Source organism: Paenibacillus amylolyticus, assembly GCF_003719335.1.
Lineage (GTDB): Bacteria > Bacillota > Bacilli > Paenibacillales > Paenibacillaceae > Paenibacillus > Paenibacillus amylolyticus_D.
This window is the reverse complement of sequence record NZ_RIAS01000006.1, coordinates 115,344-173,014: the sequence shown is the minus strand read 5'-3', so window position 1 is coordinate 173,014 and position 57,671 is coordinate 115,344. Positions and strand designations below refer to the sequence as shown.

The 57,671-nt window shown below is 45.5% G+C and carries 52 protein-coding genes and 3 pseudogenes (1 of these 55 only partly in view); 50 read left to right on the top strand and 5 right to left on the bottom strand.

Annotated elements, in window-relative coordinates:
• Nucleotides 1-6: 6 nt before the first annotated feature.
• From EC604_RS13400 to EC604_RS13345, 12 genes and pseudogenes are all read left to right on the top strand, one after another.
• A complete protein-coding gene (locus EC604_RS13400) occupies nucleotides 7-1,350 on the top strand; it encodes an LLM class flavin-dependent oxidoreductase (RefSeq protein WP_123064647.1) in 1,344 nt (447 codons plus the stop codon).
• 241 nt (nucleotides 1,351-1,591) lie between these two features.
• Complete coding sequence (locus tag EC604_RS13395; protein WP_123064646.1) at nucleotides 1,592-3,241, top strand: ABC transporter substrate-binding protein; 1,650 nt, start codon at nucleotides 1,592-1,594, stop codon at nucleotides 3,239-3,241.
• A gap of 78 nt (nucleotides 3,242-3,319) precedes the next feature.
• Nucleotides 3,320-4,252, top strand: coding sequence for an ABC transporter permease (locus tag EC604_RS13390; RefSeq protein WP_123064645.1), 933 nt, complete (start codon nucleotides 3,320-3,322; stop codon nucleotides 4,250-4,252).
• Between the two features lie 70 nt (nucleotides 4,253-4,322).
• A complete protein-coding gene (locus EC604_RS13385) occupies nucleotides 4,323-5,264 on the top strand; it encodes an ABC transporter permease (protein WP_192895108.1) in 942 nt (313 codons plus the stop codon).
• Nucleotides 5,265-5,289: 25 nt separating this feature from the next.
• Nucleotides 5,290-5,838, top strand: a complete 549-nt coding sequence (ssuE, locus tag EC604_RS13380) for an NADPH-dependent FMN reductase (protein WP_123064644.1) — start codon at nucleotides 5,290-5,292, stop codon at nucleotides 5,836-5,838.
• Nucleotides 5,839-5,883: 45 nt separating this feature from the next.
• Nucleotides 5,884-6,756, top strand: coding sequence for a LysR family transcriptional regulator (locus EC604_RS13375; RefSeq protein WP_123064643.1), 873 nt, complete (start codon nucleotides 5,884-5,886; stop codon nucleotides 6,754-6,756).
• Between the two features lie 71 nt (nucleotides 6,757-6,827).
• Complete coding sequence (locus EC604_RS13370; protein ID WP_123064642.1) at nucleotides 6,828-8,108, top strand: amidohydrolase; 1,281 nt, start codon at nucleotides 6,828-6,830, stop codon at nucleotides 8,106-8,108.
• A gap of 181 nt (nucleotides 8,109-8,289) precedes the next feature.
• A pseudogene (locus EC604_RS30990) lies at nucleotides 8,290-8,444 on the top strand (staphylopine family metallophore export MFS transporter CntE); the annotation flags it as partial.
• Nucleotides 8,445-8,494: 50 nt separating this feature from the next.
• Nucleotides 8,495-9,727, top strand: coding sequence for a staphylopine family metallophore export MFS transporter CntE (cntE, locus tag EC604_RS13360; RefSeq protein ID WP_240036854.1), 1,233 nt, complete (start codon nucleotides 8,495-8,497; stop codon nucleotides 9,725-9,727).
• A 334-nt stretch (nucleotides 9,728-10,061) separates the two neighbouring features.
• On the top strand, nucleotides 10,062-11,258 hold the full coding sequence (locus tag EC604_RS13355; RefSeq protein ID WP_123064641.1) for a GTP-binding protein: 1,197 nt from the start codon (nucleotides 10,062-10,064) through the stop codon (nucleotides 11,256-11,258).
• A 147-nt stretch (nucleotides 11,259-11,405) separates the two neighbouring features.
• On the top strand, nucleotides 11,406-11,675 hold the full coding sequence (rpsN, locus tag EC604_RS13350; protein WP_123064640.1) for a 30S ribosomal protein S14: 270 nt from the start codon (nucleotides 11,406-11,408) through the stop codon (nucleotides 11,673-11,675).
• 77 nt (nucleotides 11,676-11,752) lie between these two features.
• A complete protein-coding gene (locus EC604_RS13345; protein WP_123064639.1) occupies nucleotides 11,753-12,055 on the top strand; it encodes a DUF3024 domain-containing protein in 303 nt (100 codons plus the stop codon).
• Nucleotides 12,056-12,728: 673 nt separating this feature from the next.
• Here EC604_RS13345 and EC604_RS13335 read toward each other — a convergent pair.
• Complete coding sequence (locus EC604_RS13335) at nucleotides 12,729-13,835, bottom strand: substrate-binding domain-containing protein (RefSeq protein ID WP_123064637.1); 1,107 nt, start codon at nucleotides 13,833-13,835, stop codon at nucleotides 12,729-12,731.
• Between the two features lie 316 nt (nucleotides 13,836-14,151).
• Between EC604_RS13335 and modA the strand changes: the two genes are divergently transcribed.
• From modA to EC604_RS13245, 17 genes are all read left to right on the top strand, one after another.
• Nucleotides 14,152-15,033 carry a molybdate ABC transporter substrate-binding protein gene (modA, locus tag EC604_RS13330; RefSeq protein ID WP_123064636.1) on the top strand — a complete coding sequence of 294 codons (882 nt, stop codon included), beginning with the start codon at nucleotides 14,152-14,154 and terminating at the stop codon, nucleotides 15,031-15,033.
• Nucleotides 15,030-15,719, top strand: coding sequence for a molybdate ABC transporter permease subunit (modB, locus tag EC604_RS13325; RefSeq protein ID WP_192895107.1), 690 nt, complete (start codon nucleotides 15,030-15,032; stop codon nucleotides 15,717-15,719). Before modA ends, modB begins: the two co-directional genes overlap by 4 nt.
• A 332-nt stretch (nucleotides 15,720-16,051) precedes the next feature.
• Nucleotides 16,052-16,384 (top strand): hypothetical protein, encoded by a 333-nt coding sequence (locus EC604_RS13320; protein ID WP_090919294.1) that lies wholly within the window; start codon nucleotides 16,052-16,054, stop codon nucleotides 16,382-16,384.
• A 359-nt stretch (nucleotides 16,385-16,743) separates the two neighbouring features.
• Nucleotides 16,744-17,031 (top strand): nucleoside-diphosphate sugar epimerase, encoded by a 288-nt coding sequence (locus EC604_RS13310; RefSeq protein WP_090919291.1) that lies wholly within the window; start codon nucleotides 16,744-16,746, stop codon nucleotides 17,029-17,031.
• A 23-nt stretch (nucleotides 17,032-17,054) separates the two neighbouring features.
• Nucleotides 17,055-17,396: a restriction endonuclease subunit S gene (locus EC604_RS13305; protein WP_123064634.1), complete on the top strand. Its 342-nt coding sequence runs from the start codon at nucleotides 17,055-17,057 to the stop codon at nucleotides 17,394-17,396.
• Nucleotides 17,393-17,692, top strand: coding sequence for a hypothetical protein (locus EC604_RS13300; protein ID WP_123064633.1), 300 nt, complete (start codon nucleotides 17,393-17,395; stop codon nucleotides 17,690-17,692). The genes EC604_RS13305 and EC604_RS13300 overlap by 4 nt, the downstream gene beginning before the upstream one ends.
• A gap of 1 nt (nucleotide 17,693) precedes the next feature.
• A complete protein-coding gene (locus EC604_RS13295) occupies nucleotides 17,694-18,032 on the top strand; it encodes a hypothetical protein (protein WP_123064632.1) in 339 nt (112 codons plus the stop codon).
• Nucleotides 18,033-18,375: 343 nt separating this feature from the next.
• Complete coding sequence (locus EC604_RS13290) at nucleotides 18,376-19,470, top strand: CgeB family protein (RefSeq protein WP_123064761.1); 1,095 nt, start codon at nucleotides 18,376-18,378, stop codon at nucleotides 19,468-19,470.
• Nucleotides 19,471-19,534: 64 nt separating this feature from the next.
• Nucleotides 19,535-20,677 (top strand): CgeB family protein, encoded by a 1,143-nt coding sequence (locus tag EC604_RS13285; protein WP_240036852.1) that lies wholly within the window; start codon nucleotides 19,535-19,537, stop codon nucleotides 20,675-20,677.
• A 72-nt stretch (nucleotides 20,678-20,749) separates the two neighbouring features.
• Complete coding sequence (locus EC604_RS13280) at nucleotides 20,750-22,381, top strand: glycosyltransferase family 4 protein (protein WP_240036851.1); 1,632 nt, start codon at nucleotides 20,750-20,752, stop codon at nucleotides 22,379-22,381.
• Between the two features lie 88 nt (nucleotides 22,382-22,469).
• A complete protein-coding gene (wecB, locus tag EC604_RS13275) occupies nucleotides 22,470-23,561 on the top strand; it encodes a non-hydrolyzing UDP-N-acetylglucosamine 2-epimerase (protein WP_123064758.1) in 1,092 nt (363 codons plus the stop codon).
• Nucleotides 23,554-24,540 carry a polysaccharide biosynthesis protein gene (locus EC604_RS13270; protein WP_090919276.1) on the top strand — a complete coding sequence of 329 codons (987 nt, stop codon included), beginning with the start codon at nucleotides 23,554-23,556 and terminating at the stop codon, nucleotides 24,538-24,540. Before wecB ends, EC604_RS13270 begins: the two co-directional genes overlap by 8 nt.
• Complete coding sequence (locus EC604_RS13265) at nucleotides 24,537-25,364, top strand: dTDP-4-dehydrorhamnose reductase family protein (protein ID WP_123064631.1); 828 nt, start codon at nucleotides 24,537-24,539, stop codon at nucleotides 25,362-25,364. The genes EC604_RS13270 and EC604_RS13265 overlap by 4 nt, the downstream gene beginning before the upstream one ends.
• The gene (locus EC604_RS13260; protein WP_123064630.1) at nucleotides 25,346-26,287 is read left to right on the top strand and encodes an NAD-dependent epimerase/dehydratase family protein; all 942 of its coding nucleotides are present in this window, start codon (nucleotides 25,346-25,348) and stop codon (nucleotides 26,285-26,287) included. The genes EC604_RS13265 and EC604_RS13260 overlap by 19 nt, the downstream gene beginning before the upstream one ends.
• Nucleotides 26,284-27,000, top strand: a complete 717-nt coding sequence (locus tag EC604_RS13255; RefSeq protein ID WP_123064629.1) for a glycosyltransferase — start codon at nucleotides 26,284-26,286, stop codon at nucleotides 26,998-27,000. The genes EC604_RS13260 and EC604_RS13255 overlap by 4 nt, the downstream gene beginning before the upstream one ends.
• Before the next feature lie 239 nt (nucleotides 27,001-27,239).
• Nucleotides 27,240-27,989, top strand: a complete 750-nt coding sequence (locus EC604_RS13250; protein ID WP_240036849.1) for a glycosyltransferase — start codon at nucleotides 27,240-27,242, stop codon at nucleotides 27,987-27,989.
• 259 nt (nucleotides 27,990-28,248) lie between these two features.
• Nucleotides 28,249-28,803: a GNAT family N-acetyltransferase gene (locus EC604_RS13245; RefSeq protein WP_123064628.1), complete on the top strand. Its 555-nt coding sequence runs from the start codon at nucleotides 28,249-28,251 to the stop codon at nucleotides 28,801-28,803.
• 207 nt (nucleotides 28,804-29,010) lie between these two features.
• On the opposite strand, the gene EC604_RS30150 is transcribed toward EC604_RS13245, so the two are convergent.
• Both EC604_RS30150 and EC604_RS13240 read right to left on the bottom strand, forming a co-directional pair.
• A complete protein-coding gene (locus tag EC604_RS30150; protein WP_192895106.1) occupies nucleotides 29,011-29,181 on the bottom strand; it encodes a hypothetical protein in 171 nt (56 codons plus the stop codon).
• Nucleotides 29,178-30,416, bottom strand: coding sequence for a glycosyltransferase family 4 protein (locus EC604_RS13240; protein ID WP_123064627.1), 1,239 nt, complete (start codon nucleotides 30,414-30,416; stop codon nucleotides 29,178-29,180). Before EC604_RS13240 ends, EC604_RS30150 begins: the two co-directional genes overlap by 4 nt.
• 193 nt (nucleotides 30,417-30,609) lie before the next feature.
• Here EC604_RS13240 and EC604_RS13235 point away from each other — a divergent pair, with 193 nt between their 5' ends.
• Together EC604_RS13235 and EC604_RS13230 are read left to right on the top strand one after the other, a co-directional pair.
• Nucleotides 30,610-30,969, top strand: coding sequence for a hypothetical protein (locus EC604_RS13235; protein ID WP_123064626.1), 360 nt, complete (start codon nucleotides 30,610-30,612; stop codon nucleotides 30,967-30,969).
• A gap of 238 nt (nucleotides 30,970-31,207) precedes the next feature.
• Nucleotides 31,208-32,698, top strand: a complete 1,491-nt coding sequence (locus EC604_RS13230) for a DHA2 family efflux MFS transporter permease subunit (protein WP_123064625.1) — start codon at nucleotides 31,208-31,210, stop codon at nucleotides 32,696-32,698.
• 185 nt (nucleotides 32,699-32,883) lie between these two features.
• On the opposite strand, the gene EC604_RS13225 is transcribed toward EC604_RS13230, so the two are convergent.
• Nucleotides 32,884-33,966, bottom strand: coding sequence for a glycosyltransferase family 4 protein (locus EC604_RS13225; RefSeq protein WP_345789271.1), 1,083 nt, complete (start codon nucleotides 33,964-33,966; stop codon nucleotides 32,884-32,886).
• A 219-nt stretch (nucleotides 33,967-34,185) separates the two neighbouring features.
• On the opposite strand from EC604_RS13225, the gene EC604_RS13220 reads away from it, so the two are divergent.
• The 10 genes and pseudogenes from EC604_RS13220 to EC604_RS30515 form a co-directional block, all read left to right on the top strand.
• Nucleotides 34,186-35,325, top strand: coding sequence for an ABC transporter ATP-binding protein (locus tag EC604_RS13220; protein WP_123064623.1), 1,140 nt, complete (start codon nucleotides 34,186-34,188; stop codon nucleotides 35,323-35,325).
• Entirely contained in the window at nucleotides 35,322-36,038 is a 717-nt protein-coding gene (locus EC604_RS13215) for an ABC transporter permease subunit (RefSeq protein ID WP_123064622.1), read from the top strand. The genes EC604_RS13220 and EC604_RS13215 overlap by 4 nt, the downstream gene beginning before the upstream one ends.
• 4 nt (nucleotides 36,039-36,042) lie before the next feature.
• Nucleotides 36,043-37,437, top strand: a complete 1,395-nt coding sequence (locus EC604_RS13210) for a GldG family protein (RefSeq protein ID WP_123064621.1) — start codon at nucleotides 36,043-36,045, stop codon at nucleotides 37,435-37,437.
• Complete coding sequence (locus EC604_RS13205) at nucleotides 37,434-38,432, top strand: DUF4340 domain-containing protein (RefSeq protein WP_161556925.1); 999 nt, start codon at nucleotides 37,434-37,436, stop codon at nucleotides 38,430-38,432. Before EC604_RS13210 ends, EC604_RS13205 begins: the two co-directional genes overlap by 4 nt.
• A 305-nt stretch (nucleotides 38,433-38,737) precedes the next feature.
• Complete coding sequence (locus EC604_RS13200; protein ID WP_123064619.1) at nucleotides 38,738-39,754, top strand: YhcN/YlaJ family sporulation lipoprotein; 1,017 nt, start codon at nucleotides 38,738-38,740, stop codon at nucleotides 39,752-39,754.
• A 226-nt stretch (nucleotides 39,755-39,980) separates the two neighbouring features.
• A complete protein-coding gene (locus tag EC604_RS13195) occupies nucleotides 39,981-40,208 on the top strand; it encodes a helix-turn-helix domain-containing protein (RefSeq protein WP_090919235.1) in 228 nt (75 codons plus the stop codon).
• Between the two features lie 408 nt (nucleotides 40,209-40,616).
• On the top strand, nucleotides 40,617-41,870 hold the full coding sequence (locus tag EC604_RS13190; RefSeq protein ID WP_123064618.1) for a hypothetical protein: 1,254 nt from the start codon (nucleotides 40,617-40,619) through the stop codon (nucleotides 41,868-41,870).
• Nucleotides 41,867-43,165, top strand: a complete 1,299-nt coding sequence (locus EC604_RS13185) for a GmrSD restriction endonuclease domain-containing protein (RefSeq protein ID WP_123064617.1) — start codon at nucleotides 41,867-41,869, stop codon at nucleotides 43,163-43,165. The genes EC604_RS13190 and EC604_RS13185 overlap by 4 nt, the downstream gene beginning before the upstream one ends.
• Nucleotides 43,166-43,167: 2 nt before the next feature.
• The gene (locus tag EC604_RS13180; protein WP_123064616.1) at nucleotides 43,168-45,510 is read left to right on the top strand and encodes a DUF262 domain-containing protein; all 2,343 of its coding nucleotides are present in this window, start codon (nucleotides 43,168-43,170) and stop codon (nucleotides 45,508-45,510) included.
• Between the two features lie 98 nt (nucleotides 45,511-45,608).
• Nucleotides 45,609-45,713: pseudogene (locus tag EC604_RS30515) on the top strand (LuxR C-terminal-related transcriptional regulator); the annotation flags it as partial.
• Nucleotides 45,714-45,833: 120 nt separating this feature from the next.
• Here the strand turns inward: EC604_RS30515 and EC604_RS13170 are convergent.
• A complete protein-coding gene (locus EC604_RS13170) occupies nucleotides 45,834-46,202 on the bottom strand; it encodes a hypothetical protein (protein ID WP_123064615.1) in 369 nt (122 codons plus the stop codon).
• Nucleotides 46,203-46,487: 285 nt separating this feature from the next.
• Here EC604_RS13170 and EC604_RS13165 point away from each other — a divergent pair, with 285 nt between their 5' ends.
• From EC604_RS13165 to EC604_RS13130, 9 genes and pseudogenes are all read left to right on the top strand, one after another.
• Nucleotides 46,488-47,351, top strand: a complete 864-nt coding sequence (locus tag EC604_RS13165; RefSeq protein WP_123064614.1) for a MurR/RpiR family transcriptional regulator — start codon at nucleotides 46,488-46,490, stop codon at nucleotides 47,349-47,351.
• A 3-nt stretch (nucleotides 47,352-47,354) separates the two neighbouring features.
• Nucleotides 47,355-48,083 (top strand): glucosamine-6-phosphate deaminase, encoded by a 729-nt coding sequence (nagB, locus tag EC604_RS13160; protein WP_123064613.1) that lies wholly within the window; start codon nucleotides 47,355-47,357, stop codon nucleotides 48,081-48,083.
• On the top strand, nucleotides 48,080-49,303 hold the full coding sequence (nagA, locus tag EC604_RS13155) for an N-acetylglucosamine-6-phosphate deacetylase (RefSeq protein ID WP_123064612.1): 1,224 nt from the start codon (nucleotides 48,080-48,082) through the stop codon (nucleotides 49,301-49,303). Before nagB ends, nagA begins: the two co-directional genes overlap by 4 nt.
• Before the next feature lie 566 nt (nucleotides 49,304-49,869).
• Nucleotides 49,870-51,357: an argininosuccinate lyase gene (locus EC604_RS13150; RefSeq protein ID WP_123064611.1), complete on the top strand. Its 1,488-nt coding sequence runs from the start codon at nucleotides 49,870-49,872 to the stop codon at nucleotides 51,355-51,357.
• A 23-nt stretch (nucleotides 51,358-51,380) separates the two neighbouring features.
• A pseudogene (locus EC604_RS30270) lies at nucleotides 51,381-52,400 on the top strand (cysteine synthase family protein); the annotation flags it as partial.
• Between the two features lie 60 nt (nucleotides 52,401-52,460).
• Nucleotides 52,461-53,675 carry an ATP-grasp domain-containing protein gene (locus EC604_RS30265; RefSeq protein WP_205127931.1) on the top strand — a complete coding sequence of 405 codons (1,215 nt, stop codon included), beginning with the start codon at nucleotides 52,461-52,463 and terminating at the stop codon, nucleotides 53,673-53,675.
• 10 nt (nucleotides 53,676-53,685) lie between these two features.
• Entirely contained in the window at nucleotides 53,686-54,723 is a 1,038-nt protein-coding gene (locus tag EC604_RS13140) for a GntG family PLP-dependent aldolase (protein ID WP_123064609.1), read from the top strand.
• A gap of 39 nt (nucleotides 54,724-54,762) precedes the next feature.
• Nucleotides 54,763-55,965, top strand: a complete 1,203-nt coding sequence (locus EC604_RS13135) for an ACP S-malonyltransferase (RefSeq protein WP_123064608.1) — start codon at nucleotides 54,763-54,765, stop codon at nucleotides 55,963-55,965.
• A 12-nt stretch (nucleotides 55,966-55,977) separates the two neighbouring features.
• Nucleotides 55,978-57,671: the start of an aminotransferase class III-fold pyridoxal phosphate-dependent enzyme gene (locus tag EC604_RS13130; RefSeq protein WP_205127930.1), read on the top strand. Its footprint extends 7,321 nt past the window's final position; the window shows 1,694 of its 9,015 coding nt (coding positions 1-1,694); the start codon lies at nucleotides 55,978-55,980; its stop codon lies beyond the right edge, outside the window.

Here is a 57,671-nt window from a genome sequence, read left to right as displayed (position 1 = left end):
GTGCACATGACAGCAAAACGGAGTTTGAAGTTTGGAGCCATCATTCATGGCGTTGGAGGAAGCAACACAACCTGGAGGCACCCGGAGGTTCTATCCGATGCCAGTGTCAACTTTGGATTTTACAAACGTCAGGCGCTGAAGGCAGAAGAAGGCAAGTTTGATCTGGTATTCATTGCAGACGGTCTCTATATTACGGAAAAATCCATTCCTCACTTCCTGAATCGCTTCGAGCCGATCAGCATTCTTTCCGCTCTTGCTGCGGTAACTTCACGCATTGGTCTTGTGGGCACACTCTCCACATCCTACAGTGATCCATTTACAGTCGCCAGACAGTTCGGTTCTCTTGATCTGATCAGTGACGGTCGTGCGGGCTGGAACGTGGTGACATCCCCCTTGGAAGGTACCGCGAAAAATTACAGCAAAAGTCATCATCCAACACATCCGGAGCGTTACCGTATTGCAAAGGAATATTTACAAGTGACCAAAGGATTGTGGGATTCCTGGGAAGACGATGCATTTGTAAGAGACAAGGAGAGCGGTGTGTTCTTCGATCCTTCCAAACTGCACACCCTGAACCATGAAGGGGAATTCTTTTCTGTACAGGGGCCATTGAATATCGCTCGTTCACGGCAGGGACAGCCGGTTATTTTCCAGGCAGGTTCTTCGGAGGATGGCAAAACGCTGGCGGCACAGGAAGCCGATGCCGTATTCACTGGACACGATAACATTGAAGATGCACAGGCATTTTATAAAGACGTCAAAACACGGGCAGCTTCCTATGGGCGTTCAGCACAAGATATTGTTATTTTGCCAGGCATTAACCCGATTGTGGGACGGACGGCAGAGGAAGCGGAACAGAAATATCAGGAGATCGCAAGCCTTGTAACTATTGATAAAGCACTTGACTACTTGGGACGTTTCTTCGAGCATCATGATTTCTCCCAGTATCCGCTGGATGAACCGTTCCCTGAACTGGATGGCATAGGCAGCAACAGCTTCCGCAGTGGAACAGACAAGATTAAAAAAGATGCCAAAGAACAGGGGTTAACCCTGCGCGAAGTCGCTTTGCGGGCGGCAACGCCACGAAGTCAATTCCTGGGCACACCGGAGCAGGTGGCAGACAAAGTCCAGGAATGGTTCGAGGCGGAAGCGGCAGACGGATTCATTATTGCTTCGGAGCTGCCTAGCGGATTGTCCGACTTTGTGGAGTTGGTGGTACCCATACTACAGGAACGCGGTATCTATCGTACGGAGTATGAGCATGACACATTGCGTGGCAATCTGGGTGTTCAGGTGCCTGTGAACCGCTATACAGCAGCCAGAACACAGGAACAGCCTAACGTTATCTAAAACGAATACCGAATGTCCTCTAAATCGAACATCATTTAATGGTTTTATTTCATGTTAATTAAATGCGGTGACTCAAACCTGCGTAAATTGAAGCACGAATTCTTTTGAATCATAGGGTTAATGAAGTTAAGGAATCCTTCTTGCCTTAAAACCTACTTTTCTCATAGGAAATATAAAATATATACAAGTTTGCTTAGCGTAACACATTAATGACACCTGTATACACAGAGGGGGAAGCGATATGAACAGGTCTATCTCATGGACAAAAGTGGTGGCGTTGGCAGTAGCATTGGTGATGGTTTTGTCCGGATGCGGAGCAGCATCAGGAGGCAAAACGAGCGGTGCGGCACAGGCTTCCGCCGGCGGGGGGCAGGCCGGAAAAGCGGAAGGGGGTAACCTCACCTTTGCGCTGGCGACTTCACCGGATACGCTCGACCCGCATCGCAGCGGTCTTGCCGTAGCCGTACGAGCGATTCGCACGATCTACGACAATCTGGTGGTTCAGCTGCCCGATGGTTCCATCAAACCTTGGCTTGCCAAGGATTGGAGTGTATCGAAGGACGGCAAAAGTTATACCTTCAAGCTGCGTGAAGACGTGAAATTCCATGACGGAACCCCGTTTAACGCCGAAGCGGTGAAGTACAATCTGGATCGGGTCATTGATCCGGCCACCAAAGCTGCCAATTCCCTTGCCCTGATTAGACCTTATAGCTCCTCCGAGGTCATTGATGAATATACGATCAAAGTCAATCTGAGTGCGCCTTCGCAGGCATTTCTCGGTAACTTGAGTCAGGCATTGCTGGGGATCGTGTCTCCAACCGCTGCGAAGAAATATGGGGATCAATTGGGCAAAAATCCGGTAGGCACAGGTCCGTATACCTTTGTGAAATGGGATGAAAATGCGGATATCGTTGTAGCCAAAAACAAGGATTATAACTGGGGCCCGGATACAGTCGAAAACAAAGGCGCTCCTTATATCGATACAATCACGTTTAAAATTGTACCGGAAGAAGCAACACGCATCGGAAGTGTACAAAGCAAGCAGGTGCTTGCCGCAGAGACCGTACCGCCGCAAAATATCGCTGCGCTCAAAAGTGATCCGAACCAGCAATTGCTGCAAGCCAACACGGTTGGTTTGCCGTATACCCTCTTTTTCAATCTGCGCAAGGCACCGTGGGATGATGTAAAAGTAAGGCAAGCGGTACAATCCGCCGTAGACGTAGAGTCCATTGTGAAAACCTTGTACCTGGGTAACTACGAGCGCGCATGGTCTGCATTGTCTCCAGGCATTCTCGGCTATGACAAGGCGCTTGAAGGAAGCATCACACCGGATATCAACCGCGCGAACCAGCTACTGGAAGAGCAGGGCTGGGTTAAGGGGACTGACGGGATTCGTGTCAAAGACGGGAAGAAGCTGACCCTTCGTTATGTAGATGGCTCCCCTAACCGGGAAAAACGCAATGACATTGCTGCCATCATCCAGCAACAGCTGAAACCGCTGGGCATTGCGGTAGAAGTGGTGATTACCAAAGACATTGCTACCGTGATCTATCAGAACTGGGATTATGATCTGTATGGCAACAGCCAGGTCAATTCAGATCCGAATGCCTTGTACGCCTTCTATCATACCAGTGCGGAAGGGGAACGTCCGACATTATCCGGTTTATCAGATCCAAAGATCGACCAATTGCTGGAGCAGGGAGCGGTAGAGACGGATTCGGCGAAAAGGGTAGAGATCTACAGTCAGATTCAGAAATATCTCATTGAACAGGCGGTTATTTTGCCAATATATGTATTTCCGTACACTGTGGCTGCATCCAAAAACGTTGAAGGCATCAAGTTCGATTCACTCGGTTATCCACTCTTCAATGATGTGCGTATCCAGCCATAATGCAAATTGCGTTATCCAGTCTCATCATTCCAACACGGCGTACAGCCTGTTCCGGTTTCAGAAAGGAGCCATCCCGGTATGATTCAACTGATCTTGTCAAGATTAGCAACGTCGCTTCTCGTTATATTTGGAGCTTCGGTGCTGGTGTACTGCATCATGTATCTTCTGCCGGGTGATCCGGTGCTGCTAATGCTGGACCCGTCCTCGGCTACCCCGGAGATGATTGCCAATCTCCGGGCACAGCTTGGGCTGGATCAACCATTTTATATCCAGTTTGCGAACTATTTTGACGATATGCTGCGCGGGGATTTTGGTCAATCCATGGTCAACTCCGATCCGGTACTGCCCAAGATTGTGGAGCACTTCCCGGCAACACTGGCATTAACGGCACTCAGCTCGCTAATTGCCATCACCATCGGCATTACACTTGGCGTTCTGTCGGCCATTCACCGGAATGGTGTGATTGATGTTGTGGCTCGGCTCGTTGGTTTGTTCGGTATCTCGATGCCAACCTTCTGGACCGGCATTCTGCTCATTCTGTTGTTTTCCGTGCAGCTCGGCTGGTTCCCGGCGATGGGTTCGGACGGATTCAGTACCTTGGTGCTTCCGGCAGCCACGCTTGGACTTGTCGGTGCAGGATTTATTGTGCGGATGGTGCGTAACAGTATGCTTGAAGTGATCAATGAACCGTTTATCGTTGCTTTACGGGCCAAAGGATTGTCTGAACGGGCCATCATGTATGGTCATGCGCTCCGTAATGCACTGATCCCCGCCGTAACGGTCATCGGTATGCTAATTGGGGATTTGCTGGCAGGAACCGTGGTGGTAGAAACGGTATTCTCCAGACAGGGGATCGGTCGTATTATCGCTGACGCGCTGATGGCGAAGGATCTGCCGGTGGTGCAGGGCGTTGTGTTTTTTACATCCATCATCTATGTCGTGTTGAATTTGTTTGTAGACATCTCGTATTCGTACATTGATCCTCGGGTTCGGCGAGCTGTCCGCACATGATCCAGATCAGGAACACCACGTCAGGAGCTTGCAAAATGTGAAGAGGCAGGAGAAGGAGGCGTTCATTTTTATGAGTATGAAACCTTTGGTTGGTGACAAAAAGGCATGGGCAGGAAATACCGGAAGTGCTGGAAGTGCCGGGAAAGCTCGTCTGTGGAGATGGAATCGCCTGCCTTGGCGGCGCCGTGTTTCATCCGCAGTATCGCAGTTGTTTTTGTATACCGCCCTGCTTATCGTCATTTTCATTGTGGCTTGTGCCATCGTGCCTGGCTGGATTGCTCCTTATGAACCAACACAGATGATGACGGATGCCATTCTACAGGCTCCTTCTGCTGCGCACCTGTTCGGTACAGACTATTTCGGCCGGGACATTTTCAGTGTGGTTGTGCATGGCAGCCGGGATTCGTTACTGATCGGTTTTGCTTCCGTGCTTGTTGGCGGTCTCGTCGGCAGTGCTCTTGGCATCCTTGCGGGATATGCAGGAGGACTGGTTGATACGATAACGATGCGGGCGGTAGATATTCTTATGGCCGTACCAGGTGTATTACTCGCCCTATCTGTTGCTGCTGCGCTTGGGCCAGGACTGCTGAATATTGCACTGGCTGTTGCAGTAGCCTCGATACCAGGCTATGCAAGGGTGATGCGTGGTCAGGTGATGTCCGTCAAAAATCTACCCTTCATTACAGCAACACGTTCACTGGGCGGTTCCAATGCCCGCATTTTCTGGAAACATGTCCTGCCACACTCCTTGTCACCGCTGCTCGTGATGGCAACGCTGGGTGTAGGTACATCCATCCTGACTGGGTCTGGACTCAGTTTCCTCGGGCTCGGGGTACTGAAAGAAATTCCGGATTGGGGTGCGTTGCTGTCCCAAGGCAGAGGTTATTTGACGGTAGCCTGGTGGATATGTACATTCCCGGGTCTGGCCATTACGCTGTTTGTTCTGGCTGTAAATCTGATTGGGGACGATATTCGCGACAGGCTTGATCCAAAAGTAAAAGGAGCGGCTTGACCGCTATTCCAAGGAGGAGAACAGGATGTCTCATGTTGTTATCATTGCTGGAACCCCGTCCAAACGATCACGTTTGACGGGACTTACGGATTATAGCAGCCATACGTTAAGCAAAGCGGGTATTTCCGTTGAAGTGATTCAGGTGACCGATTTGCCGGCTGAAGACCTGGTGCAGGCCAAGTTCGACAGCCCGGCCATTCAGGATGCACTTGCCATTATCGAAGCAGCGGATGCCGTTATTGTGGCTACCCCTGTATATAAGGCAGCCTATTCCGGTGTGCTCAAGCTTTTTCTCGACTTGATTCCACAGGAAGGATTACGAGATAAGGTGACTCTGCCCCTTGTCATAGGAGGTTCAATTGCACATTTGCTTGCCATTGATTATGCATTGAAGCCTGTGCTTACAGCACTCGGCGGACGCCATATTCTTGGCGGCGTATACGCAGTGGATCAGGCGATTGAACGCAATGAGGACGGAACATTTACACTGGCGGAAGACATTACCGCCCGTCTGGATCGTTCTTTGGAAGAATTAAGATTGACACTGGAAAAGGATGGGATTACGATATCCTAAAACCGAGTTTTTATATAGGAAAAATAAGTGGATACGGAGGCGCCCATGAATATAGAGAACATTGAAGCGTTTGTATATATCAATCACTACGGAAGCTTCAATAAGGCGGCTGAAGTACTCTTCTTGTCCCAGCCTTCAGTTACAGCACGTATTCAATCACTCGAAAGGGAGCTGGGGTGCAAGCTGTTTGACCGACTGGGCAAGCAGATCGTGCTGACGGATGAAGGACGCAAATTTTTGCCGTATGCACAGCAGGTGCTTCAAGTGATCCAGAAGGGTAAACAGAAAATTCAGCAGCGGAGAACAACACCTGAGGCGCTGCGCCTCGGAAGTACCGTGTCGGTGTCCAATTATGTCATCCCCGATTTTCTGCCCCGAATCAAGGAGTCGTACCCCGAAGTCAACATTAAACTGACAACAGCAACAACGGATCAACTGATTGCGAAGCTGCTCGGTCAGGAGATCGATCTGGCGTTTGTACGCAAGGTCATGCACCCTGCGATCCGTACCGTTGCTTTTTATGAAGATCCGATACAGCTGTACGTATACAGGGGGCATCCTTTCATTGAAAGCGGACATGTCAGCATGGAGGCAATCCGGAATGAACAGCTGGTCTTTTTTGAATGTGGCTCACTGGACTGGCTTCGGATTCACCGGGCCTTCGACTCCCTGGAGTATCCGCCGGATATTACATATCATGTGGATAATTCGGAAACAGCGAAAAAACTGGTCATGCAAGGTGCGGGCATCGCTTTCCTGCCGGGGTTAACGGTGAAGAAAGAGGTACAGCGCCAGGAACTGTTCCCGATTCAAGTCCATGAGGTGGCAGGTGTGTCGCTACAGATCAGTGTGGTGACCTTAAAAGAAGAATATTCGCCATTTGCAGAGCCATTTGGAGAACTGCTGCGGCAATTATAGATGGACTGACAAGTCGAATCAGATTTCACCGTTATAAATCGGATAAATTAAGCTTGAAAGGAGGGCCCAGGATGAAAAGTGATCTGGAGCAGACGAGAGGACAGCTTGTGCAGCGGGAGGAAGAGCAACAGCAAGTTGAGCAGAGAGTGCAACAGGAAGCAGCGCAGACTTTGGATCACCAATATGTGTTGCCATGGGTACAGAATGCGGAGCAAGAGCAGGAGTTCGCGGCACATCTGACCGCGATTCGGCGGCATCTTCATCGCAACCCGGAGCTTTCTGGTGAGGAAAAGGAAACGACAGCAGCCATTCGCAGCTGGCTGGATGAGGAAGGTGTTCACCTTGCCGATGAGTATAAACTGCGGACAGGGCTTGTTGCTGAGGTAGGGCAGGGAAATGGCCCAGTCGTTGCGTTGCGAGCGGACATTGATGCCTTGCCAATCCAGGAGGAAACGAGGCTGGAGTTTGCTTCACAGATCGCGGGCCGAATGCATGCATGCGGGCACGATGCGCACACAGCTATTCTAATTGGAGCTGCAAGGTTGCTGAAACAGCGTGAATCCAGTTTGCCCGGGAAGGTGCGGTTTATTTTTCAACCTTCAGAGGAGAAAGCAACAGGTGCACGGCAAGTCATCCAGAGCGGCGCACTCGCCAATGTTCAGGCTATATTTGGTTTGCACAATAAACCGGATCTGCGAGTAGGCACAGTGGGCATTCGTGAGGGGGCACTGATGGCGGCAGCGGATGGATTTGTAGTTAAAGTGCAAGGTGTGGGCACTCATGCGGCTGTACCTGAGGCAGGTATTGATCCGATTGTGGTTGCTTCGCATATCGTCATCGCGTTGCAGGCCATTGTCAGCCGGAATGTAGGCGCTCAGGAGAGTGCTGTACTTAGCGTTACGAAATTGAACAGCGGTACGGCCTGGAACGTCATTCCGGAGGAAGCGATACTTGACGGCACAGTACGTACATTTGATGAGAAGGTACGCGCCCGTATCCGGGAACGTTTCAACCAGGTCGTATCGGGTGTGGCCGCAGCCTACGGCACAACGGCGACGGTACGCTGGATTCAGGGGCCACCTGCTGTGGTCAATGATGAATCGCTGGTACTTGATGCGGAACAAGTCGTGCGTGAGCTGGGGTTGAATCATGTCAGACCGCTGCCTTCGCCGGCAGGAGAGGATTTTTCCTTTTATCAAAAAGAAGTGCCGGGCCTGTTTCTTTTTCTCGGGACATCGGGACCGCACGAGTGGCATCATCCGGGCTTTGATGTAGACGAGCAGGCTTTGCCGATTGGTGCACATCTGCTGGCAGGGCTGGCTGAACGGGCTTTGAAACGTCTGCAAGCATAAATGGCAGTGATGTTGAAAAGATGTACTATCTATCAAGGGTTGGTGCAGAAGCGCCAGCCCTGTCTCTAATTTTTGGATATTGGGAGACCCTACATACACCAAGGAGGATGATTAGTTCTTTTTCTACAAAAAGGAATCTAAAAGGTATAGCTGTTACGAATGTACAAGCTATTGCAGAAGTGCGACGGCTGATTTGGGCATTTCGCTCGGCGTGGTCATGGGGCCGATCGCTGATCTGTCTTCCTATTCATTTATGTACAGGATCTGTGCTATTCTAGGAGCGGTGATGATCGTTTTGCCTATGAAAGGCGTAAAACGGCTGCCGGAACCTCATGAGCTGACGGCCAGGGAACGTGGGTACGTGTTAGAGAAAGCAGGTATGACTATTGAAATCTTCTATAACGACAACATCCAGTGGAAAATTAAACCCGGTATCGTTTTCCTTTATCGGGTTTTACATACTGGCTTTTTTGTTTTTTGCGGCGAATGCGGCATTGACGATTATTTTGCCTTTGCGAAGTGAAGCCGCCGGGTTAAATCAGGCTCAAATTGGTCTAATGATGGGCAGTTACATGTTCACATGTATGCTGCTGCGGCCTTTTGCGGCTCAGATGCTGGGCAAATATGGACCGCTCCGGGTCATGCGATGGTTGCTGATGTTACATGCCGGGACGTTGCTGCTATTTATCGTGTCTGAAGTGGACACGTATCTGTGGCTGCGAGCATTGCAGGGCGTGGCGACAGCATTTTTCTCGATGACCATGCAGGCGGGCATCGTGGAAAGACTGGAGGATAAGGATCGTGCGCAAGGGCTGGCGATGTACACTCTGTTTACGATGGTGCCTTCGCTGGTCATCCCGATTCTGGCGGTGCAAATCTGGCAAAATGCCAGCGAGCTGGCGTTTACGCTGTTGATGATTGGACTGGCTGCACTCCCTTTGCTGCTCGGGTACAAGGTGGATTTGCCACAGAGCACGGTGCAGAACAAAACGTATACGCTGGGTGATATGCTGCGCTCGTTCAGCGGCATCTGGCGCAGTATACCATTGCTTGTCAGCAGTGTGGTCATGCTGTTTGCTTCCTGTGTTTTTGGAGCCACAGCAACGTTTCTCCCGCTCTATATGGTATCGACAGGTGTGGCGAGTGCGGGTATTTTTCTAACGGTTCAAGGTCTCGTCGTGATCCTGTGCCGATTTATTCTGCGTAAAAAAATACCGTCAGACGGCAGCTGGAATACGTGGCTTATGGCAGGTTTAATGTTATCTGCGGCGCTTGGGACACAGCTGCTCAGCCTGATGGATATGCTGGGGCCATTTGTGTATATCTCTGCTGTGTTTAGCGGTTTTGCGCTGGCGTTACTGTATCCAACGCTGACCACGTATTTGTCCTTTGTATTGCCTGCGGATTCGAGGTACGTGCTTATGGGCATATTTATGTCCTCGTATGATCTCGGTTTTTCACTAGGCGGCCTGGCGATGGGCGTTGTGGTGCAGATCAGCTCTTATTCCATGATGTTTACCGTATGTACACTGCTCTCGGTTGCCGCATTGATTGTCGTGGTGTTTTTCAGACAGCGGATGGAGGCCGGGAATAAGTCTATTACTGCGCCAGTGAATTGAGTTAGAAGGCATAAGGAAAGACAAAGGTACGGTGTAGATTTAGGTAAAGGACGCGGTACAGGTAGCAATAGAGTTATATAAAAAGAGCTAGAGATGAAGAGATACAGGTAAAGAGTTATAGGTAAAGCTTATGGGTTCTTCTGCGAAGCGCATCACGAATGCGAATGTGCAGGGATTCATAAGCTTTTTTCATTATTTTTTGCACAAGACACGAAAAAAGATTTGACAACGGCGCCAAGCAGGATTATAGTCATTGTTGTTAATCGTAATAATTACTATTAAATTCAGAAATCCATCGATCAAAGTGAATTGTACCTATAAGGAGTAGATCTGTATGACACAAAAGCAAATACCGGTGACCGTTCTCAGCGGTTACCTGGGATCAGGCAAAACAACGGTTCTGAATCATGTGCTGCACAATCGGCAAGGGTTGAAAGTCGCTGTGATCGTGAATGACATGAGTGAGGTCAACATTGATGCGGCTATGGTGAAAGGGGAGGCAACGCTCTCGCGTACCGAAGAGAAACTGGTGGAAATGTCCAACGGCTGCATCTGCTGTACTCTTCGTGATGATCTGATGCAGGAGATCGAAAAGCTCGTAAACGAAGGCAAGTATGACTACATCCTGATCGAGTCGACGGGCATTAGTGAACCTGTTCCGGTGGCTCAGACATTTACATACGCCGATGAAGAGACAGGCATTGATCTGACACGTCTGGCGAAGCTGGATTGTCTCGTCACCGTCGTTGATGCTAACCGTTTCTGGCATGATTATGCCTCAGGGCAGAGCTTGCTGGATCGGAATCAGGCGACCGGGGAAGATGATACCCGTGACGTGGTGGATTTGCTTATCGATCAGATCGAAACCTGTGATGTACTGCTGCTGAACAAGTGTGATCTTGTGGAAGAAGCAGAGCTTCACAAACTGGAGGGCATTATCCGCAAGTTGCAACCGAGTGCCAAAATCATTCGTACGGTGAACGGACAAGTGAACCCGGTGGAAATTTTGAATACGGGACGGTTTGATTTTGAGAAAGTGAGCATGTCGGATGGGTGGGTTCAGGAGTTGGAAAAAGAGTCCCACACGCCAGAGACCGAAGAATACGGTATCGGATCATTTGTGTACCGCCGCAGGAAGCCGTTTCATCCTTCCCGTCTGGCTGAATTCATGAGCTACTGGCCGGAAGAGGTTGTACGTGCCAAAGGGCTGGTATGGCTTGCCGCTGAAGGAGATGTGGCTGCCAGTCTGAGTCAGGCGGGGCCGTCCATTCAATTCGGTCCTGCCGGACATTGGGTTGCCGCGCTGCCGGAAGCGGACAAGGAAGAGATTTTGCGGACAGAGCCGGATGTGCTTGCAAAATGGGATGCCGAGTGGGGCGATCGCCAAACGGAGCTGGTCATGATCGGCATTGATATGGAGCGTTCCATCATAGAGGATGAACTGGATCAATGTCTGCTCAGCGATGAAGAGATGTTGGCGGATTGGGGGCATTTTGAAAATCCGTTACCGTGGCCTGTAGAGGCTATGTAAGAGAGGCTTGACGGTGTAAGGAAAGCTAGGCGGTGAGAGCTATAAGTGATCTGGGCGTTACAGTAGGACAACCTTATGGAGTTCGTGGGCCGAGATCCTTTTCATAAATCATCAAAAAATTTAAATCTAACAAAGGAGCTGTAGAAGATGGCTAAAAAATCAAAGGTTGTGCGTGAGAAACAACGTCAGGCAGTCGTAGCAAAGTATGCGGAACTGCGCCGTGAACTGAAGGGAAAAGGTGATTATGAGGCGCTGCAAAAGTTGCCCCGGAATGCTTCACCAACCAGATTGAAAAGTCGTTGTGAGATCACAGGCCGTCCGCGTGGATATCTGCGCAAATTCAAAGTTTCCCGGATCAAATTCCGTGAACTGGCTCATCAAGGTCAGATCCCGGGAGTTACCAAGTCCAGCTGGTAAGCATAATAAGCGGAGTACTTGATAAGGAGGTATCTTCCATGTTGGATAGGTTTACGTAGCGACGTATTGTATCCTTGATGAACGGTTATGTCCATGAGAAAGTACCAGCAGAGCTACGGACGATGGTGAAGTTAACCTACGAGATGAAGGATCATGAGTTGATTCTTAATGAAGAACGTCCTGCTGGACAACGACATCAGTGGGAGCGAATGCCGATTGCTCGCTTTTACTGGGAGGGAGATCAGTGGAAGGTATGCGCTAGCAATGATCAGCACAGCTGGAGTCCGGCAGATATTGTTGTGCCATGTTCCGACTTTGAGGATGTATTGGAGCAAGTGGAGCGGGATGAATCCGGGGTGTTTTGGCGCGAACGTGATTAAAAACATAGTTGTGGTGCATCTGGTGATGGGGTGAGTTGACCAGGGAATGGCACATACGGACTTTGTGGGGGATCCATGATCGTGAACAACGATGGGGACCCTCTTTTCGTGTTACTGGCAAAAGCTGTACATAAAGGGAGAAGCGAAAGAAGTGTGAGAGTATGCGGAATAGTCCGGTGGTGCGATTAATTGGGGTGCCTGGCCGAGAGAATAAAGTAATCGGATGGTGCGGCAGAGTGTTGCGAGCGGCTAGAGTAATAAATTCTAACGATCTCCAGGAACGCTACTCACCCCAAAAAAAGCGGGTTTGAAATTCTAACGATCCGTAGAAGCGTTATTTTGGTAAAAGTAGCAGTTTTGGTCGGGAAATCGGTGTTATTCAGCCGAATAAGCTCCCTGGTGATCGTTAGATTTTTCAAACTGTGATATGTGGCTATATAAGCTCTCTGGTGATCGTTAGCGTCTAGGAAGTATAGGTGGAATAGCATCATTTGTTGAAGAGCGGACATTGAATGGAGTAGAGTACACGGGTTTCCTGCCACCGTAGACCGTACAGCCATACATTGTACAAGCTGTTGCCCTGCTACCATCCATGCACTGTCATCCTTCCCTCTCTATCCCCGCTCACAACTCCTTCATCTTGTACACTCAAAGCTTCTCAGCCTACTCATTACTAAGCCTCGAATAAAACTTCCCCCGTACGTGAAACGTCATATCCCTCAAATGCTCGGAGCTCTTGTCTGAATTCTGGAGATCGGAGGATGTGCAGAACGGATTCGATCCAGGCCTCGTTCCCCTGTTTTCTCAGCATGACCAAGTCATAGCGTTCCTGCACGAGAGGAATGAAATCGACTTGCCCGACAAGGCGAGCAGCCTTCTCTATGCCGACACCCACATCGGCTTCGCCGGAACTGACTTTGGCTGCGACACCCATATGACTTGTCTCCTCCACATCATATCCGAGTAGTCCAGAAGCAGGTATCCCGTGTAGTCGTAACTGCTCGTCCAGCAGCACTCTGGCACCAGAACCTTTTTCCCGATTCGCGAGGCGCAGGTCGGATTTGTTTAGATCTGTCCAGTCGTTCAATTGACGGGGGTTACCGCGTGGAACATATAGACCAGCAGGGCGAGACAACAGATTGACAACGACATAGGACCAGCCTGTTAAAATTTTTCGAATATACGGAAGATTATATTCTCCGGTGTCGCCATCCAGCAGATGAGTGCTGACCAGGTCGGACTCCCCCCGATACATCGAGATTAGCCCATCCAGACTACCCATGAAAGAGCGCAGCGGACGAATGTCCCGGGACTGCCTCTCCATATGACGCATCAGAATATCCAGACTGACGTCCTGACCCGTAATGACGAGATGTCGCGCCGCACCCGCGATGTTCTGACCGTAGCCAGCCGAAGAGCTTGCGAATGAAGGTGCAGCCATTTGAGAAGGGGACGCTATCCTATTATTAGATGTCTGTGGTTCTCCTTGACCCGTGACTGTGGATAAGCCAGCAACTGGACTATGCCTCTGGACAGCATCAGTCGACAGTTGCCCGGTTGTTGTCGTTCCTGGCAATGCATTTTGTTGTGCCTGTGCCGGGGACTGGAGTTGCTTGGAACGGCGTTTGTAAGCGTCCAGATCGGCAGCATCGATACGCATCTGTTTACCCACACGGTAGGCGACAAGGTCTCCCTTTTTGATCAAATCATAGACGGTTAGTTTGGATATTTTAAGCAGTTTGGCTATTTCTTCGGTTGTGTAGGATTGCTCCTCCGTCATTGGTGAAGAACCTCCCTCTATATTATCAAGGCGTAAAATTGTAGATTGAAACTCTATATTGCAACTCTATATGTGCAATCCATTCATATTCTAATTCTTACTCCCATTGATACAATGGCGTTTCTTGTACTATACCATTAATTGAAGACAATCATAAACCGGAGAGCTCACATGACAAGGCTCTCATTCAGCCTCAAAAGACAATGTGGTTAATCTCACCTTCCTATTTCGTTTGTTCTGTGTATAATTAGTTATAATTAATTATATCTATTTATAACTAAACATAATATTAAACATGAAATATGGGGGAGAACGAATGTACAAACGAATTGCATATGTACTTGGAAGTATGTCACTGGGACTGGCGCTTGTACTGGCTGGTTGCGGAGCCAAAGCAGAAACGAACAAGCAAGATGCGGCTTCTTCCGCAAATCAATCAGCAACATCTGCACCAGCGGCAGCCGGTGAAAAGACAACACCTGCACCGACTGAGCCGCAGGAAAAAGTCGAGCTGACGATATCCGCTGCAGCAAGTCTGACTGATGCAATGAAAGAGATTCAGACAAACTATGAACAGGCCAATCCCAACATCAGCCTGAACTTTAATTTCGGAGCTTCCGGTGCATTGCAGCAGCAGATTGAGCAGGGAGCACCGGCAGATATTTTTGTGTCCGCGTCTGCGAAAAATATGAAAGCCTTGGTTGATGAGAATCTGATTGCGTCAAACGACCAGAAGAACCTGTTGCAAAATTCACTGGTAGCTATTGTACCAGCTGATGGGACAAACGCAGTAACCAGTGAGACGGATCTAACGAGCGAGGGCATAAAAACGGTAGCCATTGGCATTCCAGAGAGCGTACCTGCAGGTACTTATGCGAAGGAAGCTTTGACCAATGCGAAGCTTTGGGATCAGCTTGAGAACAAGTTTGTTCAAGGCAAAGACGTAAGACAGGTTCTTCAATATGTAGAAACAGGTAATGCAGATGCAGGTTTTGTGTACAAAACCGATGCACTCACTTCCAAGCAGGTAAAGATTGCGTTTGAAGTGGATAAAAGCAGTTACACGCCTGCCAATTATCCGCTAGGCATCATTGAAGATACGAAACATCGCACTGAAGCTGAACAATTCTATGCTTATCTGCAAACACCTGAAGTGCTGGATATCTTTGCGAAATACGGATTTTCGATTCCGAAATGAATATGAACGCGATCGACTGGTCCGTGTTCTGGCCCCCGGTACGTCTGTCCCTTCAGGTGGCGCTGTTGTCCAGCGTTATAGCGGTTGTGGTGGGGGTAGCTGTCGCCTGGAAAATGTCACGTACTACATTTCGCGGTAAAGTTTTTCTGGAAACGATTCTGATGCTTCCACTTGTGCTGCCTCCAACGGTGGTTGGATTCTTGCTACTAATTATTTTGGGCCGCAGAAGTCTGCTTGGACGCTGGATCGAGACAATCTTTTCGGCCCCTGTCATTTTTTCGTGGTGGGCTGCGGTCATTGCCTCTGTTGTGGTGGCCTTTCCGCTCGTGTACCAAACGATGAAATCCGGTTTTAACGGGGTGGATCGCGACCTAGAAGATGCAGGACGGTCTATCGGAGCAGGTGAATGGCAGGTGTTCCGCTACATTACGTTGCCAATGGCAGCCAGAGCGCTAATGACCGCTTTTATTTTGGGCTTTGCCCGCGCGCTGGGGGAGTTTGGCGCAACACTGATGATCGCTGGCAACATTCCAGGTAAAACACAGACGGTGCCAACGGCCATTTATGTCGCTGTGGATTCAGGAAATCAGACGATGGCCTGGGCCTGGACGATATCGATTGTGATCATTTCTTTTTTGATGTTACTCATGACGAGACAGCAGCGTGACAGCAAAGCATCCTTTTAGTTTTAAATACAATATAGGGAAGTCTAGTAAAGGTCGTAAAACCATTAAATGACTTGCGAATAATTGGTAATAATCTACTGTGAGAGGCAAAATGATATAAAACCCGCTCAGAGAATTTATTCTCGAATTGCGGGTTTTTATTATGAATCTGATGACATATGTCCTCAAAAGGGATGAAAATGATCATTATGGAAAAGTAAAGCCCTTTTCAGCGAAAAAAAACAAATTTTTTTCCAAAATTATGTCCTTCGGTACTCGCTTTCCATGGGCTTGTTCCTGTAAAATAGGAGGTGACTGATTCCAGCCAAGCATTGAAATAAGGAGAGACGACGATGAAGACTAAACCTGATTGCGACATATCGTTGCAAATCGATGATTATCTGGATCTTTTGCATTTTGCCATCCAAATTCAAGATCAGGAATGGCGCCAGTCCCTTATCCAGCAACTCAAAATATTTCAAACGGCACCGGAGCAGCAACATACTCCTGAAGAAGAATTATGGATGAGATTCGATTACATCAACAGCAAACTAACAGGTCTGTGTCATCAGATCCACGCCGCTCATTCTGTGGATGAACGCAAGAAGTTTGAAGAACGTGTTGGCGTTTTGCAACTACAGCGAGTAGAAGTGGCACGTAAAATCAAATGGGCAAGTCGCAGATAGCAAGCAGTAAACAATATTAAAATACAACTATGAATACTACTTAGAAGTACAACTATGAATGACCAAATTCAAGAACAAAGCCATTTTCCTGTGCAGTTCAGGGGAGTGGCTTTTTTGCTTATGAATAGAAGATTTCCCCCGGCCATTTCCTCCGCTGTTACTTTTGTGACTGAAGTTATGTCATTTGAGGGCATCCGGGAGCTAAGGAATCTGATATATGGGGATTGTGTAAATTAACGATATAGGCGCAAGCTGGAGTAACTGACGCTCCCGGCCCGGCATATGCTGTAGCAGGCAAATGCTGATAGGCCGGTTTTTTTCGTTGGGTGAAGCAGGCCTTAACCGAAAGGAGGAGCACCATGCAGAGTAAAATCGATGAAATTATTAACCATATCGCGCATTCCCACCAGCAGATTGCACGGGTATTGGATGCCAAACGTCAAGTCGCTGTTCGCATGTCGGAGATCATTCACCATTTGCCGGATAACGAGCCGGAACTGGATGGGGTTGAAGGTTTGCTGGACAGCTCGGGACAGATTAACAAAAGCATTATCTCCTACCTGGGAGGGCTTGCTGATCTGGAAGAAGCTGTGGCTGAGACGCTGACCCAGGTTATGCGGGAGATCGCGGTACAAGAGGAAGAATAAGCCCGGAAGGCGGGTGAGGAAACATGAGCAGAGAACAAAGTCTCATTCTAATGCTGGATGCTGCAGCCAAAATGCAGTGGAACATTGCGTTGATTTTGGAGGCCAAAGCCATTGAGGCGGAGAAGGTACGGAATTGGACGCTGAATCATCTGAACGGGGACAGCTTTTTAACTCATGGCGATCAGGTTGGTGAACCGCTTAAAATGCATGAGCAACTGGTGGAGTTGCTGGAAGGATTAACGCGCATGGAAACGGGGCTGTGCAACAACCTTAAAGCTGTGATGGTCCAGAGTGACAGCGAAGATGGCGGCGGAATGGACGGGGGCATGTTTGGCGGCATGGATCTCGGAGATCTGGGAAAATGAGTCTGTTGCAGCGTGAACAGGAGGTCAAACTGGCGCTCATCGAATCGATTGCACACAGCCAGCAGGCGCTCGCCCGCATTTTGGACAGTGTAGCCAGTGTATCCTCTCATTCGGAAATATCCGCCCGCAGTCTAGCGGAAAATATACGTCTGCTTAGTCGTTATCAGGAAGAGATGTCTCGTATGATCACGGGGATCAGGCTGACCCGAATTCGCCATGGGGAGCCAGGTCTGCCTTGGCTCAAAAACCCCGGATGTGTCGTTCGTACCGCTGGGGACCTACAGGAGGAATGCTGATATGTTAAAAAAGAAGTCTAGATTGAAATCCAAACGTGCTTTATTAGCTCGTGGTGCACGCTTGCGCAAAATCCGCAAGCTGCGTGCGCTGAAATCGAAACGTGTCCTTCACAAACGTACTGGCAAAGGACGTAGTGCGTGGCTGAAAAAAAAGAAACGTGCGGTGCAGAGGCATCGGAACAAGCAACTCGTTGGACCTGTCGTCCCGGTTACCCCTACCGATCCAAACCCGGACAGCGCGTACAGCCAGGGATACAACGAGGCGTACAACGAGGGATTCAACGCGGGTTTCGCCAAGGGATTCGAGGACGGACATCAACTGGCATACAAAGCGCAGTAATGGATGTAGCCGTTCATGACACAGCTGATATTGACAATGCTATAAAGGATACAGATGATTCGGATATTTCGGTTCAATAAAACAGCGAATGACAACCAAATCTCGATGATTGCTTATGGCGAACATACAGGCTAAGGCTACAGCCCGGAGGGACAGATCCCTCCGGGCTCTTTGCATGACCACAGTAGCGGACATGCCCGTGCAGGCGAACATGGAGGGCAGACGCCAATTTTGAGCCTTGCAGGACACCCGTCCATGATGCATCTGACCCCGAGGCATATCCTTTAGAGGGAAGACCAATCTCGTGGAGATCAGGAATGAGATCTCCTTGAAGGAAGACAGGGTGAAGAATGTGGCAAAACGAAGACACCGCCCGCTGACGGAAGCGGAGGCGGCCTACCGCGGCGGGTATGCAGAAGGCCGCAGGTTTGGCGGCTGTCAGGCCATCATGGAGCGGGTGCAACCGTTCGAACCGACCCTGCGGGACATGAAGGTACTATATATCCCGCAGGGATTCGATGCCATTGATCAGGGTGTCATTCTGGCACTGCAACAGTCGGTTCGAGAATGCGTTGTTGGATCGCCAGCAGCGATGTTGCAAGAAGCCAGTCAGCACCGGCCTGATGTTGTTCTGGTGATGAACGGTCTGCACGTATTTCCCGAGGATCACCTGGAGCAGGTGAAGGGAATACGTGTACTGGGGATTCGGACGGCCGTGTGGTTTGTCGATGATCCCTATTTCACGGAGGATACGGCGACCATCTGTCAGCACTACGACATCGTGTTCACTCATGAAGAGGCTGCCGTGCCCTTCTACACAAACCAAGGAGCACGGCGGGTCATTTACATGCCGCTGGCTGTAAATCCAGGCATGTATCATCCGCGCCGCACAGAGCCGCAATATCAGTATGATATTTGTTTTATTGGCACTGGATTTTGGAACCGGATTGATCTGTTTAATCAGCTTGCGCCTTACCTTGCAGATAAAAAAGTGTTCATTGCCGGAAGTCAGTGGAATCGGCTGGCACGGCTGGATGTACTGGGGCAGTTCATTCACGAGGGATGGATTGACCCGGAGGCAACGGTTGACTATTACAACGGTGCCAAAATCGTGATTAACGTACACCGAACCTGTGAGAATGGTGAGGATAATCGAAATACCCACCATCTACAGGGGCGATCGATCAATCCGCGTACCTATGAGATCGGTGCCTGTGGCACGATGCAGATCACCGATACTCGCGGAGATTTGCCCCGTTATTATCAGCCAGGGTATGACATTGAAACATTCTCCTCTGCGGCAGAATTGCAGCACAAGATCCACTATTATTTGCATCATGAAGAAGAGCGCCAGGCCCTCGCTTGGAGAGGTCTGCTCACAACGATGAATCGTCATACGTTTAACCGCCGCATTACCGAGTTGTTAGGACATCTGTAGTGTCCCTTCTGTGGAAGGGCAACCTCAGGAAGCGACGTTATCCCAAATAAAAAGGAGTGGCGGTATGTCTATCAAACACCGTAAAACCAGAAAGGTTCATCAACCACCTATACTCAGCCTGGCAGATCAGGCTCGTAAAAATGGACGGCAGGCCGGATTTGACGCAGGCAAAGAAGAAGGGTATCTGCGGGGCCGTGCCAACTATATTGTAAATTGTGCTCAGGAGCCGCTGCCTTTCCGGCAACTTCATGTGCTCTATGTTTCTTCGGGTAAAGGCTTCCCTTACTCTCCTCTGGATGAAGCAATTATGTCTACGCTTCAGGGTATGGTTGCTCAGGTGACGCTGTCTGATCCACGCCAGCCGGTCTCTCAAGTTGCGCTGGAAACCCGTCCTGACCTGGTGCTTGTGCTGGACGGGATGGATATCCCTATCGAGCAGATCGATGCTATACGCCAAGCGGGCATTCAGACAGCGATCTGGCTTACGGATGATCCGTATTATACGGACATGACACTAGAGATTGTGAAGCATTATGACCATGTCTTCACACTGGAGCTGAATTGTGTAGAACTGTATCGCCAGCATGGCTGTGCATCCGTGCATTATATGCCTTTTGCCGCTTTTACGAACCACTACTTCCCAATTACAACCCCTTCCCCTCTGAAAAGAGATATCAGTTTTATCGGCTCGGCATACTGGAACCGCGTGTATTTCTTTAACCCGATTATGCCTCAGCTCATGTCGCATAATACCGTCTTTAACGGCATCTGGTGGGATCGACTGCCTGACTATACGGCTTATGGCGAGAAAATTGAGCTGGGTCGCTGGATGAGTCCTCAAGAAACCAATGATGTTTACAACGGCACCAAAATCGTTATCAATCTGCATCGCTCCCATGAAGATGATTCAGTCAACAATAATCAGATCAAAATTTCGCCAGCCTCACCAAACCCGAGAACGTTCGAGATTGCCGCCAGCACAACATTGCAGTTAACCGATGCACGCGACGATCTGGCTCGTTTCTATAAACCAGGGGTAGAGATCGAAACGTATTCTTCACCGCAAGAGATGCTTGAGAAGGTCGATTATTACCTTGCACATGAGAAAGAGCGGCGTGAGATTGCCCTGCGTGGGCTTGAACGGACGTTAAAAGATCACACGTATGACCGAAGAATCAATGAGATGTTAAGCATTATATTCCCTTAATCTCGGCCAGGAGGAGGTGTGCACAGTACCCCGTATCTGCTCGTCTGTTTTATACGGGGTCCGTGTGCGGCCATGGCAATGAAACCAAAACTGATGCTGTTTTCCCATGTGTGTAATACCCGCAGTATTACAGGGGCGGAGAAGCTTTTGCTTCATTTTATGATAGAGATTGGCACGATCTTTGAATGTGTGCTTGTTGCGCCGCAGGAAGGGAAACTTACCGGACTCGCACGAAGGTTTGGCATCCAGGTTCATATATGTAATTTGCCGATGCTTCACGGTGTGTATACACCGTATCAGGGAATTGCACAAGATGCGGAACATCTGCGGCACACCCCAGCATTTCAGGATGCGCTCTGGCTGATTCGCGGTCACGAGCCAGATATGGTTTTGACCAATACCTGCGTGAATGTCATGCCCGCTGTAGCGGCAAAATCACTCGGAATTCCAGTTATTTGGAAAATAACCGAGATTATTCAAACGAATGAGCATACACCCGAAGCGATCCAGATGATTGGCCGCTATGCAGACTGGATTATCGGGATTTCCGAGACGGCAGCGTTACCGTTCAAACAAGCAGGTATGAGTGACAGGGTGACGATTATTCCTCCAACATGGGAGCCTGCTCTGCCTGCACCGGACCGCTGGCTTCATCTGCGTGAGCGAAAACGTAAGGAGCTTAGATACAAGTCTTCGCATACTTGTATCGGTTATATTTCTTCCTTTATATATGATGCCAAAGGTTTAAAGCCCTTTGTTGATATGGCGCTGAAGCTGTGTGAGACCCATTCACGTTGTCGCTTCTGGATCATTGGCGCACCCGCAGACAAAAAGTATTACGACGAATGTGTTTACCAGGTGAAACGATCCGGGTATGCAAGGCGCTTTACGTTTACCACGTTTGAGGAAAATGTATCGTTGGCCTACTCCGCAATGGATATCGTGGTTATTCCCAGCATGGTAAAAGAAGGCTTCGGCATGACTGCGCTGGAGGGGCTTTATTTTGCCAAACCAGTCATCGCTTTTGCCCAGGGTGGCCTCAGTGAATTAATGGAATCCGTAGGCAGCGGTGCATTTCTGGCTCCGCCCGGTGATAGTGATGCACTCGTTACGTTGGCTACGACGTTGCTGAATGATTCCGAGCTTGCTTCCGATACCGGATGGCGTAACCGGACAGAAGCGGAAAAGCTGTACGGAATCGAAACCTACCGAGTGAAATTGCATACGATGGTCACACAGTGGTTATTGCGTTTTCCCGGATGGTTCACGTATATCCAGCCACCGAGCGGTCCGGTGCTGGCGTGGGGAGAAGGTGGGCTGCGTACAGTACTGAATCCCGATCCATCCCTTATTCGAACGTTGTTGCTTCCAGAGAGTATTGTACAGCTTCTTCCTCGTTCTTCGTTACCTCCAGTAACCGTAACACAACAGGGGGAGGGAGGCGGGAAACCCCGCGAAGAGGATCAACGGACTGAGCCAGAAATTCATGTAGGTAAACGCCGTCGTAGAAGAAAGGTTCCCGCTTCCCGCCGCAAGCTCAAAGAGCTGAAACGAACGATCCGGACCGGGAAAAAGAGCCGTACGGCCCGTACTCGTAAAGTGAAAAGGCGGCACACATCTGCCTTGAATTTGTCCACTCGCAGACGCTCTTCCAGGAACAAACGACGTAGGCGGACAGCACGCAAAGGTTCCAAGTCACGGTAATAGACAAGGTTCATAATGCACGTTAAAAGAGAGGGACTTTAATACAAGAAAAGGGGTTTCTAACACACGACAGAAGGCAGGGATGACGATGAAGATCATGACGGTGCTGGGTACGAGACCTGAGATTATTCGACTCAGCCTGATCATTTCCAAGCTGGACCAGTATGCGTCCAAACATATTCTGGTGCACACGGGACAGAACTTCACAGAAAGTCTCAGCGGTCTTTTTTTCAAGGAAATGGGTCTGCGTGCCCCGGATTACGTTCTTCAGGATGAAGCCGCCTCATTGGGGCGACAGCTGTCCTCCATGTTTACTCAGATGGAAGATTTGATTCTGCAGGAGAAACCTGACAAATTGCTCCTGCTTGGAGACACCAATAGCGCTTTGTGTGCGGTACTTGCTGAACGTATGGGCATCCCGGTAATTCATATGGAGGCTGGCAATCGCTGCTTCGATCTGGATGTGCCGGAGGAGAAAAACCGACGCGTGATTGATGCAATCTCGACTATTAACATGCCTTACACCGAACAAAGCAAAAAACATCTTGTCAGTGAAGGTGTGCCCAGCCGCCGCATTGTGCTTACGGGCAATCCGATCTACGAGGTGATGGAACATTACGCTCCACAGGTCAATGCCAGCAAAATTTTGAAGAAGCTCAAGCTGAAGCCCGGACAATATTTTCTCGTTACCGCTCATCGGGCTGAAAATGTCGATCACCCTCCTCATCTACTGGAGATTATGCAAGGGCTGAATCAAGTCGCGGAGGAACATGGGCAACGCGTGATATGCAGCATTCATCCGCGAACAGCGATTCGCATTGCCGAACATCTGCAGCTGGAGATGCATCCGCTGGTGGAATTCCATGAGCCGTTTGGATTTTTTGACTTTGTCATGTTGGAGCGACATGCACGCTGTGCGCTCACAGACAGCGGGACAGTTCAGGAGGAATGCTGCATTATGGGGGTGCCTACCGTAACGATGCGTCGCACGACAGAACGTCCCGAAACGGTAGACTGTGGCAGCAATGTGGTCTCCGGCCTGGATGCCGCGAGAATAGCGGATTGTGTGAACGTGATGACCAAACTGCCAAATGACTGGGATTGTCCGCAAGGTTACAAGGCAACAGATGTGTCCAGTAAAGTGGTCAAATTTCTGCTTGGAGGGAAAATACATGTTTGAAAATAAGCGTATACTCGTGACTGGCGGTACGGGATCATGGGGGTATGAGCTTGTCGCTCAACTGTTGCCTCAGCAGCCAAAAGAAATTATTGTGTACTCTCGCAACGAGTCCAGCCAGGTAGCGATGAGCCGTGATTTTGAAGACCCGCGCCTTCATTTCCGCATTGGTGATATTCGTGACAAAGATGCCTTGACGGCAGCCTGCCAGCATGTGGACTATGTTTTCCATCTGGCAGCACTCAAGCATGTACCGGTATGTGAAGACCAGCCTTATGAAGCACTCAAAACAAACGTGATCGGCACACAGAATGTCATCGAAGCGGCAATTGAAAATAAAGTGAAAAAAGTCATTTATATTTCGACCGACAAAGCGGCCAATCCTTCGAACTTCTATGGAATGACCAAGGCGATTGGTGAGAAATTGATTGTTTATGCGAACCTGCTTCATAGTGATACGAAGTTTGTCACGGTACGGGGCGGCAATGTGCTTGGTACGAACGGCAGTGTTGTGCATCTGTTCAAAAACCAAATTCGCCAAAAAGGTCAGGTATCCATTACAGATATGGGCATGACCCGGTTCTTCCTTACACTCAAGGACGCGATTAAACTACTGTTCAAAGCTTCGGTAGAAAGTGTTGGCGGCGAAATCTTTGTCATGACGATGCCAACATGCAAGATTGTCGATCTTGCCGAGGTTCTCATTGAAGATTCCGGTGTGGAAAACGTAGCGATTGTAGAACGCGGCGTTCGTCCGGGTGAGAAAATCCATGAAATTCTGATGAGTGAATTCGAGAGCATGACGACGGTTGTCTACGACGAACAGTATCTGGTCATTTTGCCTACGCTCGGCATTCCAGGATTGCGTGAGCATTACACCAACTGCCCACCGGTGCCATACAGCAGCTTTAGTTCTGAGCACCAACTCATGACCAAAGAGGAGATTCGTGAAATTCTGAAGCGCGGAGGGTTTCTATCATGAAGCTGCTGATTCTTGGGGGAAACGGAATGGCCGGCCATATTCTGGTCGACTATTTCCGCCGTCAAGGTGTGCACAGTGTCTTCTACACCACGCGGGACGTGACTGACCCGAATGGTTTGATCCTGGATGTGAATGACAGCTTCATGGTCGACAGGCTTGTAGAAGCGGTGCACCCGGACGTCGTCATTAATGCGGTTGGTGTGCTGAACAGCTTCGCGGATGAGGATAAGATTGGCGCCTATCATATCAACGGTTTTCTGCCGCATCGTCTGCGGCGGATGGCCGATTCCATCGGTGCACGTCTAATCCATATCAGCACAGATTGTGTGTTCAGCGGAGATCGCGGGGCATATCGGGAGGATGATGTGACAGACGGCACGTCCTCCTATGCGATTACGAAAGCACTCGGTGAAATACAGGATGAAGGACATTTGACGATACGGACTTCCATTATTGGACCTGAAATCCGGCAGGGTGGTATCGGTCTGATGCAGTGGTTTATGTCCAGCACAGGTGAGGTTGGCGGGTATACTCGTGTCTTCTGGAATGGCGTAACCACGCTTGAGCTTGCCAAATGGGTAGACCATTATCTGGATTCTCCAGTCAGTGGCCTGATCCATCTTGCTCATCCTGAACCAGTCAGCAAACATGATCTGCTTGTTCTGTTCCAGCAGGTCTGGAACAAACAGGATGTGAAGATTATACCGGATGATAGCATGGTACAGGATCGCACGCTGGTATCCACCCGTGAGGATGTGAAGACAAACCTGCCGGACTATTCAACTATGCTGAAGGAGCTGGCATTATGGATGGAGCAGAGCTGACGGGCAAAAAAGTACTGATTACAGGCGCCTCCGGTTTTACAGGACGACATGCTGTAACCTATTTTCAAGGAGCCGGTGCGGATGTTGTGGCTGTTGTAAGGCGGCCGGATGTGTATTCGTTTGGTAAAAACGTGGATGTACATGTCTGTGATCTCAATAATAAGGATCAAGTTCGTGAACTGATTCAGGAGATTGAGCCGGATTATGTGCTACATCTCGCCGGCAAAAACTCGGTGCCGGATTCCTGGGCTGATCCACTGTTAGTGCTCGAAACAAACGTGATGGCGGTGCTGTACCTTCTGGATGCTCTACGCATATGTCCGAAGGCGCGGACGGTGATTGTAGGCTCCAGGCTTAAGTATACACCTGAACCTGGGCGCATACCTCAGCCACCTCATCCTTACAGCTTGAGCAAAGCGCTGGAAGAGATGGTGTCGCTGTCTTGGATGTCCCTGTTCGGTCAGCAGATCATGCTAGCCGAACCGGGCAATCTGATTGGTGCCGGACCCTCTACAGGCATCTGCTCTCTGCTTGCCCGCCATGTGGTTGCTTGTGAGCAGACGGGCAAAACAGAAGCGTTTCGACTATCCGGGCGAGATAATACACGTGATTTTCTAGATGTACGGGACGCGGTTCGCGCGTATGCTGCCTTACTGGTACATGGCACCAGCGGTACAGTGTATCCGGTGGTGTCCGGGGTGGAACGGAGCCTTGGCGAGATCGCTGATCTGCTGTTGTCGATGACAGAAGCCAAAGTACCGATCCGCTGGGATGGTACTTCATCTGGGCCGGATGGAGCAGGGAAACAGGAGGAAATGTTGGAACTGCGCAAATTGGGCTGGCAACCGCAGATCTCATTTGAGACATCGCTGCGCGATATTTTGAGTGATGTTCGTACCCAGCAAGGGAGGACGACAGGATGAATCCGCGTGTATCCATTGTGATTCCGTTCTACAATTGTCCTTACGTGCCGATGGCGATTCAAAGTGCGCTGGATCAGACGTATGCTGAGGTGGAGATCATTGTTGTCGACGACGGCTCCACAAGACATGCGGAGCTGCTCCAGCCTTATCTGCCACGGATTAATGTACTTGGCAAAAGCAACGGCGGCACCGCCTCCGCACTGAACCACGGCATTCGGCATGCCTCGGGTGATTATGTGGCTTGGCTGAGCTCGGATGATTTCTTTTATCCTGACAAAATTCGTTACCAGCTTGAATTCATGCAACGTGAAAATGTTTTGGTCTCGCATACCAATTTTCACTATATCAATGAACATTCGGCGGTTACCAAAATGCATGGCGGGCCTGAGCCGATGTCTGAGCTGGATTGTTTACGCCGTTTTAATGGCGGTAATCCGGTCAACGGATGTACGGTCATGATCCGTAAGGATCTGTTTAGCGGTGTAGGGCTGTTTGATGAACTGTTGCCTTATACGCATGATCTGGATCTCTGGATGCGGATACTGCTTAATGGTCATCGCTTCCCGTACCTGAATGAGCCGCTTACGGCTTATCGCTGGCATGGGGGGATGGGATCGGTGCGTCATGCGGACGTGATTGGCAGAGAAGCGTCCATGGTCTGGTCAAGGTATCGCGAACCGTTAATGCAGCGTATTGCTGCGCTTGGCGGGTAGCGAAGGAGGCCGTTATGAAGCCGCGCTGCGTGCTGATTAGCGGCCTCTTTGGCGCAGCCTTTTGTAAGAGAGAGAAAGGCTATGGAAAGGGATAAATGCATGATCATAAGCTCTATGTGTATGAAAATGCCTGAGGCTGTGATGGTTCTGCGATACGCTCGCAAAATGTACGTTCACCCTGCTGTGAATGCCCGATACGGTTGGTTGAAACCTTCATATACTAGAGGAGACGCAAGAGTTTGCAGAGATTTGAGGAGGAAGGGGATGCCCGGATGGAGCCGAAGGTTTCGATCGTGATTCCTTTTTATAATTGTCCATATATCGAGCAGGCCGTTCACAGTGCCCTTCACCAGACGTATCCGCATATTGAGGTGATCGTGGTGGATGATGGATCGACCAAACATGTGGAGCGGTTGCAACCGTTTATGGATGAGATTCAGTACATTCGCAAAGAGAATGGCGGCACAGCGACCGCGCTCAACGAAGGTATCAAACATGCAACAGGGGACTATTTTGTCTGGCTCAGCTCGGATGATGTGATGTTGCTGAACCGGGTGGAAAAACAGTTGAAGTTTATGCTTGATGTCAAAGCGTCGTTCTGTCATGGGGCATATCATTACATCAATGAACATGGTGAATGGCTGGACACGGTACAGCCTGAGGTGGGAAGCCGTCTGGAGATGCTGCAGGTACTGATGGAAGGATGCCCGATTAATGGATGTACGGTAATGGTGGAGATGGAGGCGTTTGGGCGCTTCGGGGTGTTCGACACGGATTTTCGGTATACGCATGATTATGAGATGTGGCTGAGGCTGTTCCCGCTGTATGAGCTGTTTTATTTCAATGAACCTCTAATGTGTTACCGTCTGCACGAGTCGATGGGAACGAAACGTCATTTCAAGGAACTGGTCGCGGAGATGGAACGTGTTCAGGAGAAACATCGTCCAATCCTGCTGAACTTGCTGCACGTTGGTGGGTATTGGAAATGATGGATGATTGCGATTGCAGGTCTATCTAGCAGAGCAACATGGGTCAGCAGGATGAGTAGCTGAAATACGGAACATGGGGAGCGAACGCCTGAGTAGCAGTGTGAAAATGCTGCAGGGTGCCGCTCTTTTTTGGAGAGGGATGAGATAGCGAAATTCCTGTATAATGAACGGTGACTTGTACATAGAAGGGACTGAATTATGCGCAGATATCAATATTGGATAACCAGACTAATAACTAATCATAATGGAGGTTAACGTATTGATTACTGAATTACACACGCCCAGACTACATTTACGTCAAATGAAAGCATCTGACTCGACTGAGCTCTTTAGGGTATGGTCTGACCCAGAGGTCGCCAGGTTTATGAATATTTCCCCGTTCTCGGATGAAAAACAAGCGCTAGAGATGATTCAGTTGCTCGCCGATCTGGCTGAGAAAAAGCAGGCCATCCGGTTCTCCATCATGGAAAGGGAGTCAGGCACAATTATGGGCTCATGCGGTTATAACTACCTTGATGGTGAACAAGCTAGAGCCGAGATCGGGTACGATCTGGCCAAAGCCTACTGGGGTAGAGGATATGCAATGGAGGCTGTTTCTGCTCTATTAACTCATGGCTTCTCTGCATTGCAACTCAATCGGATTGAGGCAAAAGTTGATCCTCGTAACGTGAGCTCTATTAAACTGCTGGAGAAGCTGGACTTCGTGCGGGAAGGAACCCTGAGAGGTTACGAGAGAGCAGGAAGTGGAGCAGAACCAGGTTCGAGGGACACGTTTAATGATCTGTATATGTATTCGAAGTTGGCATCCGATTAAGGGGGCTCGATGGAAGAATGCAGGGATGATTCGAGAAAAAGAGAGAAGAAAGTATAAAGTAGAATAGCATAAAGATAGAGCACTAATTAGAAAAAGTGTTGAAGTATGAGTAGAGTATGAAAAAAGAAGCTGCAGATTTAGATCTGTGGCTTCTTTGTGTAGATGCTTGCACATTAGCCTTGAAAGAGGATACCGGACCTTAATCTTTTAGTCCTTTTCATTCAGAATAGCTATGGATACCGGATCGGGAAATACATATCCTTTCGGAAGTTTTTGCATCAGGGTGTTCATGATCTCATAGTCCACCTCAATGTGAGGCGTGGAGACGGGAACCGAAAACCAGCGATTATACAGATCGCTTGGAACAAGCAGGGTCATGACCGGAGTCCTCCTCTATAGATGGCTTCTTGATACACATGCAGCGTACGCAGTCCCATTTCTTCCAGAGAACGATGTTGTTCAGCCCAGGATTTGGCGGCGGCACCTACCTTTTTGCGAGTTGCATCATCTTCAAGCAGCGCATGCAGTAGCTCGCTGAGTGAATCGGCATCCTGCGTGGGAACGACCCACCCGGTGTGCCCCGGTTCGACCATTTCGGGCATGCCTGCTGTACCGCTGACGATAACGGGTACTCCTGCAAGTTGTGCTTCGGTAACGGAAAAGGGCTGTGTATCCTGAAGGCTGGGTTGTACATAGATATCTGCATGCTTGAGGAAGGAAGGAATGTTGTCCAGTTTGCCCCAGAATACGATATCTGCAGCAATACCAGCCTCGGAAGCTTGACCAAGCAATTCATCTCGCAGATTGCCTTCTCCAGCAATCCAGCATACCCAATCCGAACGTATTGTCTTCAGGTTAGCGAGCGCCTTGATTAGTACATGTACTCCTTTGATATATTCCAGTCTTCCAGTAAAAGCAATGACCTTTTTACCCGCAGGTGCACGGTGAGGGAATTTGGAAGCAGCTGCTTTACGATAAGCTGGCAGATCGACGGCATACGGAATCTGTCTAAATTTGGACTCTGGCAAGCCAAGTTCAGTCACCGTGCTTTTAATCCAGTGACTCGACACGAGTATTAGCTCGGACTGCGCTGCGCTTCGCTGCTCAAGTGAGAGAAAATAACGTCCGCGTTTGGATTGCAAATAGGTAGATAGTGTTAACTGTGGGTTGGAATTTTGCTCATCGTAGAACGCTTCCCGAGCGAGAGCTCCATGGTAACTTGTAACAAGCGGTATGTTCCGCTTCATAATCCGTTTGATCGCTACAGCTGCAACGGGGTCTTGTGCATGAATAACGTCATAATGCTCTACACCAAGATAGGATGCGGCCATTTCAAAAGCATATCTGTTCAATTCGTAATAGGCCAGCAGTGAGTCAGCCGTGAATTGCGGCAGATCGGTTGGATTAAGCTTGGCTTGCAGCATGGGCCATACCAGGTCTTTCGAGAATGAACGATTGAGATTACGGACATATACTTCATTTCTGGCGCTGTTTGTGCCCATGATATCGACTTCTACACCAAGGGCAGCGAGTCTGTCGGCGAGCTGTTTAATATATGTCCAGATGCCTCCCATATGTGTAAGTTCCCAATACGTAACGAGCAGAACTCTCATAACGACCTCCTTGTCGCGGCCTGCGCAGGCCGAACTCCTATCCTGTTATTCTATGAAGTATGCAGGGATTCAGGCCGGGCCTTCGTTGCAAATCTTTAAATTTGGGTGATTATACATGCCGATGGACGAGAAAAAACATATCCTGTCTACAGGGGGATGGCGAAGAACTCAGGCTCCGCAGGAGGGATAAGAGATGGCGGCATATATCATTCAATTACATGAGAATTTGCTTCAGACAGCTATTCCTGTGAGATATATAGACGTGGAGGTTGCTTATATTGGGGATGAAGAAGGAACCGATGTATATGTTGGTGCAGTGGGTAATCACGGAGAACTGTATCGATATTTGTTCTATGTAGGTTCAGGCTCGGGTGCAGCATTGAATAGTTATGTCATTCATCATCTGAATGTGTCATGCGAAATTAGCGAACTGAAAATGATAAGCAATAGTTCAGAGCCGAATCATTTGGTGATTCGAATTTATTGCTACAGTGGGGAAGGAAAGCTCATCGGCGTATTGTCAGAACATCAAATGATCAAACTTGCAGATTGAATGTGTAAACAACGATAAGGAGCAGGCAAAGGGCCTGGTCCTTTTTTGTCGTTTTTTTATAAAATGGTGCCTCGAAAAATAGCTTGACAGCAAAGGTATTTTCATTACAATTAAACCAGTATAAAACGAAAGTTTAAAACAATGATTTAAAACGATGGTTTGAACAATCGTCATTATAGGCAGTCCGCAGGCCGGGTCATCCTGATGCCATTGCGACGCCGGAAAAGAGAGTGAATGCGTGAAACAACAAACATCAGTACCACAGGAGACAGAAGAATTTTCAATCAAGACGATTATCCTGCCGCTTCTATCGATTATCGTCGGCATGATCATGGTCATCCTGGACAGCACGGTCGTTAACGTAGCTATTCCAAATCTGGTACAGTACTTCGAGACAGACCTGAAAACCATTCAATGGACGGTTACAGGATATACGCTGGCTTTGTCCGCTGTGATTCCACTAGCAGGATGGCTGACCGACCGTTTCGGGGCCAAAAGAGTATTTTTATTCACGATTGCCATGTTTACGCTTGGATCTGTCTTGTGTTCGATTGCTCAATCACCAGAGCAGTTGATTTTATTTCGTGTCATTCAAGGACTGGGCGGAGGGATGGTTGCTCCAATCGGGATGGCTATGGTGTTTCGTCTGGCACCACCAGAACGTAGAGGTTCCATTATGGGTATGCTCGGTATTCCGATGCTGCTTGCTCCTGCGCTCGGTCCAGTATTGTCCGGCTGGTTTATTGAATCGGTCAGCTGGCACTGGATTTTCCTGATTAATCTGCCGATTGGTATTGCAGCTTTCATTCTGTGTGTTCGATTCTTACCGGATACCGACCGTGGTCGTACACCTGCTCTGGATTTGCTGGGTATGATTCTTGCACCGATTGCTTTCTCCATGCTGGCTTACGGTGTAAGCGAAGGCGGGACGAGCTGGACGTCTGCGACAACACTTACGGGCGTTATTGTTGGCGGAGTAGCGCTTATCCTGTTTATTATCGTAGAGCTTCGTCAAAAAAATCCATTGCTTGAGCTTCGGGTATTTACCTCTTCCGATTTCTCCAGAGGTATTGTCCTTGCTTGGGTAGCCCAAGTGGCTTTGTTCGGCTCCATGATTCTGATCCCGCTCTACTTGCAACAGATCAAAGGATACACGGCATTGGAGACAGGACTGATCCTGCTCCCTCAAGCGCTGGCTTCCGGGATTTCCATGCCACTGGGCGGCCGATTGTTTGACAAAATTGGAGCAAGACCGCTGGCCTTTGTCGGTCTGGGTATTATTTCAGGAGCATTGTTTATTTTGTCCAGCATTACAGCAACAACAGGGCTTGGTCTTATTATTACGGCTCTACTTATGATGGGATTTGGTATGGGCTTGTCCATGATGCCACTGAACACACACGTACTGAATGCGGCACCGCGTAAACTGGTGGCCCGTGTGACACCATTGACTGCCGCTGCGCAGCAGGTCGTTGTATCCTTCGCGGTAGCGGGCCTGACGGGGTTTCTTACCTCTCGTGTGACAAGCAACACAATGGGTACGGAGAAAGCGGATATCGTAAACGGACTAGTGAGTGGATTCAATGATACGTTTTTCCTCGCGGCGTGTATTGCCTTGTTCGGATGTGTGCTTAGTCTGATTTTGCGCAAACCGAAGCGTATGGCTGAACCGGAACCGGAATTGCAGACAGGAGATAGTCCTGACCCTGCAATGATGATGGGACATTAATTAGGTATCTGCCTGAAAAAGGCAGTATGCAATAAATTGAAGGCAGTCCAGAAGCGTATGCTCTCTGGACTGCCTTTTTGACTACTTATTTCTTGATATAAAATATGCGGATAACAGCGATTGGATGGTTATTCTGTCATCGGAGTGTATGTGTAAATCATCCTTAGCTCAAGTTACTCGGTCGCTCAATGGAAAATCCTCAAAGCCGTCATCATTTCGCGGAAAGAGGCTGCGTATCGGTCGGGTGAAAAGGACATACTCAGATGCTGTCTTCCCTGGATACGAATATATTCCCGAAGCTTCTTGTTGTTCATTAGATCCATTGCCTCGTTTACAGCGGCATGCACATCGCCAATCGGATAGAATTTACCCGTTTTGTTGTGGGTAATAAATGAACGCACGCCATCCGAATCTGTACTGAGTACAGGGCAACCACAGCTAATGGCTTCGGCTACGGCATAACCGAAACCTTCGAGTAAAGAAGTGGATAACATAATCCCCCCTGAAGCAGCAACCATGGAGTAGAAGGTTGGCATCTCCGAGTGGGGAACGTTCACAAAGATCCCGATGCGATCTTGTAATCCATACTCGGCGAGCATATGCCGAAACATGACCTCATCTTCCGGATTAGCCAAGGTGGGATCGTGGAAGAGCCACAGTCTGGCTTTTGGTTTCTTTTTAATAATCGCACGGGAAATTTCGAGGTATTCACGCCAGTTTTTGTTATGCTCCAGACGCCCGACCCACGCAAGTACGGGATAAGGCGGAGTATCAACAGCAAGTGGGGCAAAGTGGTTTGTGTCCAGCATGTTGGGAATGACAAAACGATGAAGCCATGGACAGATATGAATGAACATATCCAGCAGATGATCGGTTGGTGGCAATACAGCGGCATCGCAATGAGCCCGAAGGTAAGGGATAGCCATTTTAATCGTATCCAGTGCCTGTTCCCGCGTGCCGAGACCTTGTGCCTCAAAAATAATACGACCTTTGTAACCGAGACCTCTCAAACGGCCAGGCATGGCAATATCTGAAGTGGTAATAATAGCATCATAATGCTCGGTATGGATCAGATGATGTATATCCTGGTCACTGGAGGCGGTGAAAATACGAGTATCGCTGTTGTTCTGCAAGCCTGAACCTGTATTCAGATACAATAGATGAGCCTCTATGCCATGACGTTTCAATACAGCGGTTCGCAGTCGGTTAAGCGTATCCACACCGCCGCTGGGAACGTAAAACGTGAACAATACTTTCACACGATTCACCCTCTGACTTATGGTCAGGAGCTCATTCTCCTGTACTGTATGTTACGTATAACACAAGGGCGGGGTGTGGGTATAATGTTGAAAGTTCACAATTTAGACAAAAAAAATTAAGCTTTATTTTAAGTGATCTTAAGCTGAGGTTAGCATACATCTCCTATCATACAAATAACTTCCCATGTTGTGTCTAATAGCGCTGTATGGGTATTTTAACGGGAAAGGATGAAGGACGTGCTCGAAGTGAGACAGGTGAGCAAAGTGTACGAGGGCCAGCGCGGTGTGCACCAATTGGACTTCACCATGGAGCGAGGCGAGATCGTTGGATTTTTGGGACCCAATGGTGCTGGCAAAACGACGACGATGCGAATGATTACAGGGTACTTACATCCCAGTGAAGGCTCGGTGTTGGTCGATGGTGTATCGGTGCATGATCAGGGGCGTAGTGTTCGCTCGAAGATCGGGTATCTTCCCGAAACGCCGCCGCTTTATCCGGATATGACGGTGCAGTCGTATCTTAAATTTGTTGCCAATCTGAGGGATGTTCCGGCGCGTGACGTCAAACTTCGGATTAGTGAGATGGTCAGCAGGCTGGGATTGCAGGGCAGGGAAAAACAAATGGTGCGCGGATTATCCAAAGGTTATAAACAGCGGCTGGGATTAGCAGGAGCGATCATACATAAGCCAGATTTGCTGGTGCTGGATGAACCGACCTCCGGACTTGATCCGAACCAAATTATCGAAATTCGGGATTTGATTCGGGAACTGGGTGAAAACCATACCGTGTTACTTAGCACGCATATTTTGCCTGAGGTAAGCACATTATGTAACCGAATGCTGATTATTAATCAAGGGAGACTTGTGCTCGATGCATCTCCGCAGGAACTTGGGTCCGCAATGGGAGATCGTTTCAAAGTGTCCCTGGAAGTCAAAGCAACGGAGCAGCAACTGTTACAGGTGTTGAAACCTTGGGAGAAGGCAAAAAGTGAAGTTATTCCAAGATCGCCTGCGTCTTCGTTGTCTTCATCCTCTGATGGTAATTTGGACGCAACAGCAAGTGATCTGGCAGGGGGAGATCATAAAGCAGGTTCCGTATTAGATACAGCCGATACACCAGATACAGCATCTCACGTGCCTTCTACTGTTCACGTAAGACTCACCGGGGAAACGTCCGAGGATTTCCGAGAAGAGCTGTTTTATCTGTTATCGGGTGCAGGTTTGCCAATTCTGGAGATGAAACGCGAGAACTTGAGCCTAGAGCAGATATTCCTGAAGTTAACGACGTCCGAGCCTGTCGGAATCGAGGATGTAGCTGAACCTACAGAACATACCCAGCGTCCGGATTCAGGGGAGGGAAGCAAATGAGAAGAATGATGGCGATCTGTAACAAGGAGCTGCAGGCGTATTTCCTGTCACCAACCTCTTATTTTGCTTTTGCCGTATACGTGCTGATGACGAGTCTGTTGTTTTACTCCAGCTTTGTATACTATCAGCCGAGCATTGTGGACTACCGCCTTGTCTTGGGTGATACGTTGTCCATGCTGCTTTTTGTCGTGCCATTGTTAACGATGCGACTCGTTGCGGAGGAGTTCAGGCAGGGAACAGACGAGTTGCTGCTGACTTCACCGACACGAGTAACCGAGATTATTTTTGGGAAATATTTGGCTTCACTCGCCATTCTGCTCGTGCTCATTCTGTGCAGTCTGGTGTACCCGTTCATCATGTCTTTCTACGGGAAGCTGGATCTGACATCCGTCTGGTTATCTGCACTTGGTTTGTTCTTCCTCGGCGCCAGCATGATGGCGATTGGACTGTTTGCCTCCACGTTGTCTCAACATCAGATGGTGTCTGCGGTGGCGGGTTTTATTATGTTGCTCGTTTTGTGGATGCTTGATTCATTCGCAGGTAATACGGGTTCCGCTCTACAGAAATGGCTTGATCCGTTTGCGCTGACGAAGCACTTTGACAACTTTACCAAAGGTGTGCTGAGCGGACCGGATGTTCTATACTATGTCACACTTACGGGTGTGTTTTTATTGTTAAGCATTCAAATTGTGGAACGGAAGCGGTGGAGGTGAGAAGATGAAAAAATGGTTAAGTCATACCAACAGTACCGTCTTGTCCGTCGCGGTGATTGGCATCTTTATATTGCTGACCCTGTTCCTGAATTCGCTTGGCGGCTTCCAGCTCGACCTGACCTCGAATAAACAATATACATTATCTGACCAGTCACTTACGGCGATCAAAAATGTCAAAGATGATGTCAATATTCTCGTATTAACGGTTGAAAATGCAAACAATACCGTCCTGAACCGCGAAGTGGCGGATATGGTCTTGGAGTATACCAAACGCAACAGCAAGCTGAAAATGAAACAGTACAATTTGACGCAGGAACCAGCGCTTGCCTCCAAATACGGGATCACAGGCAGTTCGATTGTGCTGGAGCAGGGAGACCGGCATAAGGTCATCGATATTGCCAGCCTGTTCACTGCGAACGGGGACGGAAGCGATGGGTCTTACCAGTTTACGGGTGAGGAGAAATTGACACAGGCACTGATGAACCTTTCCTCTACGGAGACGAAAAAAATGGTGTTCCTGACCGGACATGAAGAACTAAGCCTGGATCAGATGGGAACGCTGCGCTCTTCACTGGAACAGAACAATGTCACAACAGAGGAGTTACAACTGAACCAGGCTGGTAAAGTACCTGATGATGCCGATGTACTCGCTATTATTGGGCCACAGCGTGATCTGAGTGACGCTGAGCTTAAGGCTGTGCGGACCTATATGAGCAATGGGGGGAAGCTGTTATTATCCCTCGGTTTTGCAGAAGATATGAAATCCAGTTGGAAAAATATCGACGCGTTGATCGCAGACTACGGCGTAGTTGATGAGCATGCGGTTATGGTGGATAACAAACAGGCCAGTACAATGGGCCCGCTGTGGGTTGCCCCTGAGTACGGAAGTCATGCGATCACAGACAAGCTTGCTCAGAACAAACTTTACCCGATGCTGTCTCTGTCGATTGCACTAACCAGCAAGGAGCAGGACAAGTACAAGCTGTCTCCATTAATGCATTCCTCGAATGACAGTTATGGAGAGACAAATATTAGCGGTTTGCTGCAAAATGAAACGAACAATGACAAGGATGTGGACATCCAGGGCCCTGTCCAACTCGGTTATGCCGCGGATACGAAGGATGGCAAGCCCAAAGCCGTCATTCTGGGGTCGTCCATTTTCATGCAGGATTCGGAAATTGCGAGTGGCGGCAATCGGGATTTCATTTTGAATACAGTGAATTATTTGAGTGAAAAACAAGACGGTCTGACGATTCGTCCACGCGTACAGGCAGGATATGAGATTGCGTATCTGAATGGTCAGCAGGCCAGAGTGATATTTTTTGCAGCCATTGTAGCATTCCCGCTTGTCTTTGTGATTATCGGTGTACTCTTATGGTGGAGGCGCAAACGGGTATGAAAAAGTTAATACCAACGATGGTGGTTGTTGTTATATTGATTGCAGGCTGGGTGTATGCAGCCAATCAGAATTATTTTCGGGAAGAAGAGGCGGAGCAGGCCAAACTTCTTGGTATATCATCAGCAGATATTCAGGCCATTACGCTGCATGAGGGGACTGAAGATAAGTCTGGTACAGGTAAAGGTGCAGGTACAGATTCAGATGCTGTGTCAACTTTAGAATTAAAGGATGGCGTCTGGCATATGACTGATCCGAAAGACTATCCGCTGAATGAATACAGTGTTGGCAGCTGGCTTGATGCGGTGAGTAGTGCTGAACAGGAGATGGTTGTCGAAGAGTCGCCAAAGGATGTTGCAAAGTACGGCTTGGGCACCGCGGCTACACGTCTGGATATCAAAGTGAAAGATGGGCGTGATTTCAAGCTTGCTATTGGGAGCCAATTGCCTGCGGGGGATGCACATTACGTTCAGGTAAATTCGGGAGCAGTGGTCGCTGTGAAAAATGATGCCGTGGCCAACATTGCTCTCACACGCCGCCAACTGCTGGATACAACTCCATTTAATATGGATGAATCTAATGTGCGTACGCTGGAATGGGAAGGCGAAGAATCGAGCTGGATGTTGAAGGCATCGGCAGAAGGGGATACGGCATCCGAACATTCCTGGACTTTAAATGGCAAGACCATTAAGGCCGAAGATGCGATATCTTTGAGCAGCCAGATTAAAAATCTGACTACCGCCGATGACGTTCGCAAGGCGTCCGATTTGAAAAATGCCATTCCTCGCTCCACTTTGTCAGCCCAGCAACAAGTGAACGGGAAGGCGGTCACGGGGGTGTATCGCTTGCTCACGACCTCTTCAGAGCCAGATACCATCTGGGTGATCACCCCGGATGGGGAGTGGGCTTATGGATTGGATGCGGCTAGCTTGAAAGAAGTGGAGAAGTATGCGGAAAAGCTCAAAACATCCACGGCGTCTTCGGAGCCTGCAAAGTAATCCACACAATCCACGAAAACTGGAGTGTCTAAACATTCAGCTGCATCTGGAAAAAAAATTAAAATTTTGTTCAATGTCACAGACACCCTTAGGAAGTGAAGTCAGTTAAGAACAGCAGTGTTGCTATAGATGCAGCACTGTTTTTTTATTTTGCCCGAGAAAGTGCATTAAGTTGAGTTGCATAAACCTATAAAAGTGAGCCATTTGTTAAATCAAAGTGCCATATCCTTTCAGCATATCGATTACGCCAGACGCGCATCCTATCTATGTGAACCAAACCAACCACATTGGAGGATGAACATCACATGCCAACAGTCAAAAAGGCAACAGCGATTACGTTATCATTGTCTACTGCAATTTTTGTAATGGCCGGTTTGACGGGTTGTGGGAACAGAGACAATAACATGCATACCCAAAGTGTTCGTGAACAAGCGCACGGCATCAATCGTTATGGTGTCGAAACGAACGGTATGGATGGTATCCGTGCGAAAAGTTACCGAATGCATAATGTGACTGACCTGAGATCAAGTGATGATCTGGCGAAGCGCATTACCGAGATGAAGGAAGTCAAGTCCGCTCATGTCATGTTAACAGATCGTAATGCTTATGTTGCTGTGCGTCTGGCGAATGGGCATGCAGGCAAGCTGGGCAGCAAATCAACAAGTCAACCAAGCAGCCGTCTGAATGGAACTATGCGTAATTACGCCAGCGATACGATGCGTGGCGGCTTGATGAATGAGGATATGGGTGGTATGCGCGTTCATGGCGGATCGGGCACGAATTCCCCATACAGCACAAGCGGAATTGCTCCGGGGCTGAATACGGGTACAGCAACAGACCGCAGCCACATGGGCAATGACCGCGGTATTTACGGCACGATGGGCACGGGGACAATCGGGATGATGCGCGGTTTGACGGACAGTGGAAAAGCCCGTCCAATGAACGAAAGTCAGTATGGCACAAGAAGTGAGCGTCCACGTATGATGGATAGTTCGGATGACAACACGCCTGAGGAAATCAAAGGTAAAATTTCAGCTAAAATCAAGCAGTTTGCGCCAAACGTGGAGAACGTATACGTGTCGGCTAACCCGGATTTCGTAGGTCAGGTCGAGAACTATGCAGCGGATCTGCGTAACGGCAAGCCAGTCAGTGGCATGATTGACACGTTCCAGTCGATGGTGGAACGTATTTTCCCAACGAACGCAGGTGATACCCATAACCGAGACGGTATACTGGGTGATGGCGTGATGAACCGCAACCACGATGGTTTAATGAATCGTAACCATAATGATGGCGGTATGATGAACCGTATGACTCGGTAAACCAGTGAAATGAACAAGTGTGCCTTTGCGGAGGGGGTATACCCAAAAGCAAAGGCATATTTGTTATAGGCAGATGAATGCAGGTGGATATGGACAAAGCATATCCGAAATGCAGCCCATTTTTCTTCTAAAACTGAACCAACGCCCTTGACCTTACATAAGATGAGTTGACTGTATCCCCTTAACCTTGTTACACCAACACAACCCGAGCAAGGAGGGGTGAACATTGAAGGGTATCGATCATCATAAAAGCAAATTTTTGTTAACCCACCGTGAACGCGAAGTATTCGAATTACTGGTTCAGGACAAAACAACGCGTGACATCGCAGGGCAGTTATTCATCAGCGAGAAAACGGTGCGTAACCATATCTCCAATGTGATGCAGAAACTCAATGTTAAGGGTCGTTCGCAGGCAGTTGTAGAGCTAATCAAGCTCGGAGAACTGAAGATTTAGCCTGCGAACCGCAGTTAAAAATGAAGGCAACACAAAAGCCTTTCTCTATCCTTCAGTATGAAGCATGGGGAAAGGCTTTTATGTTTGTATTTTAACAAATACAGCTACTTTTCAAACGCTATAATCATGAATTCAAAATCAACTTTACATTTAGCTCTTATCATAAAATCAATATGTATACCTATAGCATCGATATCAAAAATAGTTGCCGTGCTACCCCAAAAAAACACTGAGTGTGAGTAATGTCCTCCTCCTATATCATTGGATTCATTTCGCTGGGATGTATCATAAAAGTTGTTCAAGGATGGGGAAAGCAGGTGCGGGGATTGTAATTATATGGTACATTGAAGCGATATCGACGTTATTAGAAGAAAACTGTATAGAGTTAAAGAATAGTGGAGGTGCAATATGCAAAAGTTACACTTGGATTATAAAGGGGAAATAAGTGTAGTTGCTTTTGAGATATTAGAGAAAATGTATCTAGGAATTAAAGATGATAGTTACCATTTGGATGAAGAAATAATGAGTAAAGCATTTAAAGGTAAAGAATTGTCTAATATACAGAAATGTGATACAAATCTTAAATTAAAAATAGCATATCAACGATACTGTATATTAATTAAAGAATTGTTAAATGAATATTCTGAACTTTCTGAAGATGAAAAAGGAAAAATTATAGATTATTACTTGTTCGATAATCGTTTAGAAGAATTATATTATTTAGGATTAGGACATTACTACAATGCAAAATTTAAGAAGAGTCAAGCGGTATTGTTTAGAAGTAATGGTGGAGATAGAAACACTCCCGTTATTCATGGTATGTCAAGCAATCTAGAAACGGTTAAATTAATATTTAACCAGTGCCGTGAGCATATCAATAAAGGAAAAGATAAGGTCAGGCTTTACTCCTATTCCAAATGCTTCGGGATAGTACTATTTAAATATTTGTCTATTGAACAAGATAAAGATTCTGTAGAACTTCGGATACTGCCTAATCAAAATATTAATGTGATTTATAATAATGACAGAGTAATGTCCTTGCAACAATTCATAATGGATGAGTATAAAGCTTCTAAAACGGATTATTGTATAGATATGAGTAGTGTTAGAAGTGGGAAAAGAGATAATCTTGCAGTTTGGATGAAAAATTTTCTGGGTGAACGATCTATTGAAATACAGAAAATACATTCTCCTGTTTCCGATCAAGAAGTAGTTGCATCACGCATCCTTAATCAGGAAATATCGAATAGTTTTAATGAGGAAGAATTAATTTATTTGTTGTATAGATACTACAAGAAGTACTATGAAGTGCGTAACAATGATAATGGTGATAAATTCAGGCATGAATTCGAAAAGGTAACTACATATTTGAATGAAGAATTTGAGAAACAATTATCTGACAATCATGGAGAGAACAATACTCAGCAACTAAAAATTCTAAAAGCATATATTGAACGATTTAAATTATGTTTAGGTGGAAATGAAGCGCATGATAAAAAGGTAGATTTAATATTTAATTTTATTGATTGGAGCAAAGAAAATTTGAACCTGGAAAAAGACACTGAATCAATTTATAAATTCGAATTTACGAATAGTATGATTACAAACTTTAAAGGTTTTTTGCATAATTATTTAATGAAAGTATCGGAGGATTTGTGGTGAAAATAAAAAATAACAAAATGGTCAGTTTGCATGACCTAATTTATAACTGTTTCAATGAAGAGAACAACATCTATATCCCAATAATCCAGAGAAATTATAAGTGGAGTAGAAAAACTGCTGAAAAGTTAGCAAGTGATTTATTTAAAAGCTACATAGATGGAAAGAGTAAATTTACAATGGGAATGATTACCTTATATGAAGAAAAGGAAAAGTATAATACATTCCAATTAATTGATGGTCAGCAAAGGATAATTACTCTGACATTGATATTAAAATACTTGGCTCCTGAAAAAAAATATTTTAACTTTTCTTTTGAAAGAGATGAGGGAATTGATGAAAGTGATATTACAAGATCGTGGTATTTAAGTAACATTGGCACTAGCGATAGAGATGAGAATAGGGTTTACACAGACTTACGAAGATTTGAAGAAAATTTTGAAGCTATTAAATGTAAATTGACTAAGAAAGATGAAAAAGGAGAGGATTTAGAACAATATCGTTTTACACCTGAACACAAAGAAAGATTTATCAATTACATATTGAATCAAACTTATATTCTTATTCACTTTAGTGAAGCAGAACCAATTGAGGAATTCCTAAACATCAACAAAAATAAAACTGTATTTGGTATTAATGATCATATAAAAGCAAACTTAATGATTGATGCTACTGAAGAGATAGTTAATTATTCAAGACAAGCTATATTGCACCTGTTTAAGAATTTATCGAATAATTTGTTTGCACAAGAAAATATCTGGAATTTAGTCAAACAAGGATATGACATTAAAGAAGATGTTGATGGGAATGGATTTGAAAATAGACTAAAGGTTTTATTTTGTGATCGTTATGAGGAAACGAGTAAACTGGGCTATGAATCCATCCCTGAGTATAACAGGTTAGAATATTATAAAGAGATAATAAATAATATCTGTAAAGACTTAAAATCTGACAATTGGAATTCATACAACGGGTTTAACTGTATACATTCTATTAACGGTCAAAGATTTTTTGATTTATTCGGTAAAGACTATAAAGAGGAAGTACAAAGAAAAAATCTAGAACAAGTTCTATTGGACTTCATTACAAAAAAATCATCATATTTTCAAAACTGTTTTATTCAATCACAACTTCAGTTTGGAAAAATGGATATGAATGAATTGCAAAAGTTAATGTTGCCTCATGAATGGAAGAATGATCAAGTGAACTGGCTATACTCATCAAAAAATGAATTTGATGATTTTAAGAATTTTTATAAAGAGTACATTCATGAGAAATATAGTGGACAGGAGAATTAAAGATGGTTAAGCATAGTTTAGCAACACTTCTCTCAGAATACGATAAAATCGTTATTCCAGACATTCAAAGAGATTATGTAATGGGGAGCGGTGGGGAAAAGTTAAAATCGTTATTCCAGTCAATATGTGATCATAAGTATAAAGAAATACCGTTTCCATTTAGTGCGGTTATGGGATATGTTGATGATGCAACGGATATATTCTATGTATATGATGGACAACAAAGATTAGTAACACTTATGTATTTATGTGCTTCTTATACTGATGCAGTAGGTAAAGATAAACTTTTAAATAAGTTTGAATTTAGAGAACGTGAGGATGCCAATGTTTTTTTGAATGACTTAATTCATAAAACAGAAAAATCCCCTAACGTTGTTGATTTTACAACCTTTTCTCTTCACAATTTACTTAGCCAATTTAGAAAGTATAGATGGATAAATAACTATGGAAATTCAAGCTTTGAGAACGAAATTGGGTTTAAGTATTTATTTGAGCAGGTTATATTTAATTTAGTTACTGTGGACAAGGCATCGGATGCTGAGCAATTTTTTATTGATTTAAATGATGGTTTAGTTTTGGAAGAATATGAAATATTCAAATCAGAACTTTTTCATCGGGTAAATGAATGTTATAAAGAAGGTTTTAAAAATTTCGCACTAATGATGGAAAATAAATGGCTTAGATTCTTCATTACATACAAAACAAGTATTCGAAAGAAAATTGAAGATACCCATGAAACTCGAACGCCTGAAGGGGAAGAAATAGAAATAGCCTTTGTTCAATTTTGTTTTAGAATGATGTGGATTGAAGAAAAAGGCACAGACGAGGGGTATAAAAAAGGTAGCGTGGACTGGATAGAAAGAAAACATATTGAGAGTATAGAAAAGATTATTAATAATATGATTAAACTGGATTTGAGTGATTCGAATTTGAATTGTATTAATTATTCATTCGAGAATCGAACAGACCGAGGTAAAAATAAGGACATAGATTATGTAGAAGGTGTATTCTGGAATTTAGCAGATATTAATTATGAAGCAATGCTGCGAGAGTTTTTATTTAACTTTCATAAGCCTGAATATATAGATTCGGTAAAAACGGATGTAGTTATCTGGGCATACATTTCGAATTGTGAGAAGTCCACCGAACGATTGTTTCCCTATCTAAGATTTGTGAAAAAGTTATTAAATAAAAATTTGATAGAGAATAAGGTTGCTCATTTTCATGGCGATAAGAGCATCTGGTTTACAAAGTATAGTTCCTTTTGTATCCCGAAATATTATTCACGTATAGATAGTTTTAGCAATAATTTCAGCAATAGTAAACTAGTATATCTCTATTCAACAATAAAACTTAATAAAGATTTCGATGAATGTAATACTAGGCAAATGCGTTCTGACCATGCTGAGTTAAACAAAGTTTTGGAAGATGAACAGATAATATATTTTTCAAATGAAAAGGAACAGATCGAAGCTTTTGAAAACCTTCCTTATGTTAATGGAGTAATGAATAATTTATTTGACTCTCAAAACAGGCTTCTAATAAGCTATGAAAACTTTATATTAAATGTTCTTCGAGACAAAACCGGCAAGAAAGAAATTTTAGGGGAATTATTTTGTAAATTAAGTGATCTGGGATATGAATTGAAACCTCTATATTTTGAAGAATTAACAATACGGTGGAGAGCATATACAGGTAATCCTTGTTTTCAACAGGGCAATGTATTACCTATTGCTCTGAATGATTTATTTATTGACAGCAAGTTCAGACAGGTAATTTGCGGCTGGCTCACAGGTGGCATGAAAATGAAATTAGGTCTTAATGATGATAGATTATTATTAAAAGCGATCAATTATAGGCCTATAAGAGGATGGAGTACAGATAGATATCAATTTTATTATCCGAATGATTACTATACTTATAGTTATTCTTATAGTTCTATAAAAGATAAAAAGATGGGTTTGTGTTCGAATAAGAGTGATGATTTTAGCCCTACTCAAAAAAACATAAAAGATTTTTTCGGTGAATTAAAGCTGAATGAAGAAGGTAAGGTTATTGTTGATGATGATACTAGCATTCATAGACAATTTATCTGGAGTTTAGAATCTCATAACGAATTTTTAATGAGTTGGATACAAGATCTGAAAGAAAATCAAAAGGTTTTATTATATTGTAAGGAGAATTGGGTCTATAACATGATGATAGATGAATATATTCAACACACTAAAAGTGGTTTAGAAGATATAGAAAGATGCTACAGAGAAAATCTGGTAATTATTCGTAAATGTTTTGGGGAATACTTTTTCATAAATCATGATACTTTAAAAAATTACATGGAGAAATAGAATTGTTGTTTTGTATAAGGAATTGTCATATTGGGATTAGTTTATTACGAAGGCATTATTAAACGAATTTCAGTTATTATTACTAAGTTAGATATTTCCGACGTATTTCAAACCATATCTCCAATGTGATGAAGAAACTCCATGTTAAGGGTCGTTCGCAGGCAGTTGTAGAGTTAATCAAGCTCGGAGAACTGAAGATTTAGCCTGCGAACTGCAGTTAAAATGAGGGTAACACAAAAGCCTTTCTCTATCCTTCAGTATGAAGCATGGGGAAAGGCTTTTATGTTTGTATTTTGGAGCAACAATTCAAATCCACCTCTTGGTCACTTTAATGAAGCCTCCTCTTTGCGCTTATGTTCCTTCATAAAAACCTTCCATCTTTTTCTCGAAAATGGTTGATAAAATAACTGCTCCAATTCCCCATACTGTGCCTCATTTAACTGTAAGTACAATGCCTTTTTGGCGATTTTAGCGGCAGGCTGTGATGAGTGGGCGCGTCCTTCTACTTTTCGTTTGATCGGCACATGAAATTGCAAAACGTCTTCGTAACGTTTCCAACCTTCCCAGCTCAACCTGGCTCCACGTCTCCAGTCAATGGCATAGAGGGCAAAATAATTGCCGGCGGTGTCACTACGCTTGGTGGAAATGATCCAAATGTTTGGAACGATTTTATTACGCTGTCTGCGGTTCATAAGCAGTGCTCCTTTTTTTGATCCCCGAATGTATCATCATATATAGATGTGTCATTTGTTCTGCTGTTGTTAAATTACATACGATTAACTTTAGCAGACTGTGTGAAAACTTCAAATCAATTGAAGGTTTGACCAAGTCCATTTGATTAAGCGAACTGGACCACAACAATACAGCGAAAATCCTCTTGCTTTGCCAGAGCACCTTGATTAAAATAAGGGTGTAAAAACTATTTTCTTATTTATAGCAAAAATAATAAAAATTATTTTCATATTAAAGAGGTGCTTATGGCAGCCATCTTACATGCATTGAAGCAAGAATTGCACAATTTGCCGTCTCAGGAGAGACGAATTGCCGAGGTTATTATCCAATCGCCATCGGACGTACCGGGGATGACCATCAACCAGTTGGCTGAACAGAGCGGGACAAGCGCGGCGACCGTGACTCGTTTTTGCAAATCATTTCATTTCAAAGGTTTCCCCGATCTCAAAATGAAACTCGCTGCCGAGCTGTCACACTCGCCGAATGAAACGGCCTATCAAGATATCGTTGCAGGCAACCCGTTATCCAAAATCGTTGAGGCTATTGAAGCGAATCATCTCGCCTCCATTGCAGATACCACACGTTTGCTGGATTTGGGCAGGCTGGAACAAACGGTACAGCTGTTATGTCAGGCCCGGCGTATTGACTTGTACGGAGTCGCGACGTCGTCCATTGTTACGCAGGATTTCTATCAGAAGCTGGTGCGGATCGGCAAAAGCTGTACTGCCTTTTCGGACTCCCATATGCAGATCACATCCGCTTCCTCGCTGGGTCAAGGAGATGTGGCCATGGCCGTGTCCTACTCGGGTGAAACACCGGAGACCATTGATGCCCTGACTTGTGCCAAACAAGCTGGAGCTTCCACCATCTCGCTGACGTCATATGGCAGTAACTCACTGGCCTCGGTATCCGATATTCCACTCTTCACCTCATCTCTTGAAGAAGGGATGCGGCGTGGAGATATGGCATCACGCATTGCGCTGCTGCATGTGATTGATATTTTGTTCACAGGCATGGTGAGTGCAGATTTTGATCAATTTATACCTAAACTTGAGCAGTCGTATCACAATGTGCAGTCCTATCGTTTCCATCACACCGGAGGTGCTTGACAGATGAATATTCGTATTTTTGAAAATGAAGAAGATTTGAACGCGACAGGTGCAGGCCTGATCACCAGCTTGCTGCAAACGAAACCCCGTGCCGTACTCGGACTTGCAACAGGTAGTTCGCCTGTCGGTATTTATAAACAGTTAATTACAATGTATCAAAAAGGTCTCGTAAGCTTTGCGCAGGCCTCTTCGTTTAATCTGGATGAATATGTAGGGTTGCCTACGGAGCATCGTGAAAGCTACCGCAGTTTTATGAATGAGCAGCTGTTTAATCATATCGACATCGACCTGTCCCGCACGAATGTGCCGAATGGCGAGGCAGTAAATTTGGAAGAGGAATGTACTGGTTATGAGCGGCGTTTAGAGGATCGTGGGCCTGTAGATCTACAATTGCTCGGGATCGGGCATAATGGTCATATTGGTTTTAATGAACCTGGAACGGAGTTGACGGGTCGCACCCATGTGGTGGATCTGAAGGAAGAAACGAGAAAGGCGAATGCCCGCTTTTTTGACAGCATCGACGAAGTTCCAGCGCAAGCGATTACGATGGGGGTAGGTTCCATTTTAAAAGCGAAACAGATCCTGCTCATTGCTCGTGGAGAGGAAAAAGCGGAGATTATCCGCGAAGCGTTCATGGGTCCGATTACCACATCCTGCCCGGCATCTTTGCTGCAATGTCATCCGAATGTGGTTGTATTGCTGGATCGAGCGGCAGGGAGGCTGGTTAGATGACCGAAGCGAATCCTAAAGTCAGTGGCGGTGAGTTGGGAAAAAAGTTAACGCTGCTCCGCGCCAGACTACTGCTTGCTGATGAATTGCTCGAAGACGGCCTGATCGTCTGGCGCGCTGGAAAAATCGTTTATGCCGGTATACCGGAAGGCCTGCCTGAACGAATTAGGCAAGAAGCAGGATCACTTCCTGCAAAAGCGGCGGGCCTTATTGTACCTGGATTTATAGATATCCACGTACATGGCGGTAACGGGGAAGATTTCATGGATGCCAGTCCTGACGTATTGGACAAGATCACTTCATTTCATAGTTCACAGGGAACAACGGCGATGCTCGCCACATCGATGACGGCTCCGAAGGAACGTCTGGATCATGTTTTGGCTGAAGTAGATCGCTACCGATCGGAGGAAATGCCTTATGCTCAGCTGGAAGGCGTGCATTTGGAGGGCCCCTTTTTTAGTCCGAAGTGGCCTGGCGCGCAAAATCCCGATCATATCGTGCTTCCTGATGTTACTTGGCTGCAGGGATGGGAAAAGCAATATCCTGGTCTTATTCGTCAGGTGACGCTGGCACCAGAACGTGATGGTGCACTGGAGGTCATCTCCTGGCTGCGGGAACAGCGGATAACGGCTGCGCTTGGTCATACTGACGCAACTTACGACGACGTGCAGCGCGCAGTGGAGGCCGGATTGCATCATGCCGTGCATACGTTTAATGCCATGACTCCGCTGCACCACCGTGAGCCGGGAACAGCAGGAGCCGTGCTAAGTGATCCACGTATCAGTGCTGAAGTCATTGCCGATGGCATTCATGTGCATCCTGCGGCGATTTCAATCCTTGCTCAATTGAAACAGGGGAACGATCAGCTGGTGCTGATTACCGATGCGATGTCTGCTGCAGGACTGGACGATGGCGAATACAAAATCGGTGATTTGCCTGTTATTGTGAAGAACGGTGAGGCGCGGTTAAAGGACGGCGGCGCTCTGGCAGGAAGCACGTTGACCATGGTTCGGGGGTTCCGCTATCTTGTGCAGGAAGTAGGGCTAAGTTTGATCGTTGCTTCTAGAGCAGCCAGCTTGACGCCAGCTCGTTTGCTGGGGATTGACGACCGAACGGGTTCCCTGGTGAAGGGGAAACAGGCGGATATCGTTTTGTTGAATGAGGATTTGGAGATTGATACGGTGTGGGTCAAGGGCAGAAGGATCGATCCTGTAAGCGAATAATACTAGTTGGGGTTTCCATAATCTATATGCCCTAATTGTGAAATAACATATAATATCAGGAAATAGCCGCTATCTGTAAGAGTAGATAAGCGGCTATTTCATATGTCCACATTATAATTTTTCGTAGTATGAAGGAGTGAAGTGTTAACGATAAGTTGAAAACTAATAAAGTATATATATTACTTATATGTAATATTATGTTACATTTTGCGCTGGTACATGATAATTTTTTATTTCCAATATCATTTTTATTGTAGAAAACTTAAGCAGTATTAAGGGATTAATTGTTATTAAATAGAATAATTTGGGGAATTTCGTTGAAAACTAACTATCAATAATGTATATTTAATCTATATTATAAAATTATTAGTTTTATTTGTATGAATAGTATCTTTTGATGTATATATTAAAAAAATGAAACGGTCCCCCATTCTGTGAAGCCGCCTCTGTTCTATAGATTTACAACCCTACTAATTTTGAATGTTCATTTGCATATTAGGTGAAATTGTGAATTTAATCTACGTCCCAAAATGGATAGAAACCAAAAATTCAAAGGGGTGCTTGAGATGTCCAGTGCATTTACGGGTAGAATTGACAATTTTCCTAAAGAAATATTGCATGACGAAATTTTAGAGCCGCAATTTAATTATGAAGTAGAACATCTGTTGGAGTACTACATTCAAATTGAACAAGTTATGTTGTTAGAATATGTGAAAATGCAATGTGTAAGTAAAGATCAGGGTGCTGAAATCAACAGCATTTTAACGTCAATCACGAAGGATCTATTAGTTGCTAGTCCTGAAAATAATATGTCTGATATTCTGTTCGCAATCGAAAAAAATGTTGAAAGCTCTTTGAGTGATTCAGTTCCTTATTGGCATGCCGATCGAAGTCGAAATGACGTTCAGGCATGCGCTCAACTGATGTTTGCTAGGCAGGAATTGTTGCAAATGATCACAAAACTGGGTTTCCTAATTGATGAAATATTGAATTTAGCGAAGCAATATACAAACACCCCGATGCCAGGATATACTCATTTCCAATCTGCACAGATTATTACTCCAGGTTTTTACCTCTCTGCTATGCTGGATGAACTGATACAAATACATAAAAATTGGATACATACGTATGACAATATCAATAAATCTCCACTGGCAGCTGGTGCAATGGCCGGGGTGGAATTGAACTGGGATCGTGATTCACTTGCACGCCTACTTGGCTTCAGTGATACAAACAACAATGCTTTACGATCCGTGGCTTCAAGACAATGGGTTCTCCAAATATCTGCTGAGTTATCCGTGTTCTCCGTTTTGATTTCAAGATTTCTTACGGATCTTATGTTATGGGGGAGCAGCGAATTTCAGTTTATTGACTTGCCTGGAAGCCTATCAGGTATTTCCTCTGCCATGCCTCAGAAGAAAAATTTCCCTATTTTGGAACGTATAAGAGGGAAGTGTTCACATTTAGCCGCTTTTCATAACAACTTTATTTTAGGACAGAAAAATACGCCTTATTCTAATTTGGTCGAAACCTCAAAAGAAAGTAGCACTTACTTCATAGACCTCTCCCACACAAGTCAATCCATACTCACTCTCTTAACACTCGTTATTCAACATTTGAATTTTAAAGAAGAAAGAATGTTATCCATCTGTAAAAAAGATTATTTTGGCGGGTTCAGTTTAGCTAACTTTTTGACAATCAGAGATAACATTCCTTATAGAAAATCTCAAGTTATAGCTGGTCGATATATTATGGAAGCCATGCGATTGAATCTTTCACCCCAAGAGTACAATGCGCACATCCTTGAACAAAAATGCGCCGAAGAGGGATATAGTATTCAAAATCCAGCAGAAATACTTTCCTTGTCTTTTGATGTGGAAAATAATTTGAATCTAAAAACGTCTTATGGCTCTACTAATCCATCCATGGTGAAAACAAGAATTGACCATCAATTGGAAGAGATGACGCAATGTAAAAATAGCTTGGAATCCAGAGTGGCGAATCTCTCAAATTCCCAAATGGAACGGGAAGAACAATTAGCACGTTTTTTGTGAAAAAATAAAATAGCAGGGGGAAAATTATGATTGAGAATATGGTAGGTATGATTGGTAACACACCTCTAATTCAATTGAAAGTGAACGCCTCCCCGGTGCATCCAGGAAAATGTTTTGCAAAACTGGAACTGATGAATCCATTTGGAATGAAAGATCGCGTTGCCAAAAGAGTCATAGAGTGTGCTAAGAAATCAGGCGTTTTAAAAGAAGGTGCCCCTATTATTGAGAGTTCATCAGGAACAATGGCTTGCGGGCTTGCACTGGTCGGACGTTGTATGGGACATCCTGTGCATATTGTTACTGACCCTCGTATAGATAGGGTCACCCATGCGAAATTAGAATCTTTGGGTTGCAAGATTCATATTGTATCGAAAATGGGGGCAGAGGGAGGTTGGCAATCAGCACGTCTGGAGATGTTAAATTCTTTACTGTTGCAATACCCTGATGCTTTTTGGCCACGGCAATATGAAAATCCCGAGAACCCTAACGCTTATGAAGATATGGCGATGGAGATCGTAAAGGATATTGGCAAAGTAGATATTCTGGTAGGTTCTGTAGGAAGTGGGGGTTCACTGTCCGGAACTGCTCAAACGTTAAAAAAATATAATCCGAATCTGAAGGTAGTTGCAGTCGATGCGGTTGGCAGTGTAATCTTCGGTCAACCGGATCATCCAGGACGGCTGCAGGGCGGATTAGGGAACAGCTTAATAGCTCCAAATGTCAATTTTAATATCATTGATGAAGTCCATTGGCTGAATGATGAGGAAGCATTTAATGCAACTCTGCAACTTGCGTATCAAGAGCAAATTTTTGCAGGAAACAGTTCTGGCTCTGCTTATCATGTCGCCAAGTGGTTAGCAGCACAAGCGGAGGAATCCTGTAATGTCGTTGCGATTTTTCCTGATCGGGGCGACCGATATGCCAACAGTATCTATAACCAAGAATACTATGGAAAAAATAACTTACTTATAGGTAGAATACAAACGGAGCCTAAATGTATCGAGTTAAATACGGTTGCCGATTCATGGTCTTATGCTTCTCTTCCAAAGAATCAGGCTAGTAAATGTCTTGTCTTTATTGAATCGAATACAACAGGAACGGGAATGCAGGCATTGCAAAAGGCAAGGGATTTAAATTACGAACCTGTATTAATGGCTAGAAATCCAGATATGTATCGTAATTTAAATCATGATCTTTGTGCTGTTATAACGGCTGAGACAAATGATAAAGCGAGTTTGTATCAGGCTCTGATGAAAGAGAATATCCCATCCATAGTAGGAATTATGACAACAAGTGATTTTTACTTAGAAACGGCTGCTGAAATGGCTGGATATTTTGAACTGAAGAGTAATAGTCGTGATTCAATACATATTTGCCGGAATAAAGCTCTTTTTCGAGAAAAACTCAATGCTTACAGCTTGAAACAACCTAAATACGACATCATAACATCAGAATTTGAGTTGTATTCACTTCAATCGAAAATTGAATTTCCCTGTGTATGTAAAGTTGCAGATGACAGTGGATCCAATAATGTACTTCTCTGTTCTTCATGGGAAGAATTAGAGGAACATGCTCTGAAAATTTTGAAAATGGAGTTCAATGGACGTGGTCAAAGAACGGTACAAACTGTACTCGTGGAAGAGTATATCGAAGGGCCTGAATTTAGTGTTGAGATGTTTTCATGGGATGGTGTCGCGGAGTGTATTGGGATTACGGAGAAAACGGTAACTGGAAGCCCTTACTTTGTCGAACATGCGCATATATTCCCAGCCAAAATGTCTAAAGAAACGGAACATCACATTATAGATATGGTCACTTCCACACTTCAAGCCGTTAAATTCACATATGGTGCCTCACATACTGAGATAAAACTAACCGATCGAGGGGCATATATTATCGAAACGAATGCTCGATTGCCTGGAGGTATGATACCTGAGCTTGTCAGAAACTCTACTGGCATAGATTTGCTGAATAGCCAGATTCTCTGTTCTGTGGGTATAAAACCAGAATTTAAGAACGAGAATCTGGGAGTCTCAGGAATCTATTTTCTAACAGTGAAGGAATCCGGTATCTTGCGCAGCATTAATAACCTGAAGGCAATTCAAGGGATGGTCGAAGTGAAAAGTATCTCTGTCTATGTAAATGAAGGGGATGCTGTACAGGTACCTGAAAATTTCTCGCATAGAATTGGACATGTTATTGTTGCCGGCAATTCTTATGAAGAAGTAAAGCAATTGTTAAAGCAAATCGAACAGTTGATAACGTATTCCGTCGATCCACTACCCGCTGACCAAAGAACATTAATCTCGAATGGATAAGGAGCAGAATATGATTGAATTTAGAAGTGATACCTTTACCCTGCCTACATCAAGGATGATGGAAGCGATACAAACTGCAGCTCTCGGAGACGATGTGTACGGTGAAGATCCTACAGTCAAAGAACTGGAGGAGAAGACTGCTTTAATCTTAGGAAAAGAAGCTTCCATATTGATGCCTAGTGGTACTATGGCAAATTTGTCATCGATTATGGCACATTGTGTGAGGGGGTCAAAAATCCTTGTAGGGGATGAAAGTGATATCTATATCTATGAAGCTGCAGGGGCATCCGTATGTGGCGGTATTATGTACGAAAAAATTCCCACCATGTCCGATGGAACACTTCGTATCCAAGACTTGGAAGAAACGTTTCCTAAGGATGTAGACGATCCTCAATTCGCGCTTCCATCCCTAATTTGTATTGAAAACTCGCATAATCGAATGGGGGGAAAGGTTTTGCCCCTATCGTATCTTGAAGAGTTGAAAGCTTTTTCGATCAAGAAAAAGATACCAATCCATATGGATGGAGCAAGACTATTTAACGCAGCAATTTCATTAGGAGTAGCACCAAGAGAAATTACAAAATTTGCAGATACAGTACAAATTTGTTTATCTAAAGGATTATCTTCTCCGATCGGTTCTATGGTTGCCGGTTCAAAAGAGTTTATCAATAAAGTGTACCGAATTCGAAAAATGTTGGGAGGAGGTATGAGGCAAGCAGGAATCATAGCAGCTCCTGCGTTAATTGCGTTAGATGAATACATGGACAGATTAACTGTGGATCATGAACATGCGAGGATGTTGGTCGAAGGCTTGGCCAGTATACCTGGAGTGATCTTAGAAGCGGAAAACGTTGATACTAATATTGTCTTCTTTCGTGTTGACGCATCTAAACTCACAACAGAGATTTTTATCGAAGAAGCGACAAAAAGGGGATTAAATTTAGCAGAACTAGGCACGAACAGAATACGAATGGTTACTCATTCAGGGATCAACTCTACGGATATCAAAAAAGCGCTTAAAATCATACATTCTATATTGGCAGGATAAAACGTAGGAAATAGATTTCTAGGAAAGAGGGAGGATACGATGTCAGTAGCTTTAATTTTCCCAGGTCAAGGCTCTCAATATATAGGTATGGGAAAGGAACTGTGCTCATCATTTTCCCTGGCGAACCAGACACTTGATGAGGCAAGTGAAATCATCAAGATGGATATAACAAAATGCTGGAGGCCGGATTATAACCTGGATAATACTCGGGATGCACAACCCATGATTCTTGCTGTCAGCATTGCAGCATTTCGAGTTTTTCATCAAGAAATCGGATGGAGTCCCTCTGTAGCTGCTGGTCACAGTTTAGGAGAATATGCCGCTCTGGTAAGCAGTGGATGCATCTCTTTCAAAGAAGCTTTAAACATTGTAAAAGTACGAGGCGAATTAATGCAAGCAGCTGCAGAACAATTTCCTGGGCGAATGATTGCGGTGATGCATTCCGATGACTCAGATTTAGAAGAAATTTATGATCGTACAAAGAAACTTTGGAAAAATTTAACTCTCGCATGTCATAATTCAAAATCAAATAAGGTTTTTTCAGGAACGATCGAAGCTACAGAGATGTTTATAGACCATCTTAAAGATAAAAATATCCACTATAAAGTGATTAATAACTCAGGCGCATTTCATAACGATACGATGCAAAATGCGGCGAATAATATGTTTGATGTATTAAGTAATATAAAAGTGAACAAAGGGAATTTCCCAGTTCTATCAAATATAGACGCTCTTCCTCATACGGTGAATACGTTGAAAAAAATGCTTGTTCTACAAATTACCAAACCAGTCCGTTGGAAGGAAACAATGGATAATATAATTAAATATGGTGCGAAAGCATTTGTCGAAATCGGTCCGAGGAAAGTGCTGGGTAATATGATAGATGATGATAAGAAACATTTCCCATATGTATCCTTTTGTACAAGTAAAGACGTTGATCAGGTGAAAATGATGATGGAAAATCAGAATGATCATTTTGGGAGGACTAGACCTGATTTTTCTTCTATTAATCAATTACTAGATCACAGTGTGGTGATGAAAAACTATAACTCTTCTGATGCGAATTATAATGAAATTCATAAAATCTATCAAAAGATAAATGATTTGAAGAACAATGATCCCCTTAATTCAAATCGTGATAGACAAATTATCCAATATATATTGAAGGTATTTGCTTTGAAAAATATTCCTTCGGAAGAACAAGAGAACTTCAAAAATAAATGGCTGAGAGAATATGCATAAAATAAAATTCCAGTGGGAGTTGTTGAAATGAATTTTCCTACTTCTTTAATAGAGGCTTTTAAAAGAGTTAGTGAGATCGAAGATCGCGGTATTAACTTCATCAATGGGGACAGCGATACAACATTCATTTCTTATAGACAACTGTATTTCGAAGCACTTCATACGTTGGACTTCCTCAATAGCAAAGGGGTAAGCGTTGATGATGAATTGGTTCTTTATTTCGAAGAGAAGGACATGAACAGATTTGTAACCTACTACTGGGCATGTATTCTTGGAGGTATCATTCCTGTTCCCTTGGCGACAGGAAATAATAACGAGCATAGAAAAAAATTATTCGAGGTCTGGGTGACTCTCAAAAATCCGTACATAATCACAGATCAATCGATATGGGACAGACTATTGTCCAAATCGGTTATTGATCCGTATACTCTGAGCATGCATGAGAGGGTGTTGTTTTATGAGCACAAAGATTCAAGAGCTCATGAGCCACATCATTCTGGTATATCCCGAACAAGCGAAGAAATTGCGTTTATTCAATTCTCTTCTGGATCAACAGGGACACCTAAAGGTGTCGTTTTAACCCATCAGAATTTAATGTATAACATCAGAGATATTACGACCCAATTAGGTATTACAGCAAAAGATTCGACGTTATCATGGATGCCGTTAACACATGATATGGGATTAATCGTATATCATCTCTTGCCCTTAGTTAGTGGCCTGAATCAGCATCTGATTGCTACTTCGACGTTTATTCGCCGTCCTATGTTATGGATGAAAAAAATTAGCGATCATAAAATAACCTTTACAGGATCTCCTAATTTTGGTTTAAAGTATTTGTTTTCAAAATTCAAAAAAGAAAATGCAGAGCATTGGGATCTCTCAAGTTTAAGAATTATTCTAAATGGAGCGGAGCCGATAGCGCATCAAGTTAGTATGAATTTTATGCAATGTTTAGCCCCGTATCAGTTGAGAGCAGACGCTATGTTTGCAGCGTATGGACTAGCTGAAGCCTCGGTGGGAGTTTCAGCAGGGAAATTAACGTCCGAGCCGTTGTTACTTCATAGAAAATTACTAACTATCGGTAACGCAATACATGTAACTGACGATCAAGAAGAAGGCTTATCAGTGGTTCATGTGGGCACTGTTTTTGAGAACTGCGATTTACGGATCACAGATGATAACGATGTTGTAGTCCCCGATCGGTTCTACGGACATGTTCAAATAAAAGGAAAAAATGTGACCCAGGGTTACTATCATAATGAGGAAGCTACCGCCAAACTCAAAACGTTAGATGGCTGGACTAGAACAGGGGATTTGGGATTTTTTGTAGATAGGAAATTGTATGTGATTGGAAGATATAAAGATATTATTTTTGTTAATGGTCAGAATGTATACCCACATGATATAGAAAGAGTCGCTGAAGGATTCGAGAATATTGAGCTCGGGAAAGTGGCTGCATGTGGTGTTTACGACACAACGACAAATGAAGATCAAATCATTCTTTTCGTGGTGCATAAAGATTCTTCCAAAGATTTCTCAGCATATGCTGCACGATTAAAGGGCTATATCAATGAACAGACCGGATGGAAAATTACAGATGTGGTACCTGTTCGGCAGTTACCTAAAACGACCAGTGGGAAAGTGCAGCGATACAAATTAGCTGACGAATACTCTAGTGGTATGTACAAATCCCAATCTGTACC

Coding starts and splice junctions, on each gene's coding strand:
- EC604_RS13400 (WP_123064647.1), top strand. CDS start 7: ATGACAGCAAAACGGAGTTTGAAGTTTGGAGCCATCATTCATGGCGTT.
- EC604_RS13395 (WP_123064646.1), top strand. CDS start 1,592: ATGAACAGGTCTATCTCATGGACAAAAGTGGTGGCGTTGGCAGTAGCA.
- EC604_RS13390 (WP_123064645.1), top strand. CDS start 3,320: ATGATTCAACTGATCTTGTCAAGATTAGCAACGTCGCTTCTCGTTATA.
- EC604_RS13385 (WP_192895108.1), top strand. CDS start 4,323: ATGAGTATGAAACCTTTGGTTGGTGACAAAAAGGCATGGGCAGGAAAT.
- ssuE (WP_123064644.1), top strand. CDS start 5,290: ATGTCTCATGTTGTTATCATTGCTGGAACCCCGTCCAAACGATCACGT.
- EC604_RS13375 (WP_123064643.1), top strand. CDS start 5,884: ATGAATATAGAGAACATTGAAGCGTTTGTATATATCAATCACTACGGA.
- EC604_RS13370 (WP_123064642.1), top strand. CDS start 6,828: ATGAAAAGTGATCTGGAGCAGACGAGAGGACAGCTTGTGCAGCGGGAG.
- EC604_RS13355 (WP_123064641.1), top strand. CDS start 10,062: ATGACACAAAAGCAAATACCGGTGACCGTTCTCAGCGGTTACCTGGGA.
- rpsN (WP_123064640.1), top strand. CDS start 11,406: ATGGCTAAAAAATCAAAGGTTGTGCGTGAGAAACAACGTCAGGCAGTC.
- EC604_RS13345 (WP_123064639.1), top strand. CDS start 11,753: ATGAACGGTTATGTCCATGAGAAAGTACCAGCAGAGCTACGGACGATG.
- EC604_RS13335 (WP_123064637.1), bottom strand. CDS start 13,835: ATGACGGAGGAGCAATCCTACACAACCGAAGAAATAGCCAAACTGCTT.
- modA (WP_123064636.1), top strand. CDS start 14,152: ATGTACAAACGAATTGCATATGTACTTGGAAGTATGTCACTGGGACTG.
- modB (WP_192895107.1), top strand. CDS start 15,030: ATGAATATGAACGCGATCGACTGGTCCGTGTTCTGGCCCCCGGTACGT.
- EC604_RS13320 (WP_090919294.1), top strand. CDS start 16,052: ATGAAGACTAAACCTGATTGCGACATATCGTTGCAAATCGATGATTAT.
- EC604_RS13310 (WP_090919291.1), top strand. CDS start 16,744: ATGCAGAGTAAAATCGATGAAATTATTAACCATATCGCGCATTCCCAC.
- EC604_RS13305 (WP_123064634.1), top strand. CDS start 17,055: ATGAGCAGAGAACAAAGTCTCATTCTAATGCTGGATGCTGCAGCCAAA.
- EC604_RS13300 (WP_123064633.1), top strand. CDS start 17,393: ATGAGTCTGTTGCAGCGTGAACAGGAGGTCAAACTGGCGCTCATCGAA.
- EC604_RS13295 (WP_123064632.1), top strand. CDS start 17,694: ATGTTAAAAAAGAAGTCTAGATTGAAATCCAAACGTGCTTTATTAGCT.
- EC604_RS13285 (WP_240036852.1), top strand. CDS start 19,535: ATGTCTATCAAACACCGTAAAACCAGAAAGGTTCATCAACCACCTATA.
- EC604_RS13280 (WP_240036851.1), top strand. CDS start 20,750: ATGGCAATGAAACCAAAACTGATGCTGTTTTCCCATGTGTGTAATACC.
- wecB (WP_123064758.1), top strand. CDS start 22,470: ATGAAGATCATGACGGTGCTGGGTACGAGACCTGAGATTATTCGACTC.
- EC604_RS13270 (WP_090919276.1), top strand. CDS start 23,554: ATGTTTGAAAATAAGCGTATACTCGTGACTGGCGGTACGGGATCATGG.
- EC604_RS13265 (WP_123064631.1), top strand. CDS start 24,537: ATGAAGCTGCTGATTCTTGGGGGAAACGGAATGGCCGGCCATATTCTG.
- EC604_RS13260 (WP_123064630.1), top strand. CDS start 25,346: ATGGATGGAGCAGAGCTGACGGGCAAAAAAGTACTGATTACAGGCGCC.
- EC604_RS13255 (WP_123064629.1), top strand. CDS start 26,284: ATGAATCCGCGTGTATCCATTGTGATTCCGTTCTACAATTGTCCTTAC.
- EC604_RS30150 (WP_192895106.1), bottom strand. CDS start 29,181: ATGACCCTGCTTGTTCCAAGCGATCTGTATAATCGCTGGTTTTCGGTT.
- EC604_RS13240 (WP_123064627.1), bottom strand. CDS start 30,416: ATGAGAGTTCTGCTCGTTACGTATTGGGAACTTACACATATGGGAGGC.
- EC604_RS13235 (WP_123064626.1), top strand. CDS start 30,610: ATGGCGGCATATATCATTCAATTACATGAGAATTTGCTTCAGACAGCT.
- EC604_RS13220 (WP_123064623.1), top strand. CDS start 34,186: ATGAAGGACGTGCTCGAAGTGAGACAGGTGAGCAAAGTGTACGAGGGC.
- EC604_RS13215 (WP_123064622.1), top strand. CDS start 35,322: ATGAGAAGAATGATGGCGATCTGTAACAAGGAGCTGCAGGCGTATTTC.
- EC604_RS13210 (WP_123064621.1), top strand. CDS start 36,043: ATGAAAAAATGGTTAAGTCATACCAACAGTACCGTCTTGTCCGTCGCG.
- EC604_RS13205 (WP_161556925.1), top strand. CDS start 37,434: ATGAAAAAGTTAATACCAACGATGGTGGTTGTTGTTATATTGATTGCA.
- EC604_RS13200 (WP_123064619.1), top strand. CDS start 38,738: ATGCCAACAGTCAAAAAGGCAACAGCGATTACGTTATCATTGTCTACT.
- EC604_RS13190 (WP_123064618.1), top strand. CDS start 40,617: ATGCAAAAGTTACACTTGGATTATAAAGGGGAAATAAGTGTAGTTGCT.
- EC604_RS13180 (WP_123064616.1), top strand. CDS start 43,168: ATGGTTAAGCATAGTTTAGCAACACTTCTCTCAGAATACGATAAAATC.
- EC604_RS13170 (WP_123064615.1), bottom strand. CDS start 46,202: ATGAACCGCAGACAGCGTAATAAAATCGTTCCAAACATTTGGATCATT.
- EC604_RS13165 (WP_123064614.1), top strand. CDS start 46,488: ATGGCAGCCATCTTACATGCATTGAAGCAAGAATTGCACAATTTGCCG.
- nagB (WP_123064613.1), top strand. CDS start 47,355: ATGAATATTCGTATTTTTGAAAATGAAGAAGATTTGAACGCGACAGGT.
- nagA (WP_123064612.1), top strand. CDS start 48,080: ATGACCGAAGCGAATCCTAAAGTCAGTGGCGGTGAGTTGGGAAAAAAG.
- EC604_RS13150 (WP_123064611.1), top strand. CDS start 49,870: ATGTCCAGTGCATTTACGGGTAGAATTGACAATTTTCCTAAAGAAATA.
- EC604_RS30265 (WP_205127931.1), top strand. CDS start 52,461: ATGCAGGCATTGCAAAAGGCAAGGGATTTAAATTACGAACCTGTATTA.
- EC604_RS13140 (WP_123064609.1), top strand. CDS start 53,686: ATGATTGAATTTAGAAGTGATACCTTTACCCTGCCTACATCAAGGATG.
- EC604_RS13135 (WP_123064608.1), top strand. CDS start 54,763: ATGTCAGTAGCTTTAATTTTCCCAGGTCAAGGCTCTCAATATATAGGT.